Genomic DNA, 56254 nt, shown 5'->3' with positions numbered 1-56254 from the left:
CCTCCGGCGAAATCCGTCACGGTCGTCGGCCAATCGGCAAGACGCGGCCGCCGGTGTTCGGTCCGGAGTGGTCTCCGGCGGGCGACGGCCAGCGCACACGATGCGGCAATGTGCGATTTCATCCTCGTCGGAACGATGGCAGGCGCACACGGACGGCATAACGTGTGCTCCCGTCCCCGTCGGAGCGAAGCAGGCGCACACGACCGGCGAATGTGTGCGCTGACCATCGCTGCTGCCGGCGGACCCGCCGGCGGCGGTGCGCTCCTGGCATCGCCTCTGGACGGCCGTCCAAGGGCACAAGACCTTACGGAGTTCGCTGCGGATGACGCTGACCAGGAGAAATGCAAAGTCCACTTCGGCTGCGGCCCTGACCGGCACTGTCGCTGCCTAAAGTTGGCGAACTCGAGTGCGACCGAAATCGACAAGATCGCGGTGGGCGCGGTGCGGCGCCCTGCCGGGGCGACGGTGGGGGTCACCCCCGCCCAGTGGCGGCGATGACCCCCAGCGTCGTCCGGGTGTTCAGGCGGGCGTGTTGAGGGCCAGGCGGCTGATCTGCTGCGCCGGCAGCACCCCGGACAGCACCCGCACGTCGTCGATGTCGCCGGGCCAGAAGTTGCCGGCCCAGCCGTTGTACTTCGACCGGCCGATGGTCAGCGGGCCGCTGCTGGTGAACGCCCGCCCGGCCACGGTCCCGGCGGTGGCGTCGCGGATCCCGTCGACGTAGAGGGTGACGGTTGCGGCGGCCGCGTCGTACACCCCGGCCAGGTGGGTCCACCGGTTCACCACGGCCGGGCCACCGACCGCGGTCGCGAACGCCGGGTCGACCGTGTCGGTGGCGGGCACGGCGAACGTCCACCGCCCGGACCCGGCGCGCTGCAGGTAGAAGGCGCTGGCCTGCGCCCCGTCCTGGCCGACGGCGGTGTGGTAGCCGCCGGCGGAGGTCAGCCGCACCCAGGCGGTGACGGTGAAACTCTGCCCGGTGTCCACGACCGGCCCGCCGGTGCTCGCCTGCCCGGACATCCCGTCGAAACGGATCGCCCGGCCCTGCCCGGCGCGCACGTCGGTGATCAGTGTGGCGCCGCCGGTGACGACCGGGTCGCCGGCGGCGTCCAGCGGCCAGTAGCCGCGCAGCGTGTACGGTGGCCCGCCGAACGTGAACGAGTCGATGGTCGTTGCGGCGGGCCGGGTGATGTAGATGGTGTGCACCCCCGGCGGCAGGGACGACACCGCCGCCGACACGGTGGCCGTGGCGCCGCCGGTGTCGGTGACGGCGACCGTCGCGACGGGGGCGGCGGTGGGGCTGCCGGCCCGCACCAGGATCTGCCCGGCCCGGCTCGACACGGCCCGCATCTGCACGCTGCCCGTGCCGGCGCCGACGTCGACCTGGTCGAAACGCAGCACCTCGCCGGTGGTGGCGTCCGCGGTCGCCGTGTCGATCGGCAGCCCGGCGGGCCGGTTGTCGATGACCTGCACCCAGTCGACCAGTGTCCGTACCCCACCGGCTTTGATCGCGGTTTCGGTCGCGGCCGGAAGGCCGTCGGGCTCGCCGTTGAACGCCTTCGGATAGCCGCCACCGATCGCCATGTTCAGGATCAGATACTGCGGCTGGTCGAACACCCACGCCCCGGTCGCGGTGACCTGGTCCGCGGTGAGCCGGAACACCTCCCGTTCGTCGATCAGGAAGGTGATCGCCCCCGGTGACCAGTCGGCCCGGTAGACGTGCCAGCCGGCGGCGTCGAACCCGGCCGGGAACAGCGCCGCCCGTTTCGCGTTCGTGTCGTAGCTGTCGGACGGGAATCCGAGCCCGTGGTCGGCGGTGTGCAGCGGGTCACGGCCGGGGAAATGCGCGCCCACCGACGTCCAGCGCGGGTCGCCGACGTTCTCCATGATGTCGATCTCGCCGTTGGCCGGCCAGCGGGCGCCGTCCAGGCCCAGCGTCCAGAACGCCGGCCACGTGCCCGGCAGGGCGGGCAGTTTCATCCGCGCCGACATGCTGCCGTACGTGACGTCGAGTTTCGTTTCGGTCTGCACCCGCCCGGACGCGTACCGGTAGTCACCGACCGTGCCGTCCGGGTAGGTGATCTGCCGGGGGTTCTCGGTGACCGCCAGCGCGAGCGCCCCGTGCCCGGCCCCGGTCGACGTGTTGTCGTGGTCGATGTACACGTTGTCCGCGCTCGGCGAATACCACTGCTGGTCGCCGTCGTTGACCCGTTTCCAGCCGCCGGTCTCCTCGGCCAGCCACAGGCCGGTGTTCAGGGTGGGCGCGGAGAAGTCCTCCGACAGCACCACCCGGCGGCCCGGTACGGCAGCGCCCGCCGCACCCTGCGGCGCCACGACGGTGACGGCCGCGGCCACCACCGTCACCGCGATCGACCTCAGCAATCGCATGACTCCCCCGTTCGGTCATCGATGATCACCACGCGATGCTAGCGGCGATCATCGATGCCTAGGGGGCCGGCAGAAACGTCCGGGCGCCGCGCAGCACCACCCTCAACCTCGCCTGGGTGGCCGTGCAGTCCAGCTGCACATCCCCGGCGCCGGCCGCGGTCCGCATCCCCGCCACCACCTTCGACGCCGGCACCCCGTCACGGCGGGCGATCCGCGCGGCCAGCTCGAACCGGCTCACCGCGTCGGCGCCGGCCACATGACAGATCCCGGCCTGCCCGGACCCGGCCAGCTCCAGCAGCGCCGCCGCCAGGTCACCGACCTCGACCGGGCAGCGGACATCGTCGGTGAAGAACACCCCACCGGCATGCACCCGCGCGGCGATCACCGTGCCCGGCCCGCCGACGATCAACGACGTACGCGCCACGACCGCCCCCGGATCCACCGCCCGCACCGCCGTCTCCGCGGCCGCCTTCGCCGCCCCGTACACCGTGCCCGGCACCGGCACGCATGTCTCGTCGTACCGGCCCGGCGCCCCGGAGAACACCGCATCACTGGACACGTGCACCAGCCGCGCCCCGGCCGCGACCGCCGCAGCCGCCACATGCCCGGCCCCGTCCGCGGTGACCACCCAGTCGTCCTGCCGGTACGCCGCATTGATGATCACCGCCGGTGCGACCCTCGCCACCAACGCGAACACCGCAGCACGGTCCCGCAGGTCGGCATCACGACGGCCGGCCGCCACCGCCCGCGGACCGGCCTGCCGGGCCAGCTCACCACCCAGCCCACCGGTCCCACCGAAGATCAGCACCGTCATCGGACGCCTCAGGCGCGCGCCGGGTCGGTCACCAGCAGCGGATCGTCACTGTCGACCTCACCGGCCAGCGCCTCCGCCGTGGTCACCCCCACCAGCTGCAGAAACCGGTCACCCAGCTGCGGGTCGGCGGCCAGAATCACCACACTCAGCCCCGACGGCGGCCCGTCGGTGTGCGGATGCCCGGTGACCGGCCCACCCAGATCCGCCCACTGGCCCTCCTCGAACGGCTCACCCGCCTGCGCCGCCAGCCCGGCCAGCCCGGCCACCCGGTTCAACAGCAGGAACGGCCACTGCGGCGGCGACTGCTCCACCCCACGCACGACCCGCACGGTCAACTCGAAACCGTGACGCTCACCCAGCCCGTACGACACGAAATGCCAATGCCCGTCCGCCGGATACGCCGACGCGGCCTGTAACTCGAACCCCTCAGCCGGATATGTCACATGCCACGGCTGCGCCTGGGGGTAGAGCGCGCTCATGGCCTCGGTGACGGTGTCCCACATCATCCCGGCATTTGATCATGACGATGGGTGTCCTGGGCAGCCCGCCAGCCCCGCCGGCGTCCCCGGCCCACCACCACGGCCACCAGACCCGCCACCACCGCCAGCCCCGCACCACCGGCCGCGAACAACCCGGCCCGCTCCCACGCCGGCCCCCGCACCGGCGCCGCCACCGGCGAAGACGTGCCCGCCGGCACCGCCGCGACCACCGGACCCGACTCCTCGGTCAACGCCCGATACGGATCCAGCAACCCCACCCCGTACTGCGAACTACGCGCCCCACCCGGCGCCGGATCCGCCGACCGCAACAACCGGTCGGTGATCTCCTCCCCGGACTCCTGCGGGAACCGCTCCCGCAGCAACGCCGCCGTCGCCGACACGAACGGCGCCGCAAAACTCGTCCCCTGCACCGCCCGATGCCCCCGCACCGGCGACAACACCGTCACCTGATCACCGAACGCCGCAATGTCCACATGCGGCCCCGGCTGCGAATAATCAGCCAGCGTCCCGTCCGGGGTCACCGCGCCCACCCCGATCACCCCCGGAAACGCCGCCGGATACACCACCCCCGCATCAGCGCCACCGTTGCCGGCCGCCGCCACCACGACCACCCCGGCCCGCACCGCCGCCGCCACCGCGTCACGCACCGCCGGATCCGGATCCGGCATCACCAGCGAGATGTTGATCACGTCAGCGTCCGCCGGGCCCGCCGCCCACCGAATCGCCTCCGCGAACGCGTCAGCACTCGACCGCGACCGCGGAATCTGCTGCTGCCCCTTCGTATCGGTGTCCTCGGTCACCCGCACCGGAATGATCGTCGCCCCCGGCGCCAGCCCCCGCACCCCGGTCGACCCGTCCGGCAGGCCCGCAATGATCCCCGCCACCGCAGTCCCATGCCCAACACAGTCACGCCGACCATCGGCAGCACCGTGCAACAAATCCCGGCCCGCCAAAACCTGACCCTTGAGCTGCGGATTACGCACATCGACGCCCGAGTCGACCACCGCCACCCGCACCCCGGCCCCGGTCGCCAGACCCGCCAGCCGCTCCGGCGAATACGCCCGCAACTCCGCCGGCACCCCCGCCACCGGCGACCCGGCGCCCAGACACTGCGCCGCCACCACAGGCCCGGCCGGCGCCACCACACCACCCAGCAAACCCGCCACCACCGCCGCGAACACCCGCACCGACACCCACCCCCGCACCACAGTGACCGGCGTGGATGCTACCGGTGCCCGGTTGTGCCATCGGCACCCCGGCCGTTAGGTTGAGACCAGCCAATCTGCGGTGTGTGAGGGAAACCGGTGAGAGTCCGGTGCGGTCGCGCCACTGTAAACGGGCCCCCAGCCAGGGGGCCGGTGAGTCAGGACGCTCACGTGCCGCAGGCCCCATCGATCGGGACGCGTCATCCCGTAGGAGGAACACTCCGCCATGCCCAAGGCACAAGCACTCACCACCCCCGCCGTCTCCGGCCGGCTCCTCGCCACCGCCGCCGGCTTCACCGGCCTCATGCTCCTGCTGGCCTACCTCGTCGCCTTCGACCAGGGCGCCCTCTCCCAGTCCGGCATGTACCTGCACGAGCTCATGCACGACGGCCGCCACCTGCTCGGTGTCCCGTGCCACTGAGCTACACCCAGCTCCGCGGCCTGCTGGCCGGCCCCGCCACTGCGTGAACGCACTACGGCTCATCGCCGCCGGACACACCCCCGCACTACGCCGGGCCGTGTTCGGCGGCGACGACGTCCTCGACCAGGCCGGCACCGCCGAAGCCCTGGCACTGAAAACCTCCAGCGCGCTGCTGCCACGCCTGTTCCCCGACGACCAGCCGTGGCTCATCGCACCCACCCGCGCCGCACACCAGACCGCCACCCTACTCGCCGCCCCGGCCACCGCCGAAGACCCCGACCTGGCCGGACCCGACTTCGGCGCCTGGACCGGCCGGCCCCTCGACCAGATCGACCCGGCCGGCCTCCACCAGTTCCTCACCGACCCGGCGGCAACACCCCACGGCGGCGAATCCCTCACCACCACGACCAGCCGCCTCACCGGCTGGCTGCACCGACAAACCCACAGCAGGCGTACGGCCATCGCCGCGCCCCTGACGATCCGCCTCATCGTCGCCGCCGCCCTGGACCTGCCACCCACCTCCACCCACCTGGCAGTGGCCCCACTCACGGTCGTACGCCTCACCCACCACCACGGGTGGACCCTTCACCTCTGACGCAGCCGCCCTCCCCTCCGACGAAGCCGCTTCCACTCTGACGCGGCCGCTCTCCTCTCTGACGCAGCCGCTCGAACGCCTTCGGCCCCGTCAGCGCACCCCACGCCGCCACGATCTCCCGCGCACACTCCAGCGCGCTGCTGTCCGTGGTGTCGACGACGATGTCCCGGTCACCGTGCCCATAGACCAGCGTCTGCGACACCGCCAACCCCACCGGCCGGTCCCCGCGCGCGACCTCCCGCCGGGCCAGCTCCACCGGCGAACACCGCACCTCCACCAGCGTCACGTCGACACCGGCCAGCACCTCGACCAGATCCGCCAGCCGCCACGCCTCACTCAACGGGTAATCCATGATCACGTCGTTGCCGGCCGACACCAGCCCCGCCACCGCCCGGTGATACCCCCGCCGCATCCGGGTCAGCATCGCGTCGATCTCCGCGTCGTCGAGCACCCGCGTATGCACCGCCGACCGCATCGCCGTCAGCCCATCCACCGCGAACACGAACCACGGATCAGCCAGCAACGGCAGCAACGCCCGCACCACACTGCTCTTACCCGAACTCGACGCTCCATTGAGCAGAAGCACCCGACCCGACACATCAGGACCCTACAATCCGACCCCGTGACCTACCGAATCACCATCGACGACCTCACCGGACCCGCCATCGCCGCCCTCCTGCAGGAACACGTCGACCAGATGCGCGCCATCACCCCACCCGAAAGCAAACACGCCCTCGACCTCGACAGCCTCCGCGCCCCCGACATCACCCTCTGGACCGCCCACGACGGCGACCACCTCCTCGGCTGCGGCGCCCTCAAACACCTCGACCCCACCAGCGCCGAAATCAAATCCATGCGTACCGCCACCACCGCCCAGCGCCGAGGCGTAGCCGCCGCCCTGCTCACCCACCTCATCACCGAAGCCCGCAACCGCAACTACCGGCGCCTCTACCTGGAAACCGGCTCCGGCGACTTCTTCCACCCCGCCCGCACCCTCTACCACCGCTTCGGTTTCCAGCCCTGCGAACCCTTCGCCGACTACAAAACCGACCCCAACAGCGTCCACCTCACCCTTACCCTCTGACGATGCTCGACGCCTACACCCGCCTCTACATCGACACGTTCACCCGCCCACCCTGGAACGAGACCTGGCACCCCGACGACGCCCGGCAGCGCCTGCACGACATCCTCACCACCCCACGCACCCACCACACCCACACCGCACTCCCCGACGGCACCCTCACCGGCTTCGCCATCGGCCACCTCGAACGCTACGCAGGCGGCACCGACCACTTCCTGCTCCAGGAGATGTGCGTCCACCCCGACCACCAGCGCCAAGGCCTCGGCACCCGCCTGCTCACCGACCTCGCCACCCAGACCCCCACCGCCACCCACTGGTACCTGCTCACCGGCCGCGACACCCCCGCCGCCACCTTCTACCAGGCAAACGGCTTCCGCCCGGCCCACCTCAGAACCGTCTACGTCCGCCCCTGACCCCACCCCTGCATCTCCACAGCCACCGCCTTCCGGCCCGGCCTCACACGAGTAAGCACACACCCGGAACCCGGTCGCGAGATCACTCCGGTGCCGGACCGGCCGGGCCAGCGCAGCGATGCCAGAGATCGTTTGTGCTCGGGGTGCTGCCGGTGGTCGGTGTTCTACCGGTTCGGTCCCGGCCGAGACCACGAGCCGTCGCCCAGCACCGGAATGCGGGCGCCTTTACCGACCTGAGCGACGGCTGGGGGTCTCGGCCGGGACCGAACCGCAACGTTCAGCGGCGCCGCTCGCCAAGCGCCGCTCTCGCCAGGCGCCGCTCGCCACCTGAGCGTTCAGCGCCGCTGAACGCTTGCCACCTGCGGATCTTGCACGAAACGTCACCCTCGCCGCTCGCCGCTCGCCGCTCGCCGATCTTGCACGATTTTCCGCGTTCGCGCCGATCTTGCAGCCTTTTCCGCACCCCAACGGGAAGAAGGCTGCAAGGTCTCCCCGGCGCAGTAGACCTTGCACGGCAAACCACACCCAGACGTGAAGAACCCTGCAAGATCGCGGACAGCGAGGAGAACCGTGCAAGATCTCCACGGCTGCCCGCGGGACTAAACCCTGCGAAAACGACATTCCCGGCCCGGCGCGCTCAGGACGCTGCGGACCAGCAGCGGCCGAGAGCGGCCGGGTATCGCCGTCAACCCCGCTCCGCCTCACCCCTCAACGGCATGTCATACGACGCCCGCGCCCGGCGGATCTGCCGCACCACCGCGTCGATCACCACAGCATTGGCGAGCGCCCCCACCGACAGGCACACCACGAACACCACATCACTGTCAGCCAGCGCATGGGGCACCACCGCGAACAGCAACCACGACACCGGCCCGGTCAGCAGCATCGGCCAGATCACCGCAAGATCCGCATCCGGCTGACCCCACCGCGCCACCGACACGAACGCCCACACCGTCGCCGCCACCACAACCACCAGGTAGGCCCGCGAAATCCAGCCACCAACCACCCAACGCACCAGTTTCACGCCCGGCATCCTGAACGTTCCCGCAGGCCGGCACAATGATCGACCTCACCCGCCAAGATCAACATCAAGGCCGGCGGCCCCGGAACACTCCGGGACCGCCCCACGACCTACAGCACCCCGTCCAGAACCCGCTCCTCATGATCCAGATGCGCAACCAGCTCACCCGTCAACACATCCACCAGACCCAGCAGCTCCTCCCGCGCGAGCCCCGGCTCCCCCAGCACCGACCGCAACCGCTCCAGCAACACCGCCACCGTGCCGTGCTCAGCCCGCAACCGATCCAGCGCCGCCGCCGACTCCGGATACGCAGACTCCAGCATCGGAAACAGCCCCTGATCCTCCTTCACATGATGCCCATGCAGATTCGCGCACAACGTCAAACAATTGACCCGCAACTGCGCACCCAGCACCGCACCCGACCGCTGCACCTCGGCCCGGATCAACGCCAACTCCCGCCGAAAAGCGCCATGCACCAACCGCAGAACAGCAGCCGGCGACGACGGCGCATCACCAGCCGCACGCGGCGGCCCCGCCACCGGAACCGCCTCCAGAGCCACCACCGGCAACTCCCGCCCGGACCGCCGCTCATAATCGGCCCACCCGGAATCCGACTCCACCGCCCTGGCGAAAACCACATCCCGCTCCGGCCCGGACAACACGGTCGCCGCCGCCTCGTACACGAAAGGCCCGTCCTCGACCTGCACCACCGGATGCGCCAGCACATTGTGCAACCACGCCGGATGCCGCCGCGCCCCACCGTTCGACCCGATCACCAGAACCCGGCCCTGATCAGGCAGATAACCCAGCGGAACGGTATGCGGCCGCCCGCTCCGCGCCCCCGTCGTGGTCAGCAGCAACAGCCGACCACCCTCGAACATCCCACCGACCCGGCCCTGATTGGCCCGGAACTCGGCAATGACAGAAGAATTGAAATCGTTCGACATTCTCAGCTTTCGGTAGTCCACCCGGAAATCCCGCGAACCTCGCGCGGGCAGCAGAAATCCACCGTCACGAAACCGACGGCATGCAGAGAAGACGAAACGATCAGGCGGCGATCTGGCGCGGGCAACGGGCGACCGTGGCGGCCGCCCGGCGATCACGCGTCAGCCGGGTGCCCCACTCGGTAATGGCCCAAGGCCGACCCGGCAGTCACGAACGACACCCTAACCCAATTCATGTCCGGTCGGCGAAGCCGTCCTTTCAGCTCTTGAAGGGTGCGGCTTGCCGCACAACCTCTAAACCATCCTAGGATGTACGTTCCAGTCGGGTCCCGTCCGTCCCACGCGACGCCGCCACCACGCACGACCGCGACGCACCGCCGGGCTGAATCCGGTGGTCCGGACTCCATCGCGCCCCGACCGCAGACACCGCGGCCTGGCACGCCTCTCGTAAGGTGCCGCCCATGGCCATCCCCGAATACGTCGCCGCGCTGCGCACCAAGATCGGACACGACCCGCTCCCCCTGCCCGGAGTCATCGCCGTCGTCCTCGACGAACGTGACCGGGTCCTGCTGGTCCGCCGCTCCGACACCAGCGACTGGGCCCTGACCACCGGCTGCCTCGAACCCGGCGAACAACCCGCCGCCGGCGCGATCCGCGAAGTCCACGAGGAGACCGGCCTCGACGTCACCGTGGAACGACTGCTCTGCGCCGAAGCCCTCGACCTGTCGGTGGCCCCCAACGGCGACCAGATCTACTGGCTGGCCATCGGCCTGCTGTGCCGATCCACCGGCGGCACCGCCCGCGTCAACGACGACGAATCGATCGACGTCGCCTGGTTCGAGGCGGACGCCGTACCCCCACTGCCGCCGCACCAGCAACGCTGCCTGACCCTTGCGACAACGACGCCCGGCCGGGCCCGCAAGGGCCGGCCGGGCGATCCCCCCGTCGACGAAGGTCAGCTGTCGAAATAGAGCGTGGCCCCCGCACAGCCGTACGGGCAGTGCAACTCGGCCCGGTAGTTGCCGGACTGCCCGATGATCATCCAGGCGTTGTGCTCCGCGCTGCGATACTGATAGTCGCGGAGCACCTCAGCGCCGGTGCCGACATTACGGACGATGACGAACGAGCTCGGCGGATCCGCCTCGGTCCCGGGCGGGTTCGGCGTGGCCGGCGAGTAGATGTTCAACGTGGCGACGTGCGGATTGGCGCCCGCGGCGAGCCACATCGGCGCGGTGTTACACCCCCACTTGTTGCTCGCCGCCACCGTGCACGACCGCTGGGCGGCCTGCACCACCGCGGCACCGGCCGGCTGCCCCGCCAGCATGACGCCGGCCAGCGCGGCCACCGCCACCACCCCCCGCATGAACTTACTCAACGAAATCCCCCTCCTCGAAGTCCCGCGACAACTCCTCCTTGACTACTCCATCCTCCGGCGACGACGGCGTACCGAAACAGGCCGCCGACCGGCAGTTCACCGGCAGGTATCGACGTGATACGGGTCGACCGCCGACATAACCGCATACAACCTCTCGGCAGTCCGTCCGTGCCGGGCCGCCAGCGCCGGGTCGCTGCCCGCGAGCGCAGCAGCCAAACCGGCATGCGCGACCGCCTCCTCATACCGCGCATCGATCCGCTCAGCGAGATCCAGCGCCTGCCGGTGCAACCCGGCCGCCGCCTCCACGTCCCCGGCCCGCAGCACCGTGCCACCGAGCCGGTTCAGCGCCAGGCACCGCCCCTGCGGACTACCCGCCCGCTCCGTACGCCGCACCGCCGACTCATGCAGACGCCGGGCCTCCCCCAGCTCACCCGCATGCAGGTGGATCAGGCCGATCTCCGCCAGCGCCTCAGCGACACCCGTCTCGTTCCCCGCCGCCTCGAAATGCGCAAGCGCCCGCCGCAGCAGCAACGGCGCCACCGACCGATGCCCGAGCCGAGCATGCGCCCGGCCCATCTCGAACAGGATGAAAGCCCACCGGTAACCCTCACCACCCAGGTCCTCCCGATGACACGCCGCCCGCCGCAGGAAATGCAGCGCCGTACCGTACTCGCCGAGCGCCGTATGACACTCACCGAGCATCCGCAGCGCGTTGGCCCGGTTGATCGCCAGCCGGCGGCGCGTCGCCGCGCTCTCCCCGGCGCCGGCGGGCTGCGCGAGCACCCAGTGACCGTTCGCGGCCACTTCGCCGAACCGGCCACTCTGCAGATCCAAGGTCATCAGATTGACCCTGGTGAGCAGCTCCGCCGACGTCGCACCGGTCGCCCGCCACAACTCGAGCGCATGACCGATGTGCTCCCGGGTCTGCGCCATCTGACCACACCGGGCATGCGCGCCGGCCAGATAGTTGTGCGCCATCGCGGTGAGGTCGAGGTCCCCCAGACGCTGCGCAGCGGCCAGCGCCGCCCGCTGCACGGTGATCAGAATGCCCGCGTTGCCACGACGCCAGTGGAACCCCCACACCGCACGGGCCAGCAGACACACCAGCCGGTCCATGCCGAAACGCTCGGCGACACCGATGGCCGCCAGCACGTTACGCCACTCGGCCTCCTCCCACCGGGTCCGCTCCGCCTCGGAGGCGAACACCCGGCGATGAGCCGACGGCGTCCCCCAGCCCGGCGTGTGCAGACCGTCGATCATCGTGCCATCCGGCAGGTCGGTCACCATCGAATGCAGGTAGTACTCCAGCAGACGCCGCACCGCTGCCCGGCGCACCGGCTCCTCGTCCACCTCCGCCGCCAGCCGGCCGGCGTAGTCACGGACCAGGTCGTGCAGGCGGTACCGCCGCACACCCCGCTCGTGCAGCAGGTGCCCGTCGAGCAGCTCCTCGACGGCGGGCCCGACCGTGGCAGGCGTGCCACCGGTCAGCGCAGCCGCCGCGTACTCATCGAAATCCTCACCGCTGTGCAGCCCCAGCCGCCGCAACAGCTCGGCGGCCGGCCCGGTGAGCTGCCGGTACGACAACGTCAACGCCGCCGCCACGGTCATCCCCTCGGCCGCCAGCTCGACCACCGGCGGCTGCGCGTTTCGGAGACGCTCCGCCAGGTCGGCCACCGTCCACGACGGCCGGTACCGCAACCGGGCAGCGGTCAGGCTCAGTGCCAGCGGCAGATTCCCGCACAACCCGGCCACCTCCTGCGCGAAGCGGTCCTGCCCCGCCATCCGCTGCGCACCGATCACCCCGGCCAGCAACGACACCGCCGCGGACTCGTCGAGCGGATCGAGGGTGACATGCTCGTCGGCATCCAGCCCCACCAGACGACGCCGGCTGGTCACCAGCACGAGCGCCGACGACAGCCCGGGCAGCAGCGGCCGCACCTGCACGCTGCCCGCGACGTTGTCCAGCACGACCACGATCCGGGCGCCGGCCAGCTCGGTGCGCCACCGGGCGACCCGGCCGTCCACATCGTCGGGCAGCTCACCGGCCGGCACGCCGAGTTGCCCGAGCAGCAGCCCCAGCGCCACCGGCGTCTCGACCGGCGCCTGCGTGCTGTGCCCGTGCAGGTCCACGAACAGCTGCGCGCCCGGGTAGCGGTCCGCGACCTGGTGGGCCACCTCCAGGACCAGCGCGGTCTTGCCTACTCCGGCCATCCCGTCGACCGCGACGACGAGCGACCGATCACGCCGGCACCGGTCGACGGCGGACAGCAGCCGGGCCACCTCGCCGGCGCGCCCGCGGAAATGCGTGGCGGGCCGGGGCAGGCAGTGCACCGCCGGGCGCTCCGCGGGCGGGAACCCGGCCCGGACGAAACTGTCCCGCTGGGTTCCTTCCAGCCCGAACGCATCCGCGAGCAGCCGTGCCGAGGCCGGCCGCGGCGCCTGCACCCGCCCGGCCTCGAGCTCGCGGATCGTACGCACGCTGATCCCGGCGCGACCGGCCAGCTCCTCCTGGGTCAGGCCCAGCCGCCGCCGGTGATCCACCACGAGTAGTCCGAACATGGACCTCCCAAGCCGTCCGGCTCTGCACGACCAGTCTCCCAAGCATCGGCAACCATCACTGTGGGTCGGCGAAGCCGTCCTATTAGTCTTTGAAGGGTGCGGCTTGCCGCACTGCCCGTAAGGCGTCCTAGGAAACTAGTCGAATCACCTGGACCAGTTTTTCTAGACTCACGATCGTGGATACCGTCGCGGTGCTGCTGACCCGGATGGTCGGCGCACGACCGCTGCTCGCCGTCGCTCTCAAGGCCCGCCTCCTGCCGACCACCCTGCACCAGTACCTGACCGGCCAGGCCCTGCCACCCGACTCGGCCACCCTGGAGGCGATCGGCAACGCCTGCGGAGCGAACGAGTGGCAGCTCGACACCCTCGTCGAGACGTGGGCGCTGCAGAAGAACCCACCTGCCGAGCTGGACTATGCCGGATTCACGTATCGCGGCAACTACCGCCGGCCGGACGGGCCGCGGGGCGGTGACGCGTACAACGCGGCCCTGCACGAGGTCTGGCTGCGCACCGGGAAACTCGAACCGGTCGCCGGCCAGGACCAGTTCGCGGCGGAGAAGGCGCTGCGCAGCTGGCAGCTCAGCCGCCTGCAATCCGACGGTCCGCTGCGCGACCAGATCCGCCGCGCCCTGAACCACGACGACTTCCCCGCCGACCCCGACATGCTGCAACGCCGGGTCGCTGCCGCGTTCCCGGTGGGCCACGACCCCGACCCGACCCCGCAGGCACTGCACCTGATCGGCATCGGCCTGCTGCACCCGGACGCCGCGATGCGCCGCCGCGCCTTCGGCCTGCTGGTCGCCGATCCCCCACCGGTCGCCGACCCAGCCGAGCAGCGGACCCTTCTCGCGACCGTACGGGACACGCCCGGCCCGGACTGGTCGGCCGCGACCGAGCCGGCCGACCGGGCGACGGTGGAGAACGGCATCCGCGGCTGCTACCACCTGTGCGGCCTGCCCCCGCCCGAGTCGATCGTGTGGGTGGACTCCCCGTACACCGGTGTGCTGCTGCGCCGGCTGGCCGCGCCGTTCTTCGAACACCCGCTGTGGAACCGCACCGACAGGTTCCGTGACTTCGGCGTCGTCGAGTCCCGCTACCCCGACGACCTGCGGTCCCGGATCGAACACGACCTGAAACGCCACTTCGGCTACCAGGGCGTCCCGCACTACTTCGGCGCGCTCAGCGACGACGACCTGAGGCTGACCTGGGGCGCGACGCTGATCGCGACCGAACCGGCCCGCGCCCGGCGAGCCCTGGAGGAGGCCGCCGCCCGCCTGCCCGAGCCACGGCCGGTCCTCGGCCCGGGCGATCCGCCCCCGGCCGACAACAACGACCGCTACTACCACCTGGACGGCCAGAACCTGGCCTCGTGGATCCTCCGCGTCACCGCCCGGGTCGAGGCCCTGACCACGGCCGGCGTCGCGATCGGCGACCTCGGGGAGCGCCTGTCCGCCTACCGCGACGCCAACCTGGCCGGCCCGTGGTGGCCGAGCCCGCGCCTGGTGATCGTCTGCGAACGCCCGATCGCCGCCGGGCCGGGCGCACTGCGGCGGTGGGCCGACGGGACGGCTACGTCACACCGATAGGCCCTGACAAACTGTACCGACTAGTCGGTACAGTTTTGGGATGCTCCTGTCACCGACCGACGCACCGCCGCGGCGCCGCTGGGCAGCCCTCGCCGTCCTGGCCTCCGCGGTGCTCCTGCTCGCCATCGACAACACCGTGCTCGCCCTGGCCGTCCCCGCGCTGACCACCGACCTGTCACCCACCGCCGAGCAGGTCCTCTGGATCGGTGACATCTACTCGCTGGCCCTGGCCGGGCTGCTGGTGCTGATGGGCAACCTCGCCGACCGGTTCGGCCGCAAGCGGATCCTGCTGCTCGGCGCGACCGCGTTCGGGGTGGTGTCGGTGCTGGCCGCGTTCGCCGGCAGCCCGGAGCAGCTGATCGCGGCCCGGCTGGCACTCGGCGTCGCCGGGGCGACCCTGATGCCGTCGACGCTGTCGCTGATCCGCAACCTGTTCCCCGACGACACCGAGCGGGCCCGAGCCATCGCCATCTGGTCGACCGCGTTCGGCGCCGGCTCCGCGATCGGCCCGCTGACCGGCGGTCTCCTGCTGGAGCACTTCTGGTGGGGCTCGGTCTTCCTGATCAACGTGCCGGTGATGATCCTGGTCGTGGTCTCCGGGTGGCTGCTGCTGCCGGAGTCCCGCGACCCCGAGCCGGGCCGGTTCGACGTGCTGTCGGCGGCGCTGTCGATGGCCGCGATCGTCCCGCTGGTCTTCGCGATCAAACACGTCGCCGGCCACGGCCTCGACCCGGTCACCGTCGGCTGCGTGCTGGCCGGCACCACCGCGGGCGTGCTCTTCGTGCGCCGGCAACGGCGCCTGGACCAGCCGATGCTCGACGTGGACCTGTTCCGCAGCCCCGCGTTCTCCGGTGCCGTCACCGCCAACGTGATCGCCATCTTCGCGCTGACCGGGCTGCTGTTCTTCTTCTCCCAGTACCTTCAACTCGCCCGCGGCCACAGTCCACTGGAGGCGGGCCTGGCCGAGCTCCCGGCGACGCTCGCCTCGATCGTGGTCGTCGCGCTCATCGGAGTGTCGGTGACCCGGCTCGGGCGGGGCCGGGCGATCGCCGTGGGACTCACCGCGGCCGCGGCCGGCCTCGCTCTGGTCGCGGCGGCCGCGCATGGCCCGTACATCTGGATGGGTCTTGCCCTTGTCCCCATCGGTCTCGGCATCGGCCTGGCGATGACGCTGACCGGCGACGCCATCGTCTCCGCGGCGCCGCCGCGCAAGGCCGGCTCGGTCTCGGCGATCACCGAGGCCGCCAACGAGCTCGGCGTCGTCCTGGGCATCGCGGTGCTCGGGTCGCTGGTCTCGTTCGTCTACCGCAGCTCGGTGACCATCCCTTCCGGCCTTTCGGCCGACGACACCGCGGCGGTACGGGACTCGCTCGGCCCCGCACTGCGGGTGCTGGGCCCGCAGTCCCCCGCCGCCGACGCTGCTCGCGACGCGTTCATCGCCGGTATGCAGGTCACCTCCCTGGTCGCGGCCGCGCTGACGTTCGCCGCCGCGCTCGTGGCGTGGCGGCTGATCCCGTCGCCGCGCGCGAACCGGCCGTAGGTAGGTTGTCGGACGTGGGACGCACAGCGGGCCGGTCACCGGAGGAGACGAGGCGGGCGCTGCTGGCGGCCGCCGCCGAGGCGATCCGGGTGCGTGGCATCCACGCCTCCCTGGACGAGATCGCCCGCTTCGCCGGCGTCTCCAAAGGCGGGCTGATCTACCACTTCGCCAGCAAGGACGAGCTGATGCTGGCGCTGGTCCACGCGGAGCTGGCCGCGTTCCAGGCGGCGGTCGACGCCGAGCTGGATCCGGCCGACACCGCGCCGGGCCGCCTGACCCGCGCCTACATCCGGGCCGTGCTGGCCCCCGGCACCGACGACGAGGCCCGTGAGTCGCTGGCCCTGATCACCCAGCTGATGACGCTGCCCACGGTGGCCGGCGTGGCCAAGGCCGACGCCGAGCGCATCGAGGCGGCCCTGGTCGCCGACGGCCTGCCCGAGGACGTGCTGGCCCTGGTGGTCGCGGCGGCCGACGGCATGAGCAGCGCCCCACTGTGGGGCGGCTCTGCGAACACCCCGGCCCACCGCCGGCTCGCCGACCGCCTGATCCACCTGACCCGCCACCCCGGCCTGTGGGAGTCGCTGCCCTGGCCTACCGGCTGAGCGTCAACGACTGGAAACGGAAACCACGCCCGGTGTCGACCGGATGGAAGTCCACCACGCCGAAACCGGCTTCGACGACGAAGCCGAGCAGTTGCTCGTCGGTGCGCCACGAGAAGAACCGCGGCGGCACATGCTGGTCACCCTCGATCGGCCCCTCGACGCTCTCGGCGCCGCCGTACACCCCGACGAACAGCAGGCCGTCCGGGCGCAGCACCGCCCGGAACGCCGCCAGCACCGCCGGGAGATCACGGTTGGGCACGTGCAGCAGGCAGTTCATCGCGAACACCGCGTCGAACGACCCGGCCGGAAAATCCAGGTGCAGGAAGTCCCGCTCGTACGCCTCCAGGCCCTTGGCCCGGCAGTGCTCCACCATCACCGGCGACAGGTCGACCGCGACCACCGCCAGGCCCTCCTGCTGGAAGAACAGGCTGTCCTGCCCGGTGCCGGCGCCCACCTCCAGCAGCCGCGCCCCGGGCGCCAGCCGGTCCCGGAAGGCCTGCCGCTCCACCAGTTTCCACGGCTCCTTGGTGAGCCCGTCGCGCCACTGTGCGCCGTTGTCATAGCCAGCCGCAGCGAACCGAGCACGTCGCCGTACCGAACGTCCATGTCGATCACTATCCGGGTGACCGTCAGACGGCCTCCGACCAGTCGACGATCAACTGGAACATCGGGGCGCGGCCGGCGAACATCGACTCCCAGTCACGGGTGTCGTAACCCCGGCCGCGCGGGCCGCTCCACGCCGACACCAGCATCCGCGGCAGCAGCCAGAAATACTTCGTCGCGCCGGTCACCATGATCGCCCGCCGCGCCTCGTCCGGCGGCAGCACGCCGGCCACCCCGCGGGCATAGCCGCTGATCACCGCATCGACCACGGCCGGCAGACGGGCCACGTCGGCGTAGCCGTCCCAGAACGTGTCGAGCGCCAGGTTCGCCGCGTCCTCGCCCAGAGCGCCCGGTCCGGCGTACGACCAATCCAGAAGAACCAACCCGCGACCGGAACCGATCAGATTCATCGGCCACACGTCGTGATGGCAGAGGGTGCGCGGCAGCGCCGCCGACGCCTCGATCAGCTCGTGCCGCCGCTCCCACAACCGCCGCAGCCCGGCGCGCAGCGCCGCCGGCAGGGCGGCCTCCGCCGCCGGATGATCCCAGCGGAGATCGTCCGGCACCGGCTGGGCCAGGGTGTAATCGGCCAGGAAATCCCGGGCCAGCCAGCCGGTCTGCGGCGGGTCTCCGGCCCATCCGCTCTGCGCCACCCCGATCCGGTACGCGCAATCGCCCAGCTCCTCAGTGCCGAGCGACATTCCGGCCGTGCCCTGGACATCCTCGAGGATCATCTCGATCGCCTCGTCACCGAGCGGGTTCAGCGCGATCAGCGACGGCCCCCGCAGCCCGCCCGCGGCGAACGCCGACCCGGCCAGCCCGGTCTCGTAGACGAGAGGCTCACGCCGCCAGTAGTTGAAATGCCCCGGATCGTCGCTGGCCGCCAGATGTGCGGCCGCCCCCGCCCGGCGCGCGTTCACGACCTTGCGGATCGCCGTCCCGGAACCGTGCCCGATCCGCCACACCCCGCCGGTGACCTCGTTGGCGGTCGAGTGAACCAGTTGCGTCGCACCAGCCGGGGGTTCAGTCACGTCCCGCATTCTGCCGGACCGCGACCACGTTGACCGCCACCACGACGGCGATCCCGATCCACTCGTGCAGCGCCAGCACCTGTCCGAGAAGGATCAGCCCGGCAAGCGCCGCGAAGACCGGGTGGACACTCGACACCACACCGAAGTAGGCGGGCGGCACCCGGCGCAGCGCCAGCAGGTCGATCGCGTACGGGATGACCGACGCCAACAGGCCGGCGGCCACCCCGTACAGCAGCGCCATGGGGGTCATTCGGCCCTGCACGACGAGCATCGTCACCAGCGGGAGAGTCAGCACCGCGGCCACCGTGGTGGCGGCCGCCGTCGCCTGCAGGCCCGGCAGGCGGCGGCCGAGCAGCCGGTTCAACAGGATGTAGGACGCCCAGCAGCCCGCCGCGACCAGGCCACACCCGATACCCAGCCAGTCGCTCGTGCCGGAGGGCAGGACCAGCACGTACACACCGATGCCGGCTCCGGCCGCGCACAGCAGGTCGAGCCGGCTTCGGGAACCCGCGAGCGCGACCGCGAGCGGCCCCAGGAACTCCAGGGTGACCGCCAGCCCGAGGCCGATCCGGTCGATGGCCGTGTACAGCGTCAGGTTCATCGTCACGAACACCACGCCGAGCACGATCGTCGGCCACCACTGGGCCCAGGTGAACCGGCGGAAGTTCGGGCGCACCGCCGGCAGCAGCACCGTCGCGGCCACGAACTGCCGCATCCCGACCACCCCGGACGGGCCGATCAGGTCGAACGCGTGCGCGCCGATCGCCGCGCCGGTCTGGTTGATGGCCGCGCCGCCCATCATCATCGCCGGCCCGGCGAGCCGCGAGCCCCGCCGCGTCACCGTTCGTTCCTCGACCACAACCGTCATATGGCGAGTGTCGGCGTCCGGCGGGCCCGCGGAGAAATACGCGCCGCGCGGCACTTATACGCTGAGCGCATGGATCTGCAGCTGCGGCACCTGCGTGCGCTGGTCGCGATCGTCGACACCGGCACGTTCACCGACGCGGCCACCGAGCTCGGCGTCTCGCAGGCCGCGGTGTCCCGGTCGGTGGCGGCGCTGGAGGAGGCGCTGGGCGTACGGGTGCTCCAGCGCACCACCCGGCACGTCACCCTGACCGGCGCCGGCACGCAGGTCCTGGCCGGCGCCCGCCGCATCCTCGACGAGGTCACCCACCTCAGCCGGCTCGCCGAACGGCAGCGCAGCGAACTTCGTTTCGGGTACGCGTGGGCCGCCCTCGGCAAACACACCCGCCGCCTCCAGCGCACCTGGGCGGCCCTGCACCCGGGCACGCCCCTGGTGTTCGTGCACACCAACACACCGAGCGCCGGCCTCAGCGACGGCACCGCCGACGTCGCAGTGGTCCGCCGCGCCCTCGAGGACCCGCGGTTCGAGTCGGCGCACATCGGCACCGAGGCCAGGTGCGCGGCGATCGCCACCGACAACCCCCTCGCCCGGCGCCGGACCGTGCACGTCAGCGACCTGACCCGCTACCCGGTCGCGATCGACTCCCGTACCGGGACGACCACCCTCGACCTGTGGGCCCCCGGCCCCGCGCCGGCGAACGTCCGCACCACCCACGGCGTCGACGAGTGGCTGCTGCTGATCGCGGCCGGCCAGGCGGTCGGCATCACCTCGGAGGCCACCGCCAACCAGAACCCACGGCCGGGCGTCGCCTACCGGATGCTGCGCCAGGCGCCCCGCATCGACGTCTGGCTGGCCTGGTGGCGAGACGACCCACCGGCTGGCCTGACCGACCTGATCCGCCTGAGCCGCGCCGCCTACACCCCGGCGGCCCGCCTTCCCGCCGGCGGCTCTCCATCGAGCTGAATGTCGTACCCCACCCGTAGGCTCAGGCCGCAAACGACTTCGAGGAGGCACGACGTGGGTTACGGGGCGATGGCGTACACGGTCGATCTGGACAGGCTGCGCGCCGAGATCGGCAGCGGCGACCGGGAGTCGGCCGAGCGGTATTCCGCCACGTTCACCGAGCACAACAAGTATCTCCAGGACATGATCGACGACGCGATCGGCGACGAGGGGTCGGTCACCGTGGCCGACGTGGCCCGGCACATGATCCTCGGCGAGCCGTGTGACGAGCGGATCGGTTTCGCGTATGGCTACTTCCTGAAGCACCTGTGCGAGACCCACGGCACCTTCGAGGACAACTACGGCTGGATGCCGGTGCCGGTCGATTTCCCGCAGCGCCTCGACGACTATCTGGCCGGGCAGGGCCTGCTGGCCGACGGCTTCACTGTCACCGACCTGGTGTTCGGTGGCTCCCCCGTCCCGCTGCCCCGGATCGACGACTTCCCCGGCATCGGCTACCGCGAGTTCGGCACCCTCACCGAGCCGGCCGAGAAACTGTCCTGGGCTGGCCGGATCGACATGCCGGAGGAGTTCTCGCAGGCGGTCTACGAGACGTTCCAGTGGCTGGCCCAAGCCGACAGCAACAAGCGCTCCGTCGTGGTGTTCTTCCACTGACCGGCACGCGCGGACCAGTCGGCCGTTGACCGGCGCGCGAGCCAGCCGGCGGTCACGCGCGGGCCAGCTGGCCGTTGACCGGCTGCGCGAACAGCTGGCCAGCTCGCGCGAGCCCGTTAGCCAGCCCGCGCGAGCCCGCTGACTGGCTCGCGCGAGCCAGCCCGGCCCGGGCAATCCGCACCTCGACCCGCACTCGACGCACCTCGCCGCCTGGACAGGGCTCCGGCCGCCCGCAAGCCTGTCCAGGAAGCTTCTTCAAGGCTTTCGCCGTATCCGGGGTCAATTCCTCTGCTGTGCGTTGCTTTCTCGCCGCGCTGTCGGGCTATGGCACCGGCCACGCAGGCGACTGAGACACCGGCCGAGGTAGGAATGTCGCATTCGCTGAGGATTCGTCTCCGGCCAGCCTTGTAGATCTTGCACAGTTCTACTCCCCGGCCGCGATCTTGCAAGGTTCTTCACGTCTGGGCGTGGTTTGTCGTGCAAGGTCTACTGCGCCGAGGAGACCTTGCAGCCTTCTTCCGGCCGGGGCATGGAAAGGCCTGCAAGATCGGCGCGAGCGTGGAAAGTCGTGCAAGATCCGCGAGCGACGAGCTGTTGCCGGCCGGGCCGTTGGTGGTCGGGCCGCTGCTGGCCGAGGCGTTTCTGGTCCAGGTATTGCCGACCGGGGGGTTGCGGCTGTGGAGGCCTCATCCGTCAGAGGACTGTCCCTCTCAAGGTGCGGTGGCTGCGCAGAAGACTCCCAGGCAGCGGGCCTGCTCGTCTCGGTCATCGGCGCCGTTCCCAGCTCGCCGCTTCGCATTCGCTCCGCCGCTTCCGCCGTGTTGCCGTCGGCACCCCGCCTGCAGCATCCTAGGAAGATAGGTTGAAGGCGCTGGGGCAGAATGCGTGCCGGGAGGCGCACCGTGATCGAAGAACGACTCGACACCGTCCCGTGGTCGACGTTGCACCACGCCTACGGCCCGGCGACCGATGTACCCGACCACCTGACCGCGTTGCGCTCCCCCGATCCCGCAACGCGCGGTGATGCCCTGGCCGCCCTCACCATCACCGTCTGTCACCAGGGCACGCGGTGGGAGGCGAGCCACTGGGTGATCCCATTCCTGGTCAGCTTGATCGACACCACCGGCACTCCGGACCGCGGCGACATCCTCCAGCTGCTCACCCGACTCACGATCGGCGACCGCCGCGACGACGAACTCCCCTTCGAGCCGGCCAAGGCCTTCGCCGCGACTGCGATCCTCGACCGGATCGACACCACCGCCCTGGTGAACCGGTTCCACCTCGAGGAGGACGAGTTCACCGACGAGGAGATCACCCTGCTGGACGCGGTCGCGGTCCGCTGGGCCGCCGACTGTTACCACCGCACCGCGGCCCACGGCCAGACGATCACCGGCTGGCTGACCGACCCCGACGACGAGGTGTCCGCCCGGGCCGCAGCCTTGACGGCGTGGCTGCCACCGAACCCGGCGACGACCGATGCCTGGCTGCGCATCCCGCACGATCACGAACAACCCCGCGCCTCCGCCAACCTGGCGCTGGCCCACTCCCCCGCCACGGATCCGGCCATCGACGCGGCCCTCCATCACATGACGGTCACCGGCAGTGATCTGGTCGCCATCACAGCCGCGGTAGCTTCCGCGTACCGCCGAGGTCTGGAAATCGACCCGCCTGCGGTGACCGTCCTGATCGACGCCGCCGACCGGGAAACCCTGCGCGACGTGACCGGCTGGAGCCGCGCCACGCGCGGCTTCGTGATGCGGGCCCTGCACCGCTTGGGTCTGTGAGCGGTACGACCAGCGGTCTCGCGTTGGCGTCGCGGATGCCCATCCGGCCGCCGGATCGCCGCCCCGTCTGGCCGCCGCCGGGCGAATGTGCCTGATTTCAAAATCCAGCTCCATTCAACCTTGACGATTAATATTGCCCTTTATGCAGATTAGGCCTCATATTCATGACGAGGGTCAGGGAGAGGTCACGATCCGTGTCGCGGCCTCTGACATCGGGGTCATGGCCCTCACCGGTGCACATGCGCCGGATCCGGCGCATCGCTCGGATCGGAGGTCGACCATGTCTTTCTCCACCACTCTGATGTCGCTTCTCGACGCGCCAGCCGCCTGCCTGGCCGTCGCAGCCGCCTGCCTGCTCGTCGGGCTGGCTGCCCTCCGGCGGGCGCTCGCCGCACTCGGTCCGCTGCTGCGGGCCGTGGCGGCGGCCGTCGTCGTCACCCTCACCACCCTGACGGCCCTGGCGATGGTCGCCGTGGCCGCCTTCACCTCGTGAGCCCGCCGCGGAGGACAGGAGCCAGCCCGTGTTCGAGCAAGCCCTCGCCGTGACCGCGGCCACCACGATCGCTCTGCTGGTCCTGACCGAGATCATCGCGGCGGTGCTGCCGATGGTGATCGTCCTGTTGTTCGTCCCACCGCACGAACGCGACGGCCTGGCCCGTCTCCTGGCCGCATGCGACAGTTCCCGGCGCCTGCGGCTGTGGCCGGCACTACGCGCGGCGGTCGAGGCCCGCCGACGCGCCACCGGAAACCTCAGGTAGCCGCCTCGGCGCCACACATCGGACGGCACCACCGGGCCGGCCGCGAGGCGGCCGGCCCGGACCCACCACCAGACAGCGACAAATTTGAATACGTGAGAGCATGCGCAGGTTCCTGCTTCCCACCGGAAGGAGTGTCCATGCGCCGACTCGCCGTCCGGGCGGGCGTTGCGCTCGCCCTCACCGCTGCCGCGATCGCCGTGCCCGCCGCCGCGACCGCGGCCGCCCCGTCGATCATCTGGTCCGCGTGCACCGAGACCGCGCTGCTGGGCTTCGACTGCGCCACCTACGAGGTGCCGCTCGACCACGACAAGCCTGGTGGCCCGACCACCACGATCGCCCTGTCCCGCCGCCCCGCCGACGACCCGGCCCGGAGGATCGGCACGATCTTCGTGAACCCCGGCGGCCCCGGTGGCGCCGGCCGGGGCATGGTCCGGTCCTCGGCCCGGATCGCGTCGCCCCAGGTCCTCGCCCGGTTCGACCTGGTCGGATTCGATCCGCGCGGGATCGGCGCGAGCGACCCGGTCCAGTGCTACCCCACCGACGACGAGGCCGTGGCCGTGCTCGACCGGATCACCGGCGTGCCGATCACCAGGGCTCAGATCCGCGAGACGCTGGCCGCGAACTGGGAGTACACCGAGGCCTGCAAGAAGAACATGGGCCCGCTGCTGGCCCACATGAGCACCCTGAACGTCGCCAAGGACCTGGACCTGCTGCGCAAGGGCGCCGGCGACGCCCGCCTGACCTACATCGGCTACTCGTACGGCACGCTGATCGGGGCCACCTACGCCAACCTGTACCCGGGCCGGGTCCGGGCGATCATCATCGACGGGAACGTCGACCCCGACCAGCGGACCAACCACCGGCTGGCCAACAAGTTCGGCCGGGCCGGCGGCTTCGAGATCGCGCTCGCCGGGTTCCTCGCCGAATGCGACAAGGCCGGGACGGCGTGCGCGTTCTCCGGTGACGCCCGGGGCAAGTTCGACAGGCTGCGGGACAGGCTGCGGCAGGGCCCGGCCGAGGTTCCGGGCGAGGGCACCGTCACGATCGACGACCTGACCGGGTACATCGGGCAGCAGCTCTACAACATGGGCAACTTCCCGGTCGCGGCGCAGACGCTGCAGAACGCCTACGACGGCATCTTCGGCGACGCCACCGCGCTGCGCGCCACCGGCGCCGGACTGCCGAAGGCGCCGCCCGCGCGCGGCTGGCTCGGTGACGCCTACTCCTTCAACGGCAACGACTCCTTCTACGCGGTGAACTGTGCGGATGCGCCGCTGCCCCGTGACCCCGCGTTGTATCCGGGATTCGCGGCCGTCTTCGAGAGGGCCTATCCGACCTTCGGGCGGGCCGAGGCCTTCAGCGAGGTCGGCTGCGCCAACTGGCCGGTGATCAAGGAGGCGTACGACGGCCCGTGGAACCGCCGGACCGCGCAGACGATCCTGGTCGTCAACCCGACCTACGATCCGGCGACCCGGTACGACTTCGCGGTGCGGATGACCCGACAGCTCGGTGACGCACGGTTGCTGACCCTGGACGGATTCGGCCACGCGAGCCGCTACAGCGCGTGTGTTACCAGCTGGTATACGCGCTATCTGATCAACGGGGAGGTGCCGCCGGCCGGAACCCGGTGCACCCAGGACATCCTTCCGTTCCCCGCTGTCTGATGTCTGACCGGCCGGTGCCCACCCGCGGGGTCGGCACCGGCCCAAAGGCATGTCACACTGCACCGGCTCCCTTGATCGAAAGGCCGGTCCGTGTCCCCGTTCGAAGTCCTGTTCGCTCAGCATGTCGCCACCGGCATGGCTCGCCAGCTGGCGCTCGCCGACCTGCTCGGCGACCGCGGCTGGCAACTCGACCTGAACGCCGGCCTGGTCACGTTCGGCAACGACTTGCGGTACCCGGTGCAGTTGCTGGGCACGGAGAGTCACGCGGACCGCACGTGGTTGTGGGCCTGGGCGAACAGCGCCAGCAATCTCGACCCGACCTTGCTCCAGCTCGCCGGCTGGCTGCGGGAGCACGGCCGCGCCGAGGGCATCCGCGAGTTTTACGAGCCGTCGCTGCGGCTCGATCACATCGACGGTCACCGTCTGTCGCTGGTCGCCTCGGGGCTGACCGGCCGCCCCTACTACCGGGGCACGTACAACGGTGGTGCGATCTTCTTCCATCTGGAGAACCTCCCGTCGAAGGTGCAGGGCGCGGTGCCGCCGGAGCGGGTGTTCACCGTCCTCGGCCAGGTGTTGCAGGCCTTCGCTGTCGATCACCGGACCGTGGTGGTCTCCTTCCTCCGCCAGCAGGGCTGGCGGGTCGACGACAGCAAGGGCGGCGTCCTGGGCCGGCACCCGGACGGCTCGCACATGCGCGTCACCTTCGACCAGATGGGCCGCATCAGCGACTTGACCGGCCAGGTCCAGCCGCACTGACGTCACCGCCCCAGCAGCGGCCGACACGCCGATCGAGGCACGGACGCGTGGCGGCTCGTCAGGCCTGTGGTCGGACCGGCTGGCGCAGCAGGGACGTATCCTCCCGGAACCACGGCGCGAGGGCCCGGTCGACCGCGATCTCCACGGCCCGCTGGACCGCGGCCGGGTCATCGCCGGCCCCTGACTGCTCGAGCACCACCTGGAGCGCACCGGTGACGGCCCCGACGAAGGCGCCGGTCAAGGCAGCCGCGCCGACCTCGTCGAGCTGATCGGGGTAGGCCTCGGCGAGGTGCCGAGCGATCTGCCGCTGGGCGTCGAGCTGCATCTGCAGTGCACGCCCCTGGACCGCCGGGATCGTCTGGATCAACCGCAGGCGCAGGGCCGCCAGCCGGCCCGCCAGGTCGTCGCTGTCGTCGCCCACCTGCCGTAACGCGTTGAGCAGGACCTCAGCCGGGCCGATCTCCCCGTGGTGCTTGATCCAATCGACGGCCACCCGGACCCGGTCGTCACTCTCCGGGAACAGCAGGTCCTCCTTCGTCGCGAAGTAGCTGAAGAACGTGCGGGTCCCGATGTCCGCCGCGGCGGCGATCTGCGCCACGGTGGTCTCGTTGTAGCCCTGCCGCTCGAACAGCTCAGCCGCCGCCTCGACGAGTGCCTGGCGGGTCTTGGCGCGTTTGCGATCCCGAAGTGTCACCGGCCCAGTATGGCATCCATGGCAAGTCCGCACCAGTTGCATTTCTGCACTGAGTGCGGATAACGTTCCGAGGCATGGAAGCCCTCATCTCCGGGGCCGGAATCGCCGGCCCGACACTTGCCTACTGGCTGGCCCGTCAGGGCTGGCGGGTCACCGTTGTGGAGCGCGCCGGGGCCCTGCGCTCCGGCGGCAACCCCGTCGACGTGCGCGGTCCGGCCCTGCCGGTCGCCGAACGGATGGGCATCCTGCCCCGTCTGAGGGAGTCGGCCACCCACGCCACCACCATGCGCGTCATCGGCCCGTCCGGCCGCACCGTGGCACGTCTGCCGATGTCGGCGTCCGGTGACGAGGTCGAGATCCCGCGCAGCGACCTCGCCGCGATCCTGGCCGATACCGTCCGCGACGACGCCGAGCTGCTGCTCGACGACACCATCACGACCTTGCGACAGGATCCCGGCGGCGTCGACGTGACCTTCGAGCGCGCGGCACCGCGCCGGTTCGACTTGGTCGTCGGCGCGGACGGCCTGCACTCCACGGTCCGGCGACTGGCGTTCGGCCCGGAGTCCACCTTCGTCCAGCCGGTCGGCCTCTATGTGGCGACGATGCCGTTCGGCGGCCCGGCTGAGACCCCGAGCGAGGTCCTGCTGTACAACACGCCTGGCCGTCTCGTGTCGATCCACCCGTCCCGCGGCGAGGCCGTGGTCGCCTTCATCTTCCGCGGCGAAGGCCTCGACCGACATGCTCCACACGAGGCCATCAACGGCACATACCGCGGGGAGGGCTGGCGGGTGCCCGAGCTCCTCGACCGGCTGAGGGCCATTCCCGATCCCTATTTCGACGAGGTCAGCCGGGTCACCATGCCGGCGTGGAGCACCGGCCGGGTCACCCTTCTCGGCGATGCCGCCTCGTGTGTCTCACTGCTCGGCGACGGCTCGACCATGGCGATGACAGCCGCCTACACCCTGGCCACCGCCCTGGCCGAGCATCCCGGCGACCCGGCGACGGCGGTCCACCGCTACGAGGTCGCCCACCGCCGCCTGGTGATCCCGAAACAGCGCGGCATCGGCCGGGCTGCCGGCATGCTGGTGCCCGCCACCCAACTCGGTCTCGCCACCCGAAATCTCGGTGCCCGCCTCATGGCCCACCGACCACCACGCGCATCCACAGCTGCCTGATCGGCGCCCGCCGCATGGCACGCCGATCACCACCCGCATCCACACCCACAACTACCTGATCGGCGCCCACCACCACCGGCATCCACTCCCACAGCTGCGTAAACGGTGCGATCCTCTTGGCCCACCGATCACCACGCTCACGGATGTGTGAGCGGAGGCCTGCATTGCTAATTGGGCCCCGCTAACGCACGGGCTCGCCGCGTTGATCATGGCTACTTGGTCTCTGCCCGCACCGCTCGCCGCCCGATTGATCGAGAGCCTGTCGGCACACCACGGGGGCGGGTGGGCATGCGCACCAAACTTCGAGAAGGGAACTGGACGAGATGGAGCCCGGCCTTGTAACTTGCAGCAGACCGCGACACCACCCGAGGAGGTGAGACCCATGAACGTTGTAGCGATGTGGGTGCTCCCCCTTGCCGTCACGGTCGGGCGACCAAGCTAGGTGTCGCCGGGAGCGCCCCACCACCTGGGCACTCCTGAAAGGCAACACCACATGGATTTCGACGTGATCATCGCCGGCTGCGGACCGGTCGGTGCCATGCTGGCCGCCGAGTTGCGGCTGCACGACGTGCGGGTACTCGTCCTGGACAAGGACACCGAGCCGGCCTCGTTCGCCCGGATCGTCGGGCTGCACATCCGCAGTCTCGAACTTCTCGCCATGCGCGGGCTGCTGGACCGTGTCCGTGAGCACGGGCGTCAGCGGCCGGCCGGGGCCTACTTCGCCGCGATCGACAAACCGGCACCCCCCGGCGTGGACTCGGCGCACGCCTATCTGCTGGGCATCCCGCAGCCGGTCCTCGTTCACATTCTCGAGGAGCATGCGATCGCGCTGGGCGCGCAGGTCCGGCGTGGTCTGGCAGTGGCCGGGTTCGAGCAGGACGACAACGGTGTGACAGTCGAACTCGCCGGTGCGCAGACCGGTGGGGAACGGCTCCGGGCCCGCTATCTCGTCGGGTGCGACGGCGCCCGGAGCACAATGCGCAAGATGCTCGGTGTCGGCTTTCCCGGTGAGCCCGCACGGAACTGGACGCTGATGGGTGAGATGGAGGTGGGAGTACCGCCGGAAGAGGTTGCCGCGACGGTTCGGGCAGGCGTCCAGCGCGACAGGCGTTTCCTTGTCGGACCAGCGGGAGTCGGCGTCTATCGAGTCATCGTTCCCGCAACCGACAACGGAGCTGAGGCCGGAGCCGACGCCAAGACCGGGACCGGGAACGGGACCGGGACCGGGGCTGGGGCTCGGGCCACAACCGGGACCGAGGCCGCGACCGGAGCTCGGGCTGCGACCGGAACCGGCGGCCGGGCAGAGCCGACGATTGAAGAGTTCCGGGAACGGCTTAGGGCGGTGGTGGGCACCGATTTCGGGGTGCATTCGCCGCGGTGGCTGTCCCGGTTCGGTGATGCGACCCGGCTGGCCGACAGTTACCGGGTCGGGCGGGTGCTGCTGGCCGGCGACGCAGCGCACATCCATCCGCCGATCGGTGGTCAGGGGCTCAATCTGGGGTTGCAGGACGCGTTCAACCTCGGCTGGAAACTGGCCGGGCAGATCGCGGGCTGGGCGCCGGAGACGCTTCTGGACACCTACCAGGCCGAGCGTCACCCGGTCGCCGCCGACGTTCTGGACAACACCCGCGCTCAGACGGCTCTGCTGGCTCCGGAACCGGGCGCGCGGGCGGCCCGGCGGCTGCTCACCGAGCTGATGGACATCGACGAGGTGAACCTGCGCCTGCTGGAGAAGATCACTGCGATCGGGATCCGGTACGACTTCGGCGCCGGCCCCGATCCGGTCGGACGGCGCCTGCCGGACATCGAGGTCACCGGCGGTCGGCTCTACGATCTGCTGCACCGTGGGCGTGGCATGCTGCTGGACCGCACCGGGAAACTGGCCGTCGACGGCTGGGCGGACCGGGTCGACCGCCTGGACGATCCCCTGGCAGCGCTCGATGTTCCGGCGGTGCTGGTGCGGCCGGACGGCCACGTCGCCTGGATCGGCGACGATCAGCGGGACCTGGAGATCCAGCTGGCCCGCTGGTTCGGGGAGGCGGCCGGGTGATCTAGTTTGGGCTGATGAGCACCCGCGACGTTCCCGCGCAGATCGGTGACCTGCCACCCATCGGCCGGCCCGCCAACAGCGCCCTGCTGGCGGCGGGCATCACCACTCTCGCCCAGGTGGCCGCGCACGGCCGCCGCGACCTGCTGGCGATGCACGGGGTCGGCCCGAAGGCGATCAGGATCCTGGAGGCGGCTCTGACCGAGCGGGGCCAGACGTTCACGGACTGACCGGAACCCGCGCCGACGGGCCGGCCGGGGCCGGGACGCCCATCTCGTCGAACATGACCTGGGCGTCCCGGCGCAGCAGCACGGCGCGGGCCGGGTCGACGCGGTCCAGGCATTCGGCGAGGCCCCAGGTCGCCCGGGCGATCGCATACGGCTGGCGCCAGCCGCGGACACGACGCAGGGTCTGTTCGTAGACGGCCCGGGCGGTGGCCACGTCACCGGAACGCAGCAGGGTGGCCGCGTAGTTCAGGAACACGTCGGCGCCGAAACGGTTCTCGCTGACGCGTTCGGCGACCTCGACCGCCCGGCGGTGTTCGGTCAGGGCCTCGGCGAACCGGCCCAGCTCGCCCAGGACCAGGCCCAGCTCGGTACGGGTCTCCACCTCCAGCGACGCCAGCTGCTCGCGGACCGACAGACGGAGGGCGATCTCCAGGTAGCGTTGCGCCGCGGCCGGGCTCATCAAGCCGAGGGCGCGCTTGCTGCGCTGGATGTGCACGATCCGGCCGGCCAGCCGGTGCAGGTCCCGGTTGCCGGCGAGCAGATGCACCCGGTCCAGGTGCAGCGCCTCCCGGTGCCGGCCGACGGTCTGATAGGCGTACGACAGCATGTTGACCGCCGCCGGCGGCGTGTACGGCAACCCGGCGAGCACGCCGAGCCGGATGCTCTCGACAGCCGTGTCGACGGCTTCACCGAACCGGCCGAGCACGATGTTGATGGCCACCAGGTTGCCGGTGGCCTGCGACAACGCGGTGAGATCCCCCTGCCGGCGGCGGATCTCGATGCTCTCCCTGAGCAGGCGCAGAGCGTGCTCGTACGCGCCGAGCCGGTAGTGGAACGACGCGAGGCAGTTGGCTGTCTGGGCGATCCCCTCGTCAGAGCCGGTCTGCCGGGCCACGTCGACGGCCCGCTCGTACAGTCCGGTGAGATCGCGTAGATAGCCCCGGTAGAACAGCAGGTACCAGGCCGCGCGCGGGATCCGCCAGGCGTACTCGGGACGGCCCGCCTGGACGGCCGCTTCGACGAAGGATCCGAGGTCACGGCGGAGACGTTCGAGCCGGGCGGCCGGGTCGGCGACGGCGGCCACCAGGTCGGGCCGCAGCACCGGCAGGTCCCGCTGGTCGTGGGCGAGGATCGGGTGGTAGAGCCGGGTCGCGGCGGCCGCGAACGCGTGCGTCTCCAGGTTGAGCACCCCGACGACGGCCCGGTCGCGTTCCGGGCCGGGCACGGCGAGGGCCGCCGCATACTCCCGGAGCAGGTCGTGCAGCCGGTAGACGCCGAGTTCCGGCTCCTCGACGAGCCGGGCGTCGACGAGCTCGTCGAGCAGGTCCTCGGCGCCGGGCAGTGGCAGACCGGTGAGCGCCGCCGCGGCCGGGGCGTCCAGGGTGCGGCCCGGGTACACCCCGAGCAGCCGGAACAGACGCCGCGCGGGCTCACCGACATGCCCGTAGGACAGGGCGAACGCGTCGATCACGGTCCGGTTCTCGACGACCAGTTCGGGCAGGGTGGCGGCGGTCAGCCGGCGCAGCAGGTCGGCGACGCGCCAGCGGGGGCGGTGGGCGAGCCGGGCCCCGGCCAGCCGGACCGCCAGTGGCAGCCCACCGCAGCGGCGGACGACTTCGGCGGCCGCGTCCGGCTCGGCCCGGACCCGGTCACCGGCGATGCGTTCCAGCAGGGTGACGGCTTCGCCGGAGTCGAGCAGCGGCAGCGACTCGGGGCGCACCCCGTCCAGTCCGGACAGCCGCCGCCGGGCGGTGACCAGGGCGAGGCTCCCGGCCGAGGCGGGCAGCAGGTCGGCGACCTGCGCGCTGGACGCGGCGTTGTCGAGGACGACCAGGATCTGCCGGCGGGCCACCTCGTTGCGCCACAGCGCGATCCGGCCGGGCAGGTCGGCCGGGATGGTGTCGGCGGGCAGGCCCAGTTGCCGCAGCAGCACGAGCAGCGCGGCCGGCGGCTCGACCGGGTCCTGTTCGCTCTGCCCGTGCAGGTCGACGAAGAGATGTGCGTCCGGGAAGCGGTCGCCGGCCAGCGCGGCCAGGTGCAGCGCGAGAGTGGTCTTCCCGCTGCCGGCCATGCCGTCGACCACCACGACGGCGGGTTCGCCCGGATCCGCGCCGGTGATCTGGGCGAGCAGCCGCCGTACCAGATCGGTGCGCCCGGTGAAGTCGCGGACCGTACGCGGAAGGCATCTGATCGAACCGGAAGCGCCGGAGGGCGCGCCGGACAGGATCGCCCGGTGCACCGCCTGGAGGTCGGGTCCGGGTTCGATGCCGAGTTCGTCGCGGATGGTGTCGCGGGCGCGCCGGTATTCGGCGAGCGCGTCGGCCTGCCGGCCGGCCCGGTGCAGCGCGGTGATCAGCTGGCCGCGCAGCCGTTCCCGTAGCGGGAACCGCTCGACCAGCGGCACCAGGTCGGCGAGCAGCTCGCGGGCGTTGCCGTCGGTGAGTTCCAGGTCGGCCCAGTCCTCGAGGGCCAGGGTGTACTGCTCGTCGAGGGTGGCGGCGGCCTGCCGCACGGCCGTCGCGTCGATCTCGGCGCAGGCTGCGCCGCGCCACAGGTCAAGACCGCGGCGGTACGCATCCCGCGCGGCCCCGGCATCACCGGAGGCCCGGGCCCGGTCGACGAGCCGGGCGAAGACCAGAGCGTCCAGGTCGTCCGGTCCGACCTGGATGCCGTAGCCGGCCGGATCGGTGCGGATGGCGTCGGCGGGCAGCGCCCGCCGCAGCCGGGACACGCAGGTGTGCATCTGGCCGCGCGCGGTGACCGGCGGGTTGTCGCCCCAGACGGCCTCGATCATCTCACTGAGCGGGACGGTCCGGTTGGGCCGCAGCAGGAGCATGGCCAGCACGACCCGGTCACGCCCAGCGGTGACCGCGACGTGCCCGTCCGCGCCGAGGACGGACAACGGCCCGAGAATCCGGTAACGCACAGTGATCAGCTCGTCCCCGTTTGACAGTACCGGGGGAGCTTAACGGAGAAACCTATGGATGAGACCGGCCCGCACACCGTCCTACCAGGTGGAACACCGGCCGGATTTCCCGGGCGGAGTTGTCACATTCGGGTTGGCGGCGGTGCTTACCTGATGTGAAGCAACTGTTGAAGGAGCGGGAGGACGCAGTGCCGGCCTCCGTGCGATCCGACCTGGAGCACATCTTCCGGGCGGCCTACCCGAGAGTGGTCGGGGTGGCCGCGCGGGTGCTCGGGTCACGCGACGAGGCCGAGGACGTCGCGCAGGAGACCTTCCTGTCCTTCGGGCGGACCAACGTTCCCGCTGGTGAGGCCGTCGGCTGGCTGTGTGCGGCGGCGGCGCACACCGCGCTCAACCATCTGCGGTCCGGCCGGCGGCGGGTTTCCCGGGAGGAGGCGGCGTCCGATCGGGTCGAGGTCTCCCCGGACGTCGCGGAGGCCGTCGTGACGAAAGACGAACATCAGAGAGTACGGGCTGCGCTGTCCCGCCTCCCCCGGAAGCAGGCCGTGGCCCTGGTCCTACGGCACAGCGGCCTGAGTTACGCCGAGGTGGCGGCCGCTCTCGATCTGTCCCCGGCCAGCGTGGGCACGACCGTGCGGCGCGCCGAATCCGCTCTTCGTGAGGAGTTGAACCGTCATGCGTCATCCCGGTGACGGCCTGCTGCGCCGGCTGCTGGACGAGCCGGACGGGGTGGCCGACAGTGATCGTTCGCACGTCGACGGGTGCGCGACGTGTTCGTCGCGTCTGCTGGCGGTGTCGGCGGACGCGGCCGAGGTGGAGAGCGCGCTGCGTCTCGACGTGGACGTCGACGTCGACGCGGCCTGGGCCTCTCTGGTGGCCGCCGCCGGACACGAGTCCCCCCGGCCGGTCCGGCAGCGCCGCAGGCTGAAGCGGACCCCGGTGATCGCCGTTGTCGGGGTGCTGGCGCTGCTCGGCGGGGCGTCGGCGGCCGCGGCCGGCAACTGGTTCCAGATCTTCCGCACTGAGCAGGTCACCCCGATCACCGTCCCGCAGGCGGATCTGGTGCAGCTGCCCGAGCTGGACGAGTTCGGAACCATGCGGGTGGAGAGCCGCCCGCGGATCCGGGACGTCGAGGACGCGCGGACCGCCCGGGAGACGACCGGGCTGGCCAGCCCACGGATCACGAACCTGCCGGCCGGGGTGACCGGGCAGCCGCGGTTCCTGGTCGGCGACAAGGTGCTCGGGGTGTTCACGTTCGACCGGGCGAAAGCGGAGAAGGCGCTGGGCCGGCCGCTGCCGCAGCCGCCGGCCGGGCTGGAGGCCACCGAGTTCCGGCTGACCGCGGGACCCGGCCTGGCCGCGATGTGGCCGAGCAACAGCGGCGCGCCGGCGCTGATGATCGGCCGGGTGGTGGCGCCGAAGGGGTTCTCCAACGGAGTCCCGTTCGACACCGCCCGCGACTACCTGCTGTCCCTGCCGGGCCTGCCGGCGTCGCTGTCGGGACAGTTGAAGGCGTTCACCAAGGAGGGCGGGACCCTGCCGCTGATCGTGAACGCGAACAGCGAGACGAGCTTCACCACGAAGGTCGGCAAAGCTCCGGCCACCGTGCTGTCGACCGAGGGTGGCGCGCTGTCGGCGGTGTTCTGGGTCGAGGGCGGGTTCATCAACGCGGTCGGCGGGTCGCTGAGCACCGACGAGGTGCTGCGGGTGGCACGGGAGGTCCGGTGGGCGCAGTGACCGGCTCCCCCGCCGTGTGGGCGTCCGGCCTGCGGAAACGGTACAGGCGCCGGACCGCGGTGGACGGGGTGTCGTTCACCGTCGGCCGGGGTGAGGTGCTCGGGCTGCTCGGCCCGAACGGCGCCGGCAAGACCAGTGTGATCAAGATGATGCTGGGGCTGGTCCGGCCGGACGCCGGCGAGGTGATGCTGCTCGGGCGGCCGCACACCGACCCGCGGTCCCGGGAACGCGTCGGGTACCTGCCTGAGCTGTTCCGCTACCAGCCCTGGCTCACGGCCGCGGAGGTGCTGCGGTTGCACGTACGGCTGGCGGGGGTGAAGGTCGGTGACCGTGAGCAGCGGCAGACGCTGGGCCTCGTCGGCCTCGCCGACCGGGCAGGTGATCGAGTGGGGGGTTTCTCGAAGGGCATGCAGCAGCGCCTCGGCCTCGCGGTGGCCCTGGTCGCGGGCCCTGACCTGGTGGTTCTCGACGAGCCGACGAGCGCGCTCGATCCGCTCGGCCGGGCCGACGTGCGGGATCTGCTGCTGTCGCTGAAGGAGCGCGGTGTCGCCGTCCTGCTGAACTCGCACCTGATCGGCGAGGTGGAACGGGTCTGCGACCGGGTGGTGATCCTCGATCACGGCCGGGTCGCCGTCTCCGGGACGCTCGCCGAACTGCTCGGCCGCCGGACGCTGCGGCTGTCGCTGACCGACGTGTCCGCCGAGGCGTCGGCCGCGCTGGAGCCGTTCACCAAAGACGGCGACGCCTACACCGTCGCGATGCCCGACGATGTCCCGGCGCTCGTCGCCGACCTGGTCAAACGCGGTGTCCGGGTGCATTCGGTGGAACCGGCCCGGATGAGCCTGGAAGAACGTCTGCTCGAAGTGCTGCGGGAGAATTCGTGAGAATCGTGCTGACCATCGCCGCGCTCACCCTCCAGGAGGCGGCCCGCCGGAAGGTGCTGCGCTCGCTCGGTGCGCTGACCGCGGTGCTGCTGGCGCTGAGCGCGTGGGGGTTCTCCGAGATCTCCGCCGACTACGGTGGCCTGACCAGCGGCGAGGCCAAGGTCTCCGGGTCGATCGTGCTGAATCTGGTGATGTTCGGCTTCAGCCTGATCGCCGCGCTCGGCACCGCGTTCCTGGCCGGCCCGACGCTGTCCGGCGAGGTCGAGTCGGGGGTGGCGCTGGCGATGATGACCCGGCCGATCCGGCGCGCGCAGGTGCTGACCGGCAAATGGCTGGGACTCGTGGCGTTCGGGGCCGGGTTCGTGACGGTCGCCGGCGTCGCGCAGTTCGTGATCGTGCATGCGACGGTCGACTACTGGCCGCCGCATCCGGTGACGGGGCTGGCGCTGCTCGCCGGGCAGACGGCCGCGCTGCTGACCCTGGGCCTGCTGTTCTCCACCACGATCTCGCCGATGGCCTCCGGCATCGTCGCGGTCGGCCTGTTCGGGGCGACGTGGATCGCCGGGATCGTCGGCTCGGTCGGCAGCGCCCTCGGCAACCCGGGCGTCGAACTGGTCGGCACGGTGTCGCGGATGCTGCTGCCGACCGACGGCCTGTGGCGCGGCGCGATGAACTCCTTCCAGGACCCGGCCCTGATCGCGCAGACCGGCTCCGGGGTCGAGGAGTCGCCGTTCCTGAGCATGCACCCGCTCACCGGCGCCTACCTGGCGTGGGTGGCGATCTGGACCGGCCTGGTGCTGTCACTGGCCGCCCTGTCGTTCCAGCGCCGCGACCTGTGACCGAAGCCGATCACGATACGACCGGGCCCGGACCAGCACGACGACCGCCGCGGCGATCATCAGCAGTCCGGGCCCGCCCGCGAGCGGCCCGGCGATCATGGCGGTGGCCAGGGTGGTCGCGGTGGTGAAGGCGACCGCGAGCCATCCGGCGATCACCCGGTCGGCGGCGAACAGCGGACGCCTCCAGGCCGTCCAGGCCGCAAGCACGGCCCAGGCGAGTCCGGCAAAGATCAACCCCCCGAAGGCCCAGGCGGTACGGGTGGGCAGGCGCCCGGGTTCGGTCGCCCACAGTGTCGCGATCAGGGCGGCGCCGGTGAACCCGGCGATCCCGGCGGCCAGCAGCCCCCGCGACACCGTCTTCACGAGCTGCTCGGGGCGGTAGCCAGGTCCCTCGTTCACGTCGCATACCCCTTCTTGATCATTTGTTCGCGGATCAGGCGGCGGGCCCGGTTGAGGCGGGACTTCACGGTGCCGGGCGGCACGCCGAGGATCTGGGCGCAGTCGCCGAGGGCCAGATCGTGCAGGTAGAACAGGATCAGCACCTCCCGTTCCCGTTCCGGGAGCCCGGCCAGACCTTCGCTGACCTGGGCACGGTCGAGGACCGCGACGGCCTCGTCAGCGGTGACGGGCTCCGGGGCGGGCTCGTTGTCGTACCCCTGCCGCAGGTTGGCCTGGACGCAGCGGCGGGCGATGGTGAGCAGCCACGGGGCGAAACGGTCGGGCTGTCGCAGCCGCGGCAGCGCCCGCAGCGCACGGGCCCACGCCTCCTGGCTGACGTCGTCGGCCCGCGCCCGGTCGCCGAGCATCGCCCGCACGTAACGCCACACCGGCAGGTGCCAGTGCCCGACCAGTTCACCGAGGGCCTGCCGGTCCCCGAGTTGCGCCCGCACCACGAGCAGCGCGTCCCGTTCCGCATCAGTCACACCGTTACAGTGCCCGGCGCGGCGATTTGGGTTCACGTTTGTCATGGGGCAAGATCTTCGGGTGCTGCCCGAGGAAGAGTTCGACACGTCCGTCCTGCCCGAGCGTCTGCGCCGCATCCTGGCGGTGATCCGGGACGCCGCGGTCAAATACGGTTACGCCCCGTCGTCCCGCGAGATCGCCGACGCGCTGGGCATGTCGTCGTCCTCGGTGAGCCGCCACCTGCGCACCCTGGAGGAGCACGGTTTCCTGCGCCGCGGCCGCACGGTGTCCCGCCCGGTCGACATCCGGATGTTCCTGGAACCCGCCGAGCCCACCCGCACGCCGGACGACACGGTGGGTGTCCCGCTGGTCGGCACGATCGCCGCCGGCACGCCGATCCTGGCCGCCGAACACGCCGAGGAACTGCTGAACCTGCCCCGCGACCTGGTCGGCCGGGGCACCCTGTTCAGCCTCCGGGTCCAGGGCGACTCGATGATCGACGCGGCCATCTGCGACGGCGACATCGTGGTGGTCCGCCAGCAGTCCGAGGCCTGGAACGGCGACATCGTGGCGGCGATGATCGACGAGGAGGCCACCGTGAAGGTCTTCCAGCGCCGGTCCGGTCACGTGTTCCTGGAGCCCCGGAACCCGGCCTACGACCCGATCCCCGGCGACGAGGCGATGATCCTGGGCAAGGTCGTCTCCGTGCTGCGCCGGGTCTGACCTGTTCTCCTTCACCTGAGCGGCGGCCTGCCGACAGTGCCGGGCGAGTTTTCGCCTACCGAGAGGCCGGCCGCTTCGTGAAGCGCTACTTCGTCTCCGCTGCCTGCGTCCTGACCCTGAGCCTGATCGGTGCCGCCGACCGCTATCACTGGGGCGCCGAGACGCCCCCGGCCGCGTCGGGTTCAGCCGGGCAGGCCTCAGCCGGGCCGGAGATGTCGATCAAGGAAGCCGGCGAGACCTACACGAAGCTCAGCGCCGCGTCGAACGCCGCCCGCGAGAAGTGGATGCGCGCCCCCGCACCGACCAGGGCGAACCTGGCCCGCCACAAGAAGCTGGCGGCAAGCGCGGCCAAGGCCACCACCGCGTTCGCCCAGGGCCTGCGCAAGAACCAGTGGCCGGCCGACGTCCAGGCGATCATCGGCGCCCTGGACGAACACCTCCAGGAACGGGCCGCGGCATACCGGCGGGTGGCCGCGGCCGACAACGTCACCGACTATCTCGCAGCCGCGCGGAAGGTTCCGGTGACAAGCTCGCTGACCGTCCAGGTGCGGACCGCCCTCGGCCTGCCGGAGTCCCCAATCGTGAAGGGCGTGACCGCTCACTCGGTGGGGTCCTGACCGCCGCCCCACCGCCACCGCCTACGTGTCGATCTTGTGGACTTCGCCAGGTGTGCCTGAACTCCACAAGATCGCGGGCGGGAGGGTGGGGGTGGCGAGCTGTCAGCGGGCGGCGGGCGGCGTCCTCAGTTCGGTGGCCAGGGCCTTGGCCATGGCCATGGCCCGGTCGATCAGGGGGAACGTCAGGGAGACACCGCCGACGGCGAAGGCCAGCCGCACGACGCTGACGGCGCCGAACTTGGCCTCGGCCAGGGACAGCAGCTCGCGCGGGACGATCATCAGGAGCTCGTCGCCGGGGCCGCCCCAGAACGTCTGCGACAGGAACAGCACCCGCTGGCCGGTGACGGCCACGACCTGCTTGCCGGTGGTCTTCAGGACCAGGTCGGTGGCCGTGTCGGCGACCCCGGGGACGATGCCACGGCTGATCGCGGTGCCGAGCCGGCTGGCGTCGAGCGCACCGACGACCGCACGGGCGCCGACCCGGAACTCCTCCCCGGGCAGCAGGTGACCGGCCACCGCCGCGGCCGTACGTGACTGGAACATCTTCGTCATGCTTGTCCCCCGTACCGGATGATGATGATCGTGGATCTTAGCCGAGCACGGCGAGCAGGTGCTTCGTGTCGTGGACGGCCCCGAACCGGGGCAGGATCACGGTGACGGCGTGGTCGTGTTCGGTGGCTGTGACGCCGCTCATCGCGTCGGCGGCGAAGATCACCTCGAAGCCGTGGTCGGCGGCGGCCCGGGCGGTCGACTCGACGCCCATCGTGGTGGCCAGCCCGGCCATGATGACCGTGTCGACACCGCGTTCGCGCAGTTCGGCGTCGAGGCCGGTGCCGTAGAAAGCGCCGATCGTGCGCTTGACCACGACGACGTCACCGGCTTGCGGCTGCAACTCGGGCACGAAACCGCTGCCGGGTGGCTGCTCGGTGACGTTCGGGCGCTCCACCCGGACCAGGACGACCGTGCCGCCGGCGGTGCGCAGGGCCGCGGCCAGTTCGGCGGTGCGGGCCACCACGTCGGCGCCGCGGTGCGGGCCCATGTCCTGGTCGACGAGGCGGGGCATCAGGTCCACGGCGATGAGAGCCGTACGGGCGGCGACGAAAGTCATGGACGGCAGCCTATGGTTTAGCGCCGCGCGCCGTGGGGGTACTGCGTCGCCGCTCTACATCCCCCACCGCTAGGAGCGGACATGTCCATCCAGGGACTCTTCTACATCATCGCGATCATTCTGCTGGTCGTGGCGGCGCTGCCGATCAACACCGGCCGGATCAGCCTGGGCCTGCTGGCGGCCGCGTTCGCCCTGCTGGGTTACTCCTGGGACACCATCACCGGCACGGTGGCCTGAGCCTAGGCGGCGAGGACACAGAACACGTTGCCCTCCGGGTCGGCCAGGACCGACCAGGCGACGTCGCCCTGGCCGACGTCGGCGCCGGTCGCTCCGAGGGTGTGCAGGCGGGCCACCTCGGCCTTCTGATCAGCGCGGGGGTACGGCAGCAGGTCCAGGTGGAAGGCGGACCGCGTACCCGAGGATCGAAGGAATTCCAGGTAGGGGCCGGCGCCCTCGGGCGAGCGCAGCCGCGCGAAGTCATCTGTCGACTCGTGGACGTCCCAGCCCAGGGTCTGCGCCCAGAACCGGGCCAGGGCCGGCGGGCCGGCGCAGCCGACGACGATCGCGGCGATCGGGCCGGTGTCGCGGTAGACGTCGCGCGGCTCCAGCACGCAGAACACGTTGCCCTCCGGGTCGGCCAGCACCGTCCACGGCACGTCACCCTGGCCCACGTCGGCCGGGGTGGCGCCGTGTTCGAGCAGCTCAGCGACCAGTTGCGCCTGATGCGCGGCCGAGGTGGTGGCGAGGTCGAGGTGCAGGCGTCCCCGGGCCGCGCCGGGGTCGGGCACTCCGATGAAGTCGAGGCACAGCGCCTCGGGATCGGGCCAGCTGAACCCGGCCGGCCCGACGGCGGTGGCGCCGGGCCGGTCGCTGAAGACGGTCCAGCCGACCGCGCGGTCCCAGAACCGGCCGAGCGACGCGGTGTCGCGGGCCTTGCCGTTCACCATCGCGAGCCGCAACACCATGCCCCGATCCTAGGGTCGCGGTGTACGCCGTTCGTGAGCATGTCCGACAGGTCGGCTCCGCTGAGCGCGTGAAGGTGTGATGATCGACGACGATGACGGCGACCCTGGCTCACCTGCTGGTTCCGTCGCGGGCGGTGGTGCTGGCCTGCGGCGGATTCCTGGATCAGTGGCGGGCACTGGGCGAACCGCTGTCCGCCAGGTCGTTGCGGGCGGCGCAGGCGGGTGGCGCACACCTGCGGGCGTGGCTGGCCGAGGCGGTGGCCGTACCCGCCGGGCCCGGGAAACTGACGGTGACCGCACAGACCAGGCCGGGCACGTTCGAGGCGGCCGAGACCATCGCGTCGATCGACGTGGACCTGGATCTGCCCTGGCCGGCGGTATCGGCCGGCCGGGCGCCGGTGGCGTTGGGCGATCTTCCGGTGGATCCGTGCGGGATGGTCATCGGTGACGCGGTGGCGCTCGACTCGTGGGTGGGTTTCCTGCCCGCCGCGCGCAGTGTCGACGGGCTGGCCGATCTGCGGATCAGCGGCCGGGGCGAGGAGGAGGCCTGGTCGCGGTACGGCGCCCGGCCGCTGCCCGCGGTCCGGGACCGGCGTCTGCACGGGTGGCTGGATCTGCCGGTCACGGTGGCGTTCGAGCGGGCCGCCGAGATCAACGAGTGGGCGGTCACCCGGGGGCACGCCGCGCACCTGGCGTTCGTGGAGCCGCACAGCCATCACCATCTGGCGATGCGGGCGGGCCGGCTGGATCCGCTCGGCGCCGGGGTGATCGAGGTGGCCGGCTGTGGGGTGATCTGGGCCGGCTGGCCGGCGAGTGAGCTGCGCCGGTTCACGCCGGGGCGGTCGTTCGGGCAGACGTACCCGGTGACGCTGGAGAACGTCGAGGGCCGCGCCACGCTGCGGTGGACCATCCCACCGGCCGCTGCGCCTATCGTGTGATCCCGTGAGCAGGGTGACGGTGGTGGGCGCCGGGGTCGTCGGGTTGAGCGTGGCCCATGAGCTGGCCGGGGCCGGGCACGAGGTGCGGATCGTGGCGGCCCGCGAGGCGGTGGACAGTGTGTCGGGGGTGGCGGCGGCCATCTGGTTCCCGCACGACGTGGATCATTCGGCGGCGGTGCTGGATTCGGCGGCGGTCACCTACCGGCGGCTGGCCGGGCTGGCTGCGGATCCGCGGACCGGTGTGCACCTGCGGCGCGGGACGGTGCTGTCGCGGCGGGCCGGGGCGGACACGTCGTGGACGCGGGCGGTGCCGCACACCGAGCCGGTAGGGCCGGACGGGCTGCCGGCCGGGGCGTCCGGGATCCGGTGCACGGTGCCGCTGGTGGAGACGAACACCTACCTGCGCTGGCTGCGGGACACGGTCACCCGGCTCGGGGTGGGCGTCCGGACGGCCGAGTTCGCGTCGATCGGTGACGTGCTGCGCGCGGACGACGCGGACGTGCTGGTGGTGGCGGCCGGGCTGCGGTCGGCGGCGCTGCTCGGCGACGACGACGTGAGTTTCCCGATCCGGGGTCAGGTGGTGCGGCTGGCCAATCCGGGGCTGACCGACTGGATCACCGACGACGACAACCCGGGCGGGCTCACCTATGTGGTGCCGCGCCGCGACGACGTGGTCTGCGGCGGCACCGGCGACGTCGGATCGTGGGACGAGCGGCCCGATCCGGAGGTGGAGGCGGCGATCCTGCGGCGGGTCACCGAGCTGGTCCCGGCGCTGGCCGGGCAGCCGGTGCGGTCCCGGGCGGCCGGGCTGCGGCCGGGCCGGTCCGGTGTGCGGCTGGAGGCGGTCACCGGCCACGATCGGCCGGTGTTCGCGTGCTACGGCCACGGCGGCGCCGGTTTCACCCTGTCCTGGGGAGACGCGGCCCGGGTCGCCGCCATGGTGCCGTAGACGCCGGTCAGTACGAGGTCGACGGGTCGAAACCCACGATGCCGAGCGCGCTGGTCAGCGCGATCGCGATCAGCATGGTCACCCCGATCAGGAGGGCGAACCCGATCAGCGTGATCGCCAGGGTCCGTCCGAGGATCAGGAAGCTGGAGACCACCGATTGCCACAGGCTCGGGTACGTGATCGGGGCGACCCGGAACCGATCGGCCGGGGACAGAACTCCCCAGCGTTCGTCGGACCGACCCTCGACCTGCCGATTCGTCGTCGTCATGTTTGTCGCCTCCTTTGGCCACAACACCCCTTGGGATGCCGTGACCATCGGCGGGTTGAGGGTTCTGCTAATGGGACCTTCGGCCTGTTTCCGGGGTCCTATTTCCGGGTGATCGGTACGCAGTTGCCGGTCTTGTAGGTGTCGTCGGCGTCCGCCACCAGCCCGTGCCCGGCGAGGGCGATGCGGGCGCAGACCTTCGGGTTGTCGGCGATGGCCCGGGTGTAGCGCTTGTCGCCGGTGTCCAGGACCGACGGGTTGCGGTCCTCGACGTACCACTGTCCTTGGTCGGCCTTCGGGGCGTGTGAGCCCATGTCGTGGTCGGCCGGGTAGGTGCCGTCGCCGCCGTAGACGTGCAGGTGGTAGCCGCCGCTGACGTCCGGGGTGGAGCCGGCCCAGTCGACGTCGTAGTCGATGGTGAGCTTGCCGTCCTCGACCACCGCCGAGGTCAGGCAGACCCAGCGGGTGTTGGCTTTGATCTGGTCGGTGCACTGTTCGTCGGCGGGTGGCGCGGACGAGGTGACGACGCTGGGCGTGGGGCTGCTGCCGGTGCCCTGGCCGGTGAGCTGGCCGCCGGGCTTCTCGCCGAAGCCGTACTGGGCGTAGGCGATTCCGGCGGCGGTCAGGACGGCGGCGAGGGCGGCGCCGGCCACCGCGAACGCCCGGCGGCGATTGCCGCGGCTGCGGCTCGGCGGTGCGTTGTCAACCCCACGCGGCGGTACGGCCGGGGGCCGCGCCGTGGGCCGGGTGGAGGCACGGCCGGCCACCGGGGCGGGCGGAACGACGGGATTGGGTGGCAGGTAGCTGGTGGCGGCCGTGTTGACCGGAGGCGCCGGCGGCGAGACGGGCGCGGGCGGCACACTGACCGGCCGGGAGGCGACCGGCGGCGCCGACGCGGACGCCACCGGGGTGACAGGCGCCGGGCGCGGCGGCGTGACCGGGGTGACCGGCGCCGGGCGCGGCGGGGTGACCGGGGCGGAACGCTGCGGCGGTGTGACGGGCGCGGGCCGGGGCGGTGGCGGGGCGACCGGGGTGGAACGCTGCGGTGGGGCGGCGGCGCGACCGGCGGCCGGGCCACGGCTCTGCGCGGGTGTGCCGCTGGCCAGCCAGGACGCTCCGAGGGCGACGGCGTGTTTCGGGTGCGCGTCGACGGCCACCGGGCGGTTGAACTCGGTGGCCACCAGCTGCGCGACGATCGGCATCCGGGACGAGCCGCCGACCAGCAGGATCGAGTGCAGCTGCTCGGGGGTGCAGTCGGCCGACCGCAGCGCCCGTTTCAGGGCTTCGACCGACCCGTAGAGCGCGGGCCGGACCATGGCCTCGAATTCGGCGCGGGTCAGCCGTACCTCGGTGGCGAAGTTGGGCAGCAGCACCGGAATGGTGGTGTCGGTGTCGGCGGAGAGGGCTTCCTTGGCGTTGACGCACTCCTCGCGCAGCCGGGCGACGGCGGCGATCGCGGTCGAGTCGTCCTCGTCGAGTTCGGCGAGTTTGCCGCCGAGGGCGGCCTGGACGTGGCTGAACACGGCGGCGTCGAAGTCGATGCCGCCGAGCCGTTCGATGCCTTCCGGCCGGCCCAGGATGTCGAAGCCGAGGCCGGTCTTGCGCAGCACCGCGGCGTCGAACGTGCCGCCGCCCAGGTCGTAGACGGCGACGATCGCGCCCGGGTCGATGCGCTGCTGCTGGGCGTAGCTGACCGCGGCCGCCTCGGGTTCGGTGGTGTAGAGGATCGGCCCGTCCAGGTCGGCCATCCGCACCGCCTGGCGCATCAGGTCGGTCTTGTAGGGACCCCAGTTCGCCGGATACGAGATGCAGGTCGACGACGGTTTGCCGCCTTCGCGGGCGGTGACCTGGTCGGCGACGGCGCGCAGCAGGCGGGCGGCGAGCGCCTCGGCCGACTGCGGCACGCCGCCGAGCAGGATCGGGGTGGTGTCGCCCATCCGCCGTTTGAACTCACGGGCGACCCGGTGCGGTTCGGTGAGGCCACGCCGGCTGGCCGCCTCGCCGGTCAGGAACGTCTCGTCCTCGCGCAGCAGGACCACCGACGGGATGGCGGCGCTGCGGCTGCCGAGCGGAACGATCTCGGCGTGCCCGTCGCGCCAGGTGGCGGCGGCGGTGTAGGTGGTGCCGAGGTCTATGCCTAGTGCGTACATCGCCGCTTGCTCCAAATCGTCAGGTTGGGGGGTGCTGCGGGGGTTTCCCCGAGGCTCGGGACCGCCTGTTGCTCATAAGGTGGAGGCATGGAACCCCTCCGCGACGTGTTCGCCGGGCTCGCCGGAACCGGCGGTGACCCGGGCGACTTCCTGCGGGATCTGCCGGCCGACCTGGTCGCCGAGGCGGTGGTCAGCTTCGCCGACACCGCGCCACTGGAGGTCGCCGAGCATCTCGCGCCGTTCGTCGGCGCGCGGTTCGCCGGCGAGGACGCCGACGATGCGGGCGAGACGTGGCTGGATCTGCTGGCCTCCGCACCGGTCGGCACCGAGGCCTCCGGCCCCGACGATCAAGACCTCGGCTTCGGTACGGGCTCCGAAGACGCCGTGGACGACCTGAGGTTGTTCGACGTCCACGATGACGGGATCGAGCTCGGCCTCGACGACCTGCCGGCGCCCGCCGCCGAGCACGGGCTCGACGGTCTCGGCGAGGACACCGCCGCCGAGCAGTGGCCGGAGTTCGGTGACGACGACACCGACGACGGTGACGCGGACGCCGATCTGCTGGGCTGAGCCTGGGCCGCTCATCGCCGCTGGTCCAGCCGGGCGAGCATGCCCTCACATGAGCGGATCGCGATCCGGGCGGCCACGGTCATCTCGTAGGAGGTGAGCGGGTTCTCGGCGCGGCGCTGCCAGCGGGCCAGCGCGTCCAGGCAGGTCTTCGACTGTTCGCCGGCTGACGCGTCGGGCGGCAGGTGCAGGCGTTCGCTGGTGGCGCTGCCGGAGCCGCCGATCAGTCGTTCCAGGTCGGCGACCACCTCGGGCTTGCCGGTGATCCACCCGGCGCGCAGGCTGGACAGCACCCGCAGCTCGTTGAACGGGTGCGCGGACGCCATGATCTCCTCGACCGCCGCCGACACCGCCGCACCGCCGGGACGCGGCCGGGCGCGGGTGATCTCGGCCAGCGCGAGCAGCGCCGACCGGGATTTGAGGATGTCGCGGCGCTCCAGGAACAGGCTGCCGATGATGTCGCGGAGCTGGGTCAGGCCACTGCGGTCGGCGAGTTCCTTGGACAGCGCCGAGGCGGTCGTGGCCACCTCACGCCGGAGCAGGGTGCTCGTCAGCCGTACGCCGAAAAGACCGAAACGGGTCAGCAACGCGACGCGTTCCAGATCGGTGAGGCCCAGCTCGGGCATGGCCGACGCGAAGCGGTCGGCGGAGAGCACCAGTTCCTCGGCCTGCTTGACCGGCAGTGCGGCGACTTTCCGCAGCTGGGCGACCTCGATCTCGGTGAGCGTGACCGCGGTTTCGGCGAGCAGGCCGGCCACCGGAACCACGGATTGGACGAGCCGCCGCACGTTGGCGTCGGTGCCGAGCCGGGCGGCGATCCGGCGGGCCGAGGCCATCGAGTCGGGCCGGCCGGCGCCGATCTCGTCGGCGCGCGACAGCACGCCGATCGCGTTGACCGGGCTGGGCCGGGAGACCTCGGTGTCGTGGAAGGCCCGCAGGAACTCGATGTCCCCCGGGTGCAGGTGGCGCAGCAGGTAGACGACCGCGTCGGCGGGGGTCTCCTCGTCGTCGGGGACGAGCAGGTCCCAGGTGTGCCGCGAGTTCTGGTCGGACAGCGACCCGATGCCGGGCGTGTCGATCAGGGTCAGGGTGCGCAGCGCCCGCGCCGGCCAGGTGACGGTCAGCTGGTCGATCGTGGCGGCGTCGAGGCCGTCCAGGTCGACGGTGACCGGCCCGTCGTCGCGGGTGAACCGCAGGTTGCGCATCTGACCGTTCCGGATCAGCGCCTGGACCTGGTAGGCGTGGCCGTCGCGGTACCAGGTGACGATCCGGGTGCACTCGCCCGCGTCGGTCGGCGCCAGCCGTTCCCCGACCAGCGCGTTGAGCAGGGTGGACTTGCCGGCCTTGACCCGTCCGGCGACGGCGACGCGCAGGGGGGCGTCGAGCCGGTCGCGGACGGCGGTGAGGCGGGCGGCGTCGGCGGTGCCGCGGTAGACGGTGATGGCCTGGCCGAGGACGTCGCGGGTGCGGTCGGTGAGGTTCACTTGGCCACCGCCTCGGCGCGCTGGCGCAGTTGCTGGATCCGGGCGAGTTCGGCGTCCACGTCCTTGAGGCGTTTCTCCCGGTCGGCCTGGCTGCGTTTGGCGGCGTCGGCGGCGCTGTTCAGCGCCTGGGCGTTGGCCCGGTTGAGTTCCTCGGCGAGACCGCTGTAGTGGTCGCGCAGCTGGCGCTGCACCCGGCGCAGGGTGTCCCGGGAGTCCTTGTTCGCCACGAAGCTGACCTCGTCGCAGTAGCGGCGGATCGCGTTGCGGGCCTCCCCGCGGCGTTTCTGGATCTGGCGCTTCTTCTCGTCGCGCAGCCCGCGGTGGCCCATCACCAGGCCGATGCCGATGCCGATCGGGCCGAGCGAGACGCCGATCATGCTGCCCAGGATGATGAACATCAGCGCGCCGCCGTAGGCGCTCTTCAACGCGACCATGGCCTGTTTGGTGATCCGCATCCGTTCCAGGTCGATCTTGTGCTGGAAGTCGGCGACGGAGGCCATCGGAGTCGGGTCGGTCACCGACGGCCGTCGCATGATCATGGTGGACGCCTCGTGGAAGTGGTCGCCCACCTTCAGGCCGAGCTCGCTGGCCCGGATGCGCAGCAGCTCGTAGTTGGCGAGCAGCTCGTTGGCCATCCGGGACTGCATCCACGCCTCCATCTCCGGCCACGTGTCGGCCGGGTCGCCCGCCTCGATCGCGGTGTCCGCCTCGGCGATCACCACGCGGACGCGGGCCCGCAGGTCGTGGTCGATGTCGGAGGTGAGGTCGGTGATGCCGTCGCTGAGCGTCTGGTTCCATTTGGCGGCGGCGCTCTTCAGGGCCTCGACCCGGTCCTTGACGCCGGTCAGCTCGCGGACCACCCGGGCTGCGGCCTCCGGGTCGGCGAGGGCGGCGCGTTCGGACTGGAACCGGCTGTCGAGCTGGTCGGAGAGCGCCAGCACCTCGGCTGCGGCGTCCTTGACCAGCCGGTCGGCGGCCGACGCGCCGATCCGGTCGGTGAGGAACTTGACCAGGCTGGTGAACCCGGACTCGGTGTTGAGGGCGGTGTCGTTCGCCTTCACCGCCCGCGACCGCAGCGTCGACGAGACCGGCATCAGCGGCATCGGGCAGTGCGCGGCCAGGTGCTGTTCGTTGAGCTCCTGGATGCGCCGCCACGCCGGGTAGAAGTCGGTCTTGGTGACGACGCACGCCACCACCGGGCACAGGGCGCGGGCGCGTTGCAGGAAGTCGACCTCGCTGCGGGTCAGTTCCTGCGCGGCGCCCGTCACGAACAGGACCGCGTCGGCCATCGACACGGCGGCCAGGCTGGCCGCGGCGTGCGGCGAACCCAGTCCGCCGACGCCGGGGGTGTCGACCAGGACCAGGCCGCCGGCGAGGATCTTGCGGGGGATGCGGATCTCGACACCCGACACCCGGTCGGTGTCGCTGTTCTCCAGCACGTGCTTGCGGACGTCGGCCACCGGGATCGGCTCGCGGCGGCCCGGCTCGTACAGCAGGGCCGCCTCGGGTTTCGTGCCGTGCCGCACATAGGTCGGGACCGCCGTGGCCACGTCGTCGTCGACCGCGCAGACGGTCGCGCCGACCAGGGCGTTGACCAGGGAGCTCTTGCCCTGTTTGAACTCGCCGGCGACGACCACGTGCAGGACCGGGTCGGCGAGGGACTCCTTGGCGGCGGTCAGCCGGGCGGCCGTGTCGGGGCGGTCGTACGCCGTACAGGCTCGCAGTGCCAGCTCGATGACGTTGACCGCCTTCGCGACGTCGGCCACGGGTTCCTCCTGGTGGATGTTCAGGCGCCGATGACGGTGTCGTCGCCGCTGACGATGCTGTCGTCGATGTCGGTGTCGACGTTGGTCGTGTCGACGTCGGTGATGGTGGTGTCGTTGTCGTTCACGGTGGTGTCGTTGTCGTTGATCGTGGTGTCGTCGTCGGACACCGTGGTGACGGTGGTGTCGTTGTCCTCGTTGTTGCCACGCGCGTCGCCGTCGCCGGCCGAGATGGCCGAACCGTCGTCGACGGTGTTGCCGGAGACGTTGGTGGCGTCGCCGTCACCGAAGGTCACCGCACTGTCGTCGATCTCGGCGTCCGGCAGGTTCGCCACGTCGCCGTCACCGAAATTGAACACCGACTCGTCGACATCCCCGTCGACCTGCGCGGTCTGGTTGCCGTCGCCGACCACCGCGTCGTCCAGCTCGTCGGCCACGATCCCGGTGTTGACACCGGTGTTGACCGCCCCCGAGATGTCGTCGCCGGCCAGCACGGCGCCGTCGCCGGTGTTGGCCTGACCGAAGTTGTCGCCGTCGATGATCTGCGCGCCGTCGCCGGACGCCGAGTTGACGTCACCGTCGATCACGGTGGAGCCGTCGCCGGTGGCCGCGTTGACGTCGCCGTCACCGCTGTTGGCGACCGCGCCGTCACCGGTGGCCGCGGTCACGTCGTCCCCGGCCGCGATCGCGCCGTCGCCGGTGGCAGCGTTCACGTCGTCGCCGCCGGCCACCGCGCCGTCACCCGAGGCGCTGACGTTGGAGGCGTCGATGTCGCCGAAGACGTTGCCGTCCACGTCGAGGTCGAAGCTGTTGTCGGTGACGTTGGTGACGTCCAGGTCGAGGTTCTGGGTGATCGTCTCGTCGCCCTCGTAGGTGGCGTAGGTGACGTAGTTGAGGTGCTGCACGACGTGCTCGACCGACGGCGAACCACCGGAGTGCGCCGGCGGGGCCGACGAGCCGGAGTAGTGATGCAGCGCCGACCGGGCCTCGGCCGGAACCTCCGGGTCGGCGGCAGCGGAGCCGACGACGGCGGAGACGTCGACGCCGGACAGGTCGACATCGGTCACACCCTGCGCGGTCAGGGTGCCGTTGGGGTCCTCCGCGTACCGGGCGGCGAACTCCCGGTCGGACATCAGGTTGACGACGAATTCCCTCAGCAGTTCGGTGGCACTGGCGGTCATTTCTCTCTCCTAGCTCGGTGGTGCGTCCCGTTCCTTCACCCGGGCACGGCACCAGCGTGCGACCCGCAACCCGTTCCGGGCATCGGGGTGTCCCCCGTGGTATAGGGGGTGCGCTAGGGGATCCACAGTCTCGTGTCCGAGATCCAACTCAGAGACCAGCCGAACGGCGTTCCCGGTGGGCCGCTCAGGCCTCCAGCAGCTCCCGGAGCACGGCCAGGAGCTCGGCCCGGGTGTTCGCGCCGACCTTCGCCCGGATCCGGGCCACATGATGCTCGACGGTCTTCGGCGAGATGTAGAGCTGAGCGCCGATCTCCCGGTGCGTGCTCCCGGCGAGCACCAGCCGCGCCACGGTCACCTCCCGCTCGGAGAGCCCGCCGCCGCCGGGTCCTTCGGGCTCCGGTTCGGAGAGTTCGCGGGCACGTTCCAGCAGGCGGCGGGCGGCAACCCCGTCAGCGGTACGGATAGCCGCCTGCCCGGCCAGCCTGGATGCCTCCCAGGGCAGTTCCGCCGCCTGCAGATCCTCGGTGGCTGCGATCACCGCCTCGATGTCGACCACTCCGCCGAGCACTTCGGCCCACCGCTGACCGGCAACGGCCAACGCCCGCGGCCGGACAGCGCCACCACCCGCCCGGACCGGCGCCGCTCCCCCAGCCGCCGCAGCCTCCCCCATCACCATCTCCTCGCCCCCAGCCGCTGCAGCCTCCCCCATCACCGTCTCCTCACCCCCGGTCATCGCGGAGGATCGGCCGCCCAGGGGAAGTCCGGCTGAGGTGGCGGCGTCGGCCAGCCGGGCGGCAGCCTCGGCGGCGGCTGTCGGGTCATCGGCGGCAACTGCGGTCTGGAGGTGGATCCAGTCGAGGGCGATCTGCCAGGCCGGCGGCCGGCCCAGCCCGGCGACGGCCTGATCGAGCAGTTCGAGAATCGGGGTGACCCGGTGCAGCCGGCGCAGGCGGGCGGCGGCCACCGCGAGCTCTTCGACCGCCTCCAGCTGCCACAGGTCGACGGCCCGGCGTGCGAGCAGTGGTTCGACACCGGCCCAGGCGTCCCGGAGCCCGGCGATGTCCCCGCGCCGCCGGGCGATCCCAGCGGCGATGGCGGCCCGCAGCAGCCGGTCCCGCCCGCTCATCTCCCCACCCGGACGGCGCAACTCCTCCAGCGCGGTCTCGTGCCGGCCGGCCCGCATCCGCGCCCAGGCCAGCAGAAGCCGATGCCGCACCTCAGCGACCGGCCCCCCGACGTCGGCGGTCCGGGCCCGGTCCAGCAGGTGCTCCGCCGACCCGACATCCCCTGCGGCGACCGCCACGACGGCCCCGATCGCATGCGGCGTATCCGGCAGGACAACCTGCGCCGAACTACGCTCCACCGCCTCCGCCGCCTCGATGATCAGCGGCAACGCGACCTCAGGCTTCCCCGCGGCAGCCACCCCCTCAGCGAACAGCGCAAAGGCAACCGGCACCCGCTCACGCTCACGCTCACGCCCACGCCCACGCCCAGCCGACTGTCCCGCCGCCACCGCCCGTTCCCCGCCTACCGCCGAACCTCCGGCAACCGCCGGACCCGCCGACACGCCCTCCGCAATCGCTGGGCCCTCCGACACGCCCTCCCCGATCGCTGGGCCCTCCCACACGCCCTCCCCGATCGGCGGATTGGCCGACGCGTCCTCAAGAGCGCCGTCGGCGTCGAGAACTGCGGCCGGCGTCTCGATCTTGTGGAGTTCCGCGAGAACGGTGTGCCGGAACTCCACAAGATCGCGGGAGGGGCCGGGCCAGATCTGGGGCGAGAGGTGGGGCTGGCCGATTCCGATCAGGAATGGGACCGCCAGCGCCGGGCCCGGGGCGGGGGCCGCGAGCAGCAGTTCGGCGGCACGGGCGGCACGGCCGTCGTGGGCTGCCACAGCGCCGGCGACCAGCGACAATCGGCCTGCTGCCGCGGGCGGGAACGACTCGGCCGGGGTCAGATCGTCGAGATCGACCGGCAGGCCCAGTAGCAGACCGGCCTCGGCTCGTCCCGGGGCCAGGCTCGACGGGTCGGCTCCGGCGTCGGCCGCGTCCTCGTACCAGCCGAGGGCGATGGTGGGATCGGTGAACCGCAACCGCTCCGCAGCCTCTCGATAGACGGCGGCCGCGGTGGGTGTCATCGCCCGGGCTGCCCGCAGCTGGCCGGCCGCCGCGACCGGATCAGTGCCGGCGGTGATCATCGCGCCGGCTACCGCGTCATGGATCCGCCGCCGTTCCGCGCCCGGCAGCTCCGCCATGATCGCCTCGGCGACCGCCGGAATCATCCGCTCCCCGCCCGGCGGTGCCGGAACGCCCGAACCAGGCCGCGCCGGAACACCCGAACCAGGCGGCGCCGGAACACCCGAGCCAGGCCGCGCCCGAACGCCCGGGTCAGGCGGTGCCGGAACGCCCGGATCAGGGTCGCGGCCGCGGGTCGCCGCTGGGGCGGGTGCGAGCAGGCCTTCGTCACGGAGGGTTCGGATGATCCGGGCCAGGTCCGGGGCTTCGATGCCGCAGGCGGTGGCGATCAGGTGGTCGGTGAGGTCGAGTCGCAGCGCGAGGATCCGGGCGGCCGAGGCGGCCGCCGGGTCCAGGACCGCGAACCGGCGCTGAACCCGGGCCACCAACGCCGCCGGAACGCCCGCCCCCGCGCCCGCGAGCGCCACCACGAGCGCCGGAAGCCCCGCCGAGGCTTCGAACACCGCCGCGGCGACCTCCGGCGACACCGGCCGCCCGGTCACCGTGGCGACCAGCCGGGCCACGCCGTCGGCATCCAGCGGGGCGAGGAGTTCGACACCGTCGGCGGCCGCGGCTTCGTCGAGGTCGGCCAGTTCCGGCCCGGTGATCGTGGGGCGGCGGGCGACGGCCATCGGGGCGCCTGCACGGGCGGCCGCGGCCAGGATCTTCAGGGCCGACGGATCGAGCCGGTGGGCGTCGTCGACCAGGATCAGATGCCCGTCGGAGACGGGCGGCGCGGTGAACCAGACGACCGGTCCGGTCGCGGCTGCGGCGAGCATGCGGAGCCGATGGGTACGCCCGGAGCCGTCCACCCCGACTACAACCGTCACGCCCGACCACCGCCGCCCGCGCGTGAGGTGTCCATTGTCACCGGCGACTCTACGCGCGTCTGCCCGGTGGAATCGCTGTCCGATATCCGTATCCGGTGGAGCCGGCCTATCGAAGCACTGAAGCTGGACGGGTAGCCGTGTCCGGTGGCGCCGCCTATCGAGGCACTGAAGCTGGACGGGGACCGGCCGGTGGCGTGGGAGCCGGCGTGGGTCCGGCCATCCGGTAGGCAGCGGTCAGCGGGGTGATCCGGCGGTCGGCGGCGAGGTCGAGCAGGTCCGTGGTCCGTTCGCCGATCCGGTCGACGCGGGCGTTGGCGGCGGTCTCGTCCAGGCCGGCCTCCTCGCGGGAGACGGCGTGGACGATGCCGCCGATCGACGCCAGCACGTCCGGCACCCAGGTGATCCCCCGATCGTGCAGCACCCGGTCCACGCTGTCGTCGGCGAGCTGGTTGTTGGCCGGGCCGACGATCAGTTCCGCCCGGCAGTTGCGGGCCGCCCGCTCGGTCAGCAGGCCGCCGGTGGCCGCCGGGACCAGCACGTCGAGTTCTTCGGTGAGCAGGTCGGCGGTCGTCCATCGGGCCCCGGCGCGTTCGGCCGGGCCGGCGAGCGCGGTGTCCACGTCGGTGACGAGCACGGTGGCGCCCGCGCCGGCCAGTTCCCCGGCCACGAGCCGGCCCACGTGACCGAACCCGATCACTCCGATCCGGCGGCCGGCGACCCGGTCGTCGCCGTGCCGGTGGCGCAGCCCGGCACGCAGGGCGGCGAGCACTCCGCGAGCGGTGGCCGCCGACGAGTTGCCGCTGCCGCCCTCGGATTCGGGCCGGCAGAAGGCGTTCCCGTGGGCCAGCCGGTGGATCAGCGACATGTCCTCGGGTGTCGAGCCGATGTCCGGGCCGCAGCGGTAGCGGCCGCCGAACCCGTCGATCACCTCGGCGATGTCAGTGATCAGCTCGGTACGCCGCCGCGGATCCCATCCGCCGGCCGGCAGCACCGCCACCGTCTTGCCTCCGCCGTGGGCCAGGCCGGCCAGCGCGCACTTCATGGTCATCGCCTCGGACAGGCGCAGCACGTCGTCGAGGCCGTCGCGCCAGGACGGGTACGGCTTGATCCGCACACCACCGATCGCCGGTCCTCGCGCGGTCGAGTGCACGGCCACCACGACCGGCACGCCGGTGCGCGTGCCGCGGGCGGTGCGGACTTCCTCATGAGCTAGTTCCGTTCGGTCCATGAGCACGATGCTGGACGGATGCGCGGACCGGAACAACCGGCGCCGGGATATGTTCGGCGAATGGCTGAAACTGCGAACATGGATCGGCTCGACGAGCAAATCGTGGACGAACTCCAGCGGGACGCCCGCATCCCGCTGCGTGACCTGGCCCAGATCGTCGGCGCTGCGGCGTCGACGTGTTCGGAACGGATCCGGCGGCTGGAGCAGCGCGGCGTGATCACCGGCTTCCGGGCCGAGATCAGCCTGTCCGCGCTCGGCCGGCGGGTGCAGGCGCTGGTGTCGGCGCAGGTGCGCCCGCTCAGCGCCGACGTGATCGACACGTTCGAACGGGAGGCCCTGGCCATGCCCGAGGTGATGGCCGTCTACGTGCTCGCCGGCGGCGACGACTTCCTGCTGCACGTGGGCGTCGGCAGCATCGAGGACCTGCACTTCTTCCTGGTCAACAAGCTGAGCCGGCGACGCGAGGTGATCAGCTTCCGTACCTCGACGATCTTCCGGCACGCCCGCAACCAGACCCTGCCCCGCCTGGAGTGACCTGCGGCTTCCGCCACCCCGGCACCGATCCGCCTGTAGTGCCCCGGCTTCCGCAAGCGTCGGCGCGTCGGCGCGGTCCGCCTGGAGTGACCGCCTGCGGGGGCGGCGGGTCGTTCGGCCCTGTTCCGGCCACCTCGGCGGCAATAGCCTGACGGTTGGACAAACCGGACAGCTTCGGAGGTACGGCCATGAGCGCCCCGACAGTGACACCGGTGGTCGCCGGTGTGAGTGGATCAGCGGCCAGCCTGCGTGCGGTCGAGACGGCCGCCCGGGAAGCCGGCACACGCGGGCTTCCGCTGCGGCTGGTGCACGCGCTGCGCTACCGGCACGGCGTGATCGACCAGGCCCGTTCCGCGGGCGGCCTGCTGCGGGAGGCCCGCGACATCGCGCTCGCCACCGCACCGGGCCTGTGGACGACGGTCGAGCTGATCGAGGGGGATCCGGTCACCGGGCTGCTGCGGCTGTCCCGCCGGGCGGCCCTCACCGTCATCGGCGACGGCAGCCTCGACGGGCACGTCTGCCTGCCCCGTGAGGCCACCGCCGTGCAGGTGGCGGCCCGCGCCTACGGCGCCGTGCAGGTGGTCCGGGGCGAGGCCGCGCCGGTGGGGCCGGTGCTGGCCGGGATCAGCGGGCCGGCCAGCGCGGCGCCGGTGCTGGAGCACGCGTTCGCGGCGGCCGCCGCCCAGGGCGTGGACCTGCACGTCGTCCACGCCGGCGAGTCGACCCACCGGCTGCGGGCGCTGGCGGACGTGATCGCCTCCCGCGCGTACGCCTGCGGGGTCGTCGCCCGGCTGGATGTCGTGTCCGGCGACCCGGTCGCGGTGCTTCGCCGTCGTTCCCGGGACGCGTCGCTGGTCGTCGTGGGGGCACGGGGCGAGTTGCCGTACCACGGATTGCTCGGCTCGGTGACCCAGACGCTGCTGCATCATGCCCGCGGCCCGGTGGTCGTGGTCCGCGCCCCGCGGACCGCGCCGATGCGGCGGGTCGCGGAGCTGGCGGGGTTGACCTGATTCGCAAAGTTCGGGCCTCCGGTTCGGAGGCCCGAACGCGGGCTGTCGTCACGCCACGAAGTAGGCGGGGGCCGGGTCGGCCAGGTCGTGGTCGTCGACGTCGAAGGCGATCCGGGAGTCCACGAAGACCACGCCGGCGACCAGCCGGACCAGG

Annotated in this window: 57 protein-coding genes, 1 pseudogene and 1 riboswitch (1 of these 59 only partly in view); of the genes and pseudogenes, 30 read left to right on the top strand and 28 right to left on the bottom strand. The window is 71.7% G+C overall.

Annotation, left to right across the window (positions count from 1 at the left end):
• Positions 1 to 519: 519 nt before the first annotated feature.
• Genes AB0E94_RS03065 through mycP form a run of 4 tightly spaced genes read right to left on the bottom strand, consistent with a single transcriptional unit; the run spans position 520 to position 4889 of the window.
• Complete coding sequence (locus AB0E94_RS03065; RefSeq protein ID WP_360321644.1) at positions 520 to 2388, bottom strand: LamG-like jellyroll fold domain-containing protein; 1869 nt, start codon at positions 2386 to 2388, stop codon at positions 520 to 522.
• A 58-nt stretch (positions 2389 to 2446) separates the two neighbouring features.
• Complete coding sequence (locus AB0E94_RS03060) at positions 2447 to 3202, bottom strand: sugar nucleotide-binding protein (RefSeq protein ID WP_360321641.1); 756 nt, start codon at positions 3200 to 3202, stop codon at positions 2447 to 2449.
• 8 nt (positions 3203 to 3210) lie between these two features.
• Positions 3211 to 3708, bottom strand: coding sequence for a suppressor of fused domain protein (locus AB0E94_RS03055; protein WP_360321638.1), 498 nt, complete (start codon positions 3706 to 3708; stop codon positions 3211 to 3213).
• Positions 3705 to 4889: a type VII secretion-associated serine protease mycosin gene (gene mycP, locus AB0E94_RS03050; RefSeq protein WP_360321635.1), complete on the bottom strand. Its 1185-nt coding sequence runs from the start codon at positions 4887 to 4889 to the stop codon at positions 3705 to 3707. The genes AB0E94_RS03055 and mycP overlap by 4 nt, the downstream gene beginning before the upstream one ends.
• 109 nt (positions 4890 to 4998) lie before the next feature.
• Positions 4999 to 5074, top strand: a riboswitch (cobalamin riboswitch).
• Positions 5075 to 5133: 59 nt separating this feature from the next.
• Between mycP and AB0E94_RS03045 the strand changes: the two genes are divergently transcribed.
• On the top strand, positions 5134 to 5328 hold the full coding sequence (locus tag AB0E94_RS03045) for a CbtB domain-containing protein (RefSeq protein WP_360321632.1): 195 nt from the start codon (positions 5134 to 5136) through the stop codon (positions 5326 to 5328).
• Positions 5329 to 5371: 43 nt separating this feature from the next.
• Positions 5372 to 5923 (top strand): histidine phosphatase family protein, encoded by a 552-nt coding sequence (locus AB0E94_RS03040; protein ID WP_360321629.1) that lies wholly within the window; start codon positions 5372 to 5374, stop codon positions 5921 to 5923.
• Here AB0E94_RS03040 and AB0E94_RS03035 read toward each other — a convergent pair.
• Positions 5889 to 6509, bottom strand: coding sequence for an AAA family ATPase (locus AB0E94_RS03035; RefSeq protein WP_360321899.1), 621 nt, complete (start codon positions 6507 to 6509; stop codon positions 5889 to 5891). The two genes, AB0E94_RS03040 and AB0E94_RS03035, sit on opposite strands and share 35 nt — an antisense overlap.
• A gap of 36 nt (positions 6510 to 6545) precedes the next feature.
• Here AB0E94_RS03035 and AB0E94_RS03030 point away from each other — a divergent pair, with 36 nt between their 5' ends.
• Together AB0E94_RS03030 and AB0E94_RS03025 are read left to right on the top strand one after the other, a co-directional pair.
• The gene (locus AB0E94_RS03030) at positions 6546 to 7007 is read left to right on the top strand and encodes a GNAT family N-acetyltransferase (RefSeq protein WP_360321626.1); all 462 of its coding nucleotides are present in this window, start codon (positions 6546 to 6548) and stop codon (positions 7005 to 7007) included.
• Positions 7008 to 7009: 2 nt separating this feature from the next.
• Positions 7010 to 7417, top strand: coding sequence for a GNAT family N-acetyltransferase (locus tag AB0E94_RS03025; protein ID WP_360321623.1), 408 nt, complete (start codon positions 7010 to 7012; stop codon positions 7415 to 7417).
• 685 nt (positions 7418 to 8102) lie between these two features.
• Here AB0E94_RS03025 and AB0E94_RS03020 read toward each other — a convergent pair.
• The gene (locus tag AB0E94_RS03020) at positions 8103 to 8441 is read right to left on the bottom strand and encodes a hypothetical protein (RefSeq protein ID WP_360321620.1); all 339 of its coding nucleotides are present in this window, start codon (positions 8439 to 8441) and stop codon (positions 8103 to 8105) included.
• Positions 8442 to 8548: 107 nt separating this feature from the next.
• Positions 8549 to 9406: a nitroreductase/quinone reductase family protein gene (locus AB0E94_RS03015; protein ID WP_360321617.1), complete on the bottom strand. Its 858-nt coding sequence runs from the start codon at positions 9404 to 9406 to the stop codon at positions 8549 to 8551.
• A gap of 437 nt (positions 9407 to 9843) precedes the next feature.
• Between AB0E94_RS03015 and AB0E94_RS03010 the strand changes: the two genes are divergently transcribed.
• Positions 9844 to 10353 carry an NUDIX domain-containing protein gene (locus AB0E94_RS03010; RefSeq protein ID WP_360321614.1) on the top strand — a complete coding sequence of 170 codons (510 nt, stop codon included), beginning with the start codon at positions 9844 to 9846 and terminating at the stop codon, positions 10351 to 10353.
• Here AB0E94_RS03010 and AB0E94_RS03005 read toward each other — a convergent pair.
• Positions 10338 to 10757: a hypothetical protein gene (locus tag AB0E94_RS03005; RefSeq protein ID WP_360321611.1), complete on the bottom strand. Its 420-nt coding sequence runs from the start codon at positions 10755 to 10757 to the stop codon at positions 10338 to 10340. The two genes, AB0E94_RS03010 and AB0E94_RS03005, sit on opposite strands and share 16 nt — an antisense overlap.
• Before the next feature lie 96 nt (positions 10758 to 10853).
• On the bottom strand, positions 10854 to 13316 hold the full coding sequence (locus AB0E94_RS03000; RefSeq protein WP_360321608.1) for a tetratricopeptide repeat protein: 2463 nt from the start codon (positions 13314 to 13316) through the stop codon (positions 10854 to 10856).
• Between the two features lie 176 nt (positions 13317 to 13492).
• Here AB0E94_RS03000 and AB0E94_RS02995 point away from each other — a divergent pair, with 176 nt between their 5' ends.
• From AB0E94_RS02995 to AB0E94_RS02985, 3 genes are read left to right on the top strand one after another with little or no spacing between them, the layout of a single operon-like run.
• Positions 13493 to 14902, top strand: coding sequence for a hypothetical protein (locus tag AB0E94_RS02995; protein ID WP_360321605.1), 1410 nt, complete (start codon positions 13493 to 13495; stop codon positions 14900 to 14902).
• A gap of 40 nt (positions 14903 to 14942) precedes the next feature.
• A complete protein-coding gene (locus AB0E94_RS02990; protein WP_360321602.1) occupies positions 14943 to 16442 on the top strand; it encodes an MFS transporter in 1500 nt (499 codons plus the stop codon).
• Between the two features lie 14 nt (positions 16443 to 16456).
• Positions 16457 to 17044 carry a TetR/AcrR family transcriptional regulator gene (locus AB0E94_RS02985; RefSeq protein ID WP_360321599.1) on the top strand — a complete coding sequence of 196 codons (588 nt, stop codon included), beginning with the start codon at positions 16457 to 16459 and terminating at the stop codon, positions 17042 to 17044.
• On the opposite strand, the pseudogene AB0E94_RS02980 reads toward AB0E94_RS02985, so the two are convergent.
• The 3 genes and pseudogenes from AB0E94_RS02980 to AB0E94_RS02970 form a co-directional block, all read right to left on the bottom strand.
• Positions 17034 to 17659: pseudogene (locus tag AB0E94_RS02980) on the bottom strand (class I SAM-dependent methyltransferase). The gene AB0E94_RS02985 and the pseudogene AB0E94_RS02980 sit on opposite strands and share 11 nt — an antisense overlap.
• A 14-nt stretch (positions 17660 to 17673) precedes the next feature.
• Entirely contained in the window at positions 17674 to 18678 is a 1005-nt protein-coding gene (locus tag AB0E94_RS02975; protein ID WP_360321596.1) for a phosphotransferase, read from the bottom strand.
• Complete coding sequence (locus AB0E94_RS02970) at positions 18671 to 19546, bottom strand: EamA family transporter (protein ID WP_360321593.1); 876 nt, start codon at positions 19544 to 19546, stop codon at positions 18671 to 18673. The genes AB0E94_RS02975 and AB0E94_RS02970 overlap by 8 nt, the downstream gene beginning before the upstream one ends.
• 69 nt (positions 19547 to 19615) lie before the next feature.
• Here AB0E94_RS02970 and AB0E94_RS02965 point away from each other — a divergent pair, with 69 nt between their 5' ends.
• Together AB0E94_RS02965 and AB0E94_RS02960 are read left to right on the top strand one after the other, a co-directional pair.
• On the top strand, positions 19616 to 20506 hold the full coding sequence (locus tag AB0E94_RS02965; protein ID WP_360321590.1) for a LysR family transcriptional regulator: 891 nt from the start codon (positions 19616 to 19618) through the stop codon (positions 20504 to 20506).
• A 54-nt stretch (positions 20507 to 20560) separates the two neighbouring features.
• Positions 20561 to 21160, top strand: coding sequence for a hypothetical protein (locus AB0E94_RS02960; protein WP_360321587.1), 600 nt, complete (start codon positions 20561 to 20563; stop codon positions 21158 to 21160).
• Positions 21161 to 21212: 52 nt separating this feature from the next.
• On the opposite strand, the gene AB0E94_RS02955 is transcribed toward AB0E94_RS02960, so the two are convergent.
• Positions 21213 to 21353, bottom strand: coding sequence for a hypothetical protein (locus tag AB0E94_RS02955; protein WP_360321584.1), 141 nt, complete (start codon positions 21351 to 21353; stop codon positions 21213 to 21215).
• Between the two features lie 709 nt (positions 21354 to 22062).
• On the opposite strand from AB0E94_RS02955, the gene AB0E94_RS02950 reads away from it, so the two are divergent.
• The 5 genes from AB0E94_RS02950 to AB0E94_RS02930 all read left to right on the top strand — a co-directional run bounded on the left by AB0E94_RS02950 (position 22063) and on the right by AB0E94_RS02930 (position 26122).
• Positions 22063 to 22944: a hypothetical protein gene (locus AB0E94_RS02950; protein WP_360321581.1), complete on the top strand. Its 882-nt coding sequence runs from the start codon at positions 22063 to 22065 to the stop codon at positions 22942 to 22944.
• A 280-nt stretch (positions 22945 to 23224) separates the two neighbouring features.
• Positions 23225 to 23437 (top strand): hypothetical protein, encoded by a 213-nt coding sequence (locus AB0E94_RS02945; RefSeq protein ID WP_360321578.1) that lies wholly within the window; start codon positions 23225 to 23227, stop codon positions 23435 to 23437.
• A 28-nt stretch (positions 23438 to 23465) separates the two neighbouring features.
• Entirely contained in the window at positions 23466 to 23702 is a 237-nt protein-coding gene (locus AB0E94_RS02940; RefSeq protein ID WP_360321575.1) for a hypothetical protein, read from the top strand.
• Positions 23703 to 23839: 137 nt separating this feature from the next.
• Complete coding sequence (locus tag AB0E94_RS02935) at positions 23840 to 25366, top strand: alpha/beta hydrolase (RefSeq protein ID WP_360321572.1); 1527 nt, start codon at positions 23840 to 23842, stop codon at positions 25364 to 25366.
• 90 nt (positions 25367 to 25456) lie between these two features.
• Positions 25457 to 26122, top strand: coding sequence for a DUF6882 domain-containing protein (locus tag AB0E94_RS02930; RefSeq protein WP_360321569.1), 666 nt, complete (start codon positions 25457 to 25459; stop codon positions 26120 to 26122).
• A 58-nt stretch (positions 26123 to 26180) separates the two neighbouring features.
• Here the strand turns inward: AB0E94_RS02930 and AB0E94_RS02925 are convergent, their stop codons facing one another.
• Positions 26181 to 26816 carry a helix-turn-helix domain-containing protein gene (locus AB0E94_RS02925; protein ID WP_360321566.1) on the bottom strand — a complete coding sequence of 212 codons (636 nt, stop codon included), beginning with the start codon at positions 26814 to 26816 and terminating at the stop codon, positions 26181 to 26183.
• 74 nt (positions 26817 to 26890) lie between these two features.
• Here AB0E94_RS02925 and AB0E94_RS02920 point away from each other — a divergent pair, with 74 nt between their 5' ends.
• The 3 genes from AB0E94_RS02920 (at position 26891) to AB0E94_RS02910 (ending at position 30268) form a co-directional block, all read left to right on the top strand.
• On the top strand, positions 26891 to 27991 hold the full coding sequence (locus AB0E94_RS02920) for an FAD-dependent monooxygenase (protein WP_360321563.1): 1101 nt from the start codon (positions 26891 to 26893) through the stop codon (positions 27989 to 27991).
• Positions 27992 to 28484: 493 nt separating this feature from the next.
• Positions 28485 to 30041 (top strand): FAD-dependent monooxygenase, encoded by a 1557-nt coding sequence (locus AB0E94_RS02915; RefSeq protein WP_360321560.1) that lies wholly within the window; start codon positions 28485 to 28487, stop codon positions 30039 to 30041.
• A 14-nt stretch (positions 30042 to 30055) separates the two neighbouring features.
• Positions 30056 to 30268 carry a DNA-binding protein gene (locus AB0E94_RS02910; protein ID WP_360321557.1) on the top strand — a complete coding sequence of 71 codons (213 nt, stop codon included), beginning with the start codon at positions 30056 to 30058 and terminating at the stop codon, positions 30266 to 30268.
• Here the strand turns inward: AB0E94_RS02910 and AB0E94_RS02905 are convergent.
• A complete protein-coding gene (locus AB0E94_RS02905; protein WP_360321554.1) occupies positions 30258 to 33191 on the bottom strand; it encodes a BTAD domain-containing putative transcriptional regulator in 2934 nt (977 codons plus the stop codon). The two genes, AB0E94_RS02910 and AB0E94_RS02905, sit on opposite strands and share 11 nt — an antisense overlap.
• 155 nt (positions 33192 to 33346) lie before the next feature.
• Between AB0E94_RS02905 and AB0E94_RS02900 the strand changes: the two genes are divergently transcribed.
• The 4 genes from AB0E94_RS02900 to AB0E94_RS02885 are packed head-to-tail and all read left to right on the top strand — an operon-like array spanning position 33347 to position 36651.
• Complete coding sequence (locus AB0E94_RS02900; RefSeq protein WP_360321551.1) at positions 33347 to 33883, top strand: sigma-70 family RNA polymerase sigma factor; 537 nt, start codon at positions 33347 to 33349, stop codon at positions 33881 to 33883.
• Positions 33867 to 34928 carry a hypothetical protein gene (locus AB0E94_RS02895; protein ID WP_360321548.1) on the top strand — a complete coding sequence of 354 codons (1062 nt, stop codon included), beginning with the start codon at positions 33867 to 33869 and terminating at the stop codon, positions 34926 to 34928. The genes AB0E94_RS02900 and AB0E94_RS02895 overlap by 17 nt, the downstream gene beginning before the upstream one ends.
• On the top strand, positions 34916 to 35812 hold the full coding sequence (locus tag AB0E94_RS02890) for an ABC transporter ATP-binding protein (protein ID WP_360321545.1): 897 nt from the start codon (positions 34916 to 34918) through the stop codon (positions 35810 to 35812). Before AB0E94_RS02895 ends, AB0E94_RS02890 begins: the two co-directional genes overlap by 13 nt.
• Positions 35809 to 36651, top strand: a complete 843-nt coding sequence (locus AB0E94_RS02885; RefSeq protein WP_360321542.1) for an ABC transporter permease — start codon at positions 35809 to 35811, stop codon at positions 36649 to 36651. Before AB0E94_RS02890 ends, AB0E94_RS02885 begins: the two co-directional genes overlap by 4 nt.
• On the opposite strand, the gene AB0E94_RS02880 is transcribed toward AB0E94_RS02885, so the two are convergent.
• Together AB0E94_RS02880 and AB0E94_RS02875 are read right to left on the bottom strand one after the other, a co-directional pair.
• Positions 36613 to 37050 carry a hypothetical protein gene (locus AB0E94_RS02880; protein ID WP_360321539.1) on the bottom strand — a complete coding sequence of 146 codons (438 nt, stop codon included), beginning with the start codon at positions 37048 to 37050 and terminating at the stop codon, positions 36613 to 36615. The genes AB0E94_RS02885 and AB0E94_RS02880 overlap by 39 nt on opposite strands.
• Positions 37047 to 37574 (bottom strand): RNA polymerase sigma factor, encoded by a 528-nt coding sequence (locus AB0E94_RS02875; RefSeq protein ID WP_360321536.1) that lies wholly within the window; start codon positions 37572 to 37574, stop codon positions 37047 to 37049. Before AB0E94_RS02875 ends, AB0E94_RS02880 begins: the two co-directional genes overlap by 4 nt.
• A gap of 61 nt (positions 37575 to 37635) precedes the next feature.
• On the opposite strand from AB0E94_RS02875, the gene lexA reads away from it, so the two are divergent.
• Together lexA and AB0E94_RS02865 are read left to right on the top strand one after the other, a co-directional pair.
• Positions 37636 to 38277 carry a transcriptional repressor LexA gene (gene lexA, locus AB0E94_RS02870; protein WP_360321533.1) on the top strand — a complete coding sequence of 214 codons (642 nt, stop codon included), beginning with the start codon at positions 37636 to 37638 and terminating at the stop codon, positions 38275 to 38277.
• 77 nt (positions 38278 to 38354) lie between these two features.
• Positions 38355 to 38894 carry a hypothetical protein gene (locus AB0E94_RS02865; RefSeq protein ID WP_360321530.1) on the top strand — a complete coding sequence of 180 codons (540 nt, stop codon included), beginning with the start codon at positions 38355 to 38357 and terminating at the stop codon, positions 38892 to 38894.
• A gap of 102 nt (positions 38895 to 38996) precedes the next feature.
• Here AB0E94_RS02865 and AB0E94_RS02860 read toward each other — a convergent pair whose 3' ends face one another.
• Positions 38997 to 39437 (bottom strand): hypothetical protein, encoded by a 441-nt coding sequence (locus AB0E94_RS02860; protein ID WP_360321527.1) that lies wholly within the window; start codon positions 39435 to 39437, stop codon positions 38997 to 38999.
• Positions 39438 to 39483: 46 nt separating this feature from the next.
• On the bottom strand, positions 39484 to 40002 hold the full coding sequence (locus AB0E94_RS02855) for an isochorismatase family protein (RefSeq protein ID WP_360321524.1): 519 nt from the start codon (positions 40000 to 40002) through the stop codon (positions 39484 to 39486).
• A gap of 81 nt (positions 40003 to 40083) precedes the next feature.
• Here AB0E94_RS02855 and AB0E94_RS02850 point away from each other — a divergent pair, with 81 nt between their 5' ends.
• Entirely contained in the window at positions 40084 to 40239 is a 156-nt protein-coding gene (locus AB0E94_RS02850) for a hypothetical protein (RefSeq protein WP_360321521.1), read from the top strand.
• Between the two features lie 2 nt (positions 40240 to 40241).
• Here the strand turns inward: AB0E94_RS02850 and AB0E94_RS02845 are convergent, their stop codons facing one another.
• Positions 40242 to 40967, bottom strand: coding sequence for a VOC family protein (locus tag AB0E94_RS02845; protein ID WP_360321518.1), 726 nt, complete (start codon positions 40965 to 40967; stop codon positions 40242 to 40244).
• Between the two features lie 92 nt (positions 40968 to 41059).
• On the opposite strand from AB0E94_RS02845, the gene AB0E94_RS02840 reads away from it, so the two are divergent.
• Both AB0E94_RS02840 and AB0E94_RS02835 read left to right on the top strand, forming a co-directional pair.
• On the top strand, positions 41060 to 41905 hold the full coding sequence (locus AB0E94_RS02840; RefSeq protein WP_360321515.1) for a hypothetical protein: 846 nt from the start codon (positions 41060 to 41062) through the stop codon (positions 41903 to 41905).
• A 4-nt stretch (positions 41906 to 41909) separates the two neighbouring features.
• Positions 41910 to 42854 (top strand): FAD-dependent oxidoreductase, encoded by a 945-nt coding sequence (locus tag AB0E94_RS02835; protein WP_360321512.1) that lies wholly within the window; start codon positions 41910 to 41912, stop codon positions 42852 to 42854.
• Between the two features lie 7 nt (positions 42855 to 42861).
• On the opposite strand, the gene AB0E94_RS02830 is transcribed toward AB0E94_RS02835, so the two are convergent.
• Complete coding sequence (locus AB0E94_RS02830; RefSeq protein WP_360321509.1) at positions 42862 to 43122, bottom strand: hypothetical protein; 261 nt, start codon at positions 43120 to 43122, stop codon at positions 42862 to 42864.
• 98 nt (positions 43123 to 43220) lie between these two features.
• Positions 43221 to 45269, bottom strand: coding sequence for an Hsp70 family protein (locus AB0E94_RS02825; protein WP_360321506.1), 2049 nt, complete (start codon positions 45267 to 45269; stop codon positions 43221 to 43223).
• An 87-nt stretch (positions 45270 to 45356) separates the two neighbouring features.
• Between AB0E94_RS02825 and AB0E94_RS02820 the strand changes: the two genes are divergently transcribed.
• A complete protein-coding gene (locus AB0E94_RS02820; protein ID WP_360321503.1) occupies positions 45357 to 45839 on the top strand; it encodes a hypothetical protein in 483 nt (160 codons plus the stop codon).
• A gap of 11 nt (positions 45840 to 45850) precedes the next feature.
• Here AB0E94_RS02820 and AB0E94_RS02815 read toward each other — a convergent pair whose 3' ends face one another.
• The 5 genes from AB0E94_RS02815 to AB0E94_RS02795 form a co-directional block, all read right to left on the bottom strand.
• Positions 45851 to 47320, bottom strand: a complete 1470-nt coding sequence (locus AB0E94_RS02815; protein ID WP_360321500.1) for a dynamin family protein — start codon at positions 47318 to 47320, stop codon at positions 45851 to 45853.
• Positions 47317 to 49086 (bottom strand): dynamin family protein, encoded by a 1770-nt coding sequence (locus AB0E94_RS02810; RefSeq protein ID WP_360321497.1) that lies wholly within the window; start codon positions 49084 to 49086, stop codon positions 47317 to 47319. Before AB0E94_RS02810 ends, AB0E94_RS02815 begins: the two co-directional genes overlap by 4 nt.
• Positions 49087 to 49106: 20 nt before the next feature.
• Complete coding sequence (locus AB0E94_RS02805; protein ID WP_360321494.1) at positions 49107 to 50264, bottom strand: hypothetical protein; 1158 nt, start codon at positions 50262 to 50264, stop codon at positions 49107 to 49109.
• A 184-nt stretch (positions 50265 to 50448) separates the two neighbouring features.
• Positions 50449 to 53328, bottom strand: coding sequence for a LuxR C-terminal-related transcriptional regulator (locus AB0E94_RS02800; RefSeq protein ID WP_360321491.1), 2880 nt, complete (start codon positions 53326 to 53328; stop codon positions 50449 to 50451).
• A gap of 154 nt (positions 53329 to 53482) precedes the next feature.
• The gene (locus AB0E94_RS02795) at positions 53483 to 54556 is read right to left on the bottom strand and encodes a Glu/Leu/Phe/Val dehydrogenase dimerization domain-containing protein (RefSeq protein WP_360321488.1); all 1074 of its coding nucleotides are present in this window, start codon (positions 54554 to 54556) and stop codon (positions 53483 to 53485) included.
• A gap of 60 nt (positions 54557 to 54616) precedes the next feature.
• Here AB0E94_RS02795 and AB0E94_RS02790 point away from each other — a divergent pair, with 60 nt between their 5' ends.
• Together AB0E94_RS02790 and AB0E94_RS02785 are read left to right on the top strand one after the other, a co-directional pair.
• Entirely contained in the window at positions 54617 to 55090 is a 474-nt protein-coding gene (locus AB0E94_RS02790; protein ID WP_360321485.1) for an Lrp/AsnC family transcriptional regulator, read from the top strand.
• 188 nt (positions 55091 to 55278) lie between these two features.
• The gene (locus tag AB0E94_RS02785; RefSeq protein ID WP_360321482.1) at positions 55279 to 56100 is read left to right on the top strand and encodes a universal stress protein; all 822 of its coding nucleotides are present in this window, start codon (positions 55279 to 55281) and stop codon (positions 56098 to 56100) included.
• Positions 56101 to 56148: 48 nt separating this feature from the next.
• Here AB0E94_RS02785 and AB0E94_RS02780 read toward each other — a convergent pair whose 3' ends face one another.
• Positions 56149 to 56254 carry the 3' end of a CBS domain-containing protein gene (locus AB0E94_RS02780; protein WP_360321479.1) on the bottom strand. Its footprint extends 581 nt past the window's final position, so only the last 106 of its 687 coding nucleotides appear in the window; its start codon lies off the right edge, out of view — the gene reads right to left on this strand; the stop codon is at positions 56149 to 56151.

Source organism: Actinoplanes sp. NPDC026670 (assembly GCF_040638175.1).
Lineage (GTDB): Bacteria > Actinomycetota > Actinomycetes > Mycobacteriales > Micromonosporaceae > Actinoplanes.
Note: the sequence above shows the minus strand (reverse complement) of the source record. Positions and strands in the feature narration are given on the sequence as shown.

Coding starts and splice junctions, on each gene's coding strand:
- AB0E94_RS03065 (WP_360321644.1), bottom strand. CDS start 2,388: ATGCGATTGCTGAGGTCGATCGCGGTGACGGTGGTGGCCGCGGCCGTC.
- AB0E94_RS03060 (WP_360321641.1), bottom strand. CDS start 3,202: ATGACGGTGCTGATCTTCGGTGGGACCGGTGGGCTGGGTGGTGAGCTG.
- AB0E94_RS03055 (WP_360321638.1), bottom strand. CDS start 3,708: ATGATGTGGGACACCGTCACCGAGGCCATGAGCGCGCTCTACCCCCAG.
- AB0E94_RS03045 (WP_360321632.1), top strand. CDS start 5,134: ATGCCCAAGGCACAAGCACTCACCACCCCCGCCGTCTCCGGCCGGCTC.
- AB0E94_RS03025 (WP_360321623.1), top strand. CDS start 7,010: ATGCTCGACGCCTACACCCGCCTCTACATCGACACGTTCACCCGCCCA.
- AB0E94_RS03010 (WP_360321614.1), top strand. CDS start 9,844: ATGGCCATCCCCGAATACGTCGCCGCGCTGCGCACCAAGATCGGACAC.
- AB0E94_RS03000 (WP_360321608.1), bottom strand. CDS start 13,316: ATGTTCGGACTACTCGTGGTGGATCACCGGCGGCGGCTGGGCCTGACC.
- AB0E94_RS02990 (WP_360321602.1), top strand. CDS start 14,943: ATGCTCCTGTCACCGACCGACGCACCGCCGCGGCGCCGCTGGGCAGCC.
- AB0E94_RS02970 (WP_360321593.1), bottom strand. CDS start 19,546: ATGACGGTTGTGGTCGAGGAACGAACGGTGACGCGGCGGGGCTCGCGG.
- AB0E94_RS02965 (WP_360321590.1), top strand. CDS start 19,616: ATGGATCTGCAGCTGCGGCACCTGCGTGCGCTGGTCGCGATCGTCGAC.
- AB0E94_RS02945 (WP_360321578.1), top strand. CDS start 23,225: ATGTCTTTCTCCACCACTCTGATGTCGCTTCTCGACGCGCCAGCCGCC.
- AB0E94_RS02935 (WP_360321572.1), top strand. CDS start 23,840: ATGCGCCGACTCGCCGTCCGGGCGGGCGTTGCGCTCGCCCTCACCGCT.
- AB0E94_RS02920 (WP_360321563.1), top strand. CDS start 26,891: ATGGAAGCCCTCATCTCCGGGGCCGGAATCGCCGGCCCGACACTTGCC.
- AB0E94_RS02915 (WP_360321560.1), top strand. CDS start 28,485: ATGGATTTCGACGTGATCATCGCCGGCTGCGGACCGGTCGGTGCCATG.
- AB0E94_RS02910 (WP_360321557.1), top strand. CDS start 30,056: ATGAGCACCCGCGACGTTCCCGCGCAGATCGGTGACCTGCCACCCATC.
- AB0E94_RS02895 (WP_360321548.1), top strand. CDS start 33,867: ATGCGTCATCCCGGTGACGGCCTGCTGCGCCGGCTGCTGGACGAGCCG.
- AB0E94_RS02860 (WP_360321527.1), bottom strand. CDS start 39,437: ATGTTCCAGTCACGTACGGCCGCGGCGGTGGCCGGTCACCTGCTGCCC.
- AB0E94_RS02855 (WP_360321524.1), bottom strand. CDS start 40,002: ATGACTTTCGTCGCCGCCCGTACGGCTCTCATCGCCGTGGACCTGATG.
- AB0E94_RS02850 (WP_360321521.1), top strand. CDS start 40,084: ATGTCCATCCAGGGACTCTTCTACATCATCGCGATCATTCTGCTGGTC.
- AB0E94_RS02845 (WP_360321518.1), bottom strand. CDS start 40,967: ATGGTGTTGCGGCTCGCGATGGTGAACGGCAAGGCCCGCGACACCGCG.
- AB0E94_RS02840 (WP_360321515.1), top strand. CDS start 41,060: ATGACGGCGACCCTGGCTCACCTGCTGGTTCCGTCGCGGGCGGTGGTG.
- AB0E94_RS02830 (WP_360321509.1), bottom strand. CDS start 43,122: ATGACGACGACGAATCGGCAGGTCGAGGGTCGGTCCGACGAACGCTGG.
- AB0E94_RS02825 (WP_360321506.1), bottom strand. CDS start 45,269: ATGTACGCACTAGGCATAGACCTCGGCACCACCTACACCGCCGCCGCC.
- AB0E94_RS02820 (WP_360321503.1), top strand. CDS start 45,357: ATGGAACCCCTCCGCGACGTGTTCGCCGGGCTCGCCGGAACCGGCGGT.
- AB0E94_RS02805 (WP_360321494.1), bottom strand. CDS start 50,264: ATGACCGCCAGTGCCACCGAACTGCTGAGGGAATTCGTCGTCAACCTG.
- AB0E94_RS02795 (WP_360321488.1), bottom strand. CDS start 54,556: ATGGACCGAACGGAACTAGCTCATGAGGAAGTCCGCACCGCCCGCGGC.
- AB0E94_RS02790 (WP_360321485.1), top strand. CDS start 54,617: ATGGCTGAAACTGCGAACATGGATCGGCTCGACGAGCAAATCGTGGAC.
- AB0E94_RS02785 (WP_360321482.1), top strand. CDS start 55,279: ATGAGCGCCCCGACAGTGACACCGGTGGTCGCCGGTGTGAGTGGATCA.